Genomic DNA, 54,326 nt, shown 5'->3' with positions numbered 1-54,326 from the left:
CGTTGCGCACCGCGAAGTCGCTCATCTCCGCGCTGCCCGAAAGCGGCGCGCCCGGGCCGTTATGGGCGTAGCGCGCCTGCACGCCGAGCCGCCCGCCCTCCAGGTGCCGCAGCACGTCGAAGCTGCCGAGAAGCGCGCCCGCATCTTCCGCCGTCAGCCGCATCGCGCGGCCCGCACCGTCGGGGGTGATGCTCGCCTCGAACGCCCCCCGCGCGCCGGCGCGCCCGGCCACCCGCCCGTCGCGCACCACGCCGCGGCCGTCGATCAGCACACGCGCCTCCACCGCCGCGATCTCCCGCAGGGGGCCGAGCAGCACGCGGTCGAACCGGCCATCGATGGCATAGGCGGCGCCGGGCGGCGCATCCGCCGCACCAGCCGGGGCGGGTGCCGTCCCCTCCTCCCCCAGTGCCCGGCGGAGGTCGAGCACCGGGCCGCGCAGCACGACGTTCCAGGGCGCGCCGGGCTGCGGCGGCGGCCGCGCCTCCCCCGCTAGGCGGCTGCCATCCACCGCCGCCTCGCTGATCGTCGCTCGTTCCAGACGGGCGCCGCGGGCGAAGGCGGCGTTGCCGCGCATGGACAGCCCCGGCGCCTCCACCCGGAAGGCCTCCACCGCCTCCAGGTTGTCGCCGGCGAGGCGCAGCACGATGTCGGCGCCGGCATTCTGGCCGGCGGGCTTCGCCCAGGCGAGCGGGGCGATGCCCATCGTCGCCTCGCGCAGGTCGGCGCGGATGTTCACGCGGCCGGCGCCGCCGCGCCGCCTTTCGGTCCGCACGTCGAGCGTGACCGGCCCCGCCGCAACGTCCTCGGCATCGAGGCCGAGTGTGGCCAGGGTGCGGATGTCGGTGCGGGCCTGCACGGTCTCCCGCATCACCACCTGGGTCGCCGGGCCGTTGCGGAAATCCATCTCGACGCCGAGCCGCGCCGGGATCTCCGCCAGCACCGCGGTGCCCGCCACGCGCAGGCTCTCGTTGTCCACCGTCAGGTCGAACTGCCCGCGTTCCAGCGGGCGGCCGAACAGCACATCGGCCAGCCGCACCGCGCCCAGCCGCGCCTGCGCGCGGATGCGCAGCTGCTCCACCTGCAGCGCCTCGATCAGCGGGAAGCCGAGGCTGAGGCGGCCGTCCAGCGTGCCCGCCGGTTCCTTCAGCGGCAGGGGGCGGCGTTCGAACAGGCGCAGCCGCGGGTGTTGCAGCACCGCCAGCACGTCGGGCACCGGGCCCGCCAGCCCGACCTGCATCTCCGCCTGCGGCGGCTGGCCGTCGGGGAACAGGAAGCGCAGCACCGTGTCCCTGGCCTGAACCGCCGTGCCGGCCTGCCGGCCGGAGGCGACGCGCGCCGTTACCTCGGCCAGCGAGAAGGCGACCTGCCCGTTCACGCGTTCCACCGGCGGCACCGGGCGCAGCCAGTGGACGGTCGCGTCCGCCACGTCGAGCGTGCCCGAAAGCCCGGTCAGCCGCGCGGAGGAGAGGTCGGCCGCCGCCTCCCCCTCGAAGCGCCAGCGGCCGTTGCGGGCCTCGCCGGCGGTGATGTTGGTGGTGATCCACCACCTCTCGCCACTGCCCAGGCCTTCCGGCCAGTGGCGCGGCAGCTCGGCCAGCGGCACGGCGTCGAGCTCGAGCGTGGCGGCGCCCCGCCAGCCCGCCTGCGCGCGGACCGCCTCGCCCGTTGCGGTCAGGGTGGTGGCCATGGCGCTGCCGGGAAGGCGCAGCACGGCGCGGTCCAGCCGCAGCCTGTCGGGCGCGTGGTCCACCACCGCCTCCCCGCCCAGGATGGCGATGCGCCGCCCGCCGCCGAGGTCGAGCCGGCCCGCGCCCGCCGACAGGACCGCCCGCAATTCCCGCGGGACGCCGTCGGTGCCCATCCGCCCCGCCAGCTCGATCCGTGCCGGCGCATCGAGACCGGCGAGCGGCGCCAGCGCCGGGGCCGCCTGGGCCAGCCGCGCCGGCGCGACCTCGGGCAGCGTGACGTGGAAGCGCAGTTCCACCGGGTCGCCCGCCGCCTCCAGCGTGCCGGCGATGGGCACCGTGGCCGGCCCTGCCCGCAGGTTGGCGGAAAGACGGCCGGAGATGCCGCCGCGCGGCATCCGCCGGAGTTCCAGCGCCGTCTCCTCCAGCGTCCAGGTCAGGCCGAGCGCCGCATCCTCCACCACCACATGCCCGCCCGTGATCCGCAGTGCGGCGAGCGCGCCGCGCGCCGTCTCCTCCGAAGGCGGGCGCATCAGCTCCGCCGCCAGTTCCTCGAGCGTCGCGGTCCCGGGCGGCGCCTCCAGCGCCGGCGCGCCGGCCGGCGGGCCCTGGGCCAGCATCAGCGCGACCTGGCCATCGGCGGTGCGGCGCAGGCGCAGTTCCGGCGCCCGCAGTTCCAGCACGCGCGGCGCCAGTTCCCCCCGCAGCAGCCAGGGCAGCGACAGCGTCAGCGCCGCGTCCGGCAAGGCCACCTGCGCGGCGCCCGCGGGGTCGAGCAGCCGCACGCCGGACAGCCGGATGTCGACCGGGGTGAGGCGTCCGTCACGCCAGCCCTGCCAGCCGATGGCGGCGCTGCCGACCTCGAGCCGCGCGCGACCCTCGGCCTCCCCGTTCGCCGCCGCCTCGATCTGGCGCGCCAGCCAGGGCAGCTCGACCGGCCCCTGCGCCAGGCGCCAGCCCGCCACGCCCAGCGCCAGCAGCGCCAGGGTGACGGCGCCGAGCAGCAGGTGCAGCAGGCTGCCCGCACGGCGGGCCACTTGACCGGCGGCCTGCCTCACCGCTTCCCTCGACTGCCATGCCGCGAACCCGCGCCTCCGCCCCTGCCGGCCCGACCCCGGCCGCACCGCTCGACACCGGCGGCCTGCCCCGTCCCTTCGACGCGCAGGCGGCGGAGCACCTGGCCGGGCGCTTCGCCGAACGCGGCGCGGCCGAACGCGCCTTCGCGGCGACGCCCGCGGGGGCGTCGCTGCTTGCGGCCCTCGGCGGCCACAGCCCCTACCTCGCCGATGCCGCGACCCGGGAATCGGCCACGCTGCTGCGGCTGGCGGAACGCGGGCCGGAAGCCAGCCTCGCCCTCGCGCTCGACCCGCTCGGCCGGTCGGACCCCGATGCCAGCCGCGCGCAGGTGGCAGCCCTGCTGCGGCAGGCCAAGCGGCAGGCGGCGCTGATCGCGGCGGTGGCCGACATCTCCGGCGCCTGGCCGCTCGACCGCGTGACGGGCGCGCTGTCGGACCTCGCGGATGCCTGCACCGACTATGCCTGCGCGCATCTCCTGCGGGAGGCGCAGGCGCGCGGCGAGCTTCGCCTGGCCGGCGGCTCGGCGCGGTTCGACCCGCGCGCCACCTGCCGCGGATCGGGGCTGGTGGTGCTCGGCATGGGCAAGCTCGGCGGGCGCGAGCTGAACTACTCCTCCGATATCGACCTCATGGTGCTGTACGACCCGGAGGCCGCAACCTACGACGTGGACCGCGCCGGCGCCATCTACGTGCGGCTGGCGCGCGACCTTGTGCGGCTGCTGGAGGAACGGACGGAGGATGGCTACGTCTTCCGCACCGACCTGCGCCTGCGCCCCGACCCCGCCGCGACGCCGCTGGCCGTCAGCCTGCCCGCCGCCATCGCCTACTACGAGAGCATGGGCCAGAACTGGGAACGCGCGGCCATGATCAAGGCGCGGCCGGTCGCGGGGGACCGCGCGCTCGGCGACGGCTTCCTGCGCGAGATCCGGCCCTTCGTCTGGCGCCGTCACCTGGACTTCGCGGCCGTCGCCGACATCCATTCCATCAAGCGCCAGATCCATGCCCACAAGGGCCACAAGGGCGCCCATGCCGAGGTGCAGGTGGCCGGGCACGACGTGAAGCTCGGCCGCGGCGGCATCCGCGAGATCGAGTTCACCACCCAGGTCCTCCAGCTCATCTGGGGCGGGCGGGACCCGGCGCTGCGCGACCCGACCACCCTCGGCGCGCTCGCCGCCCTCGCGGCCGCGGGGCGGATCGACCGCCGCGCGGCGGCCGACCTGGCCGATGCCTATGTGTTCCTGCGCAACCTCGAGCATCGGCTCCAGATGGTGGCCGACCGCCAGACGCACAGGCTGCCGGAGGAGCCGGAGGGGATCGCGCGCATCGCCTCCTTCCTCGGCTTCGAGGGCGTGGAGGAATTCCGCGCCGCCCTGCTCGGCCATCTCTCCCGCGTCGAGCGCCGCTATGCCGGCCTGTTCGAGGAGGAGCCGACGCTGGCCGCGGGCGGGGAAGCGGGCAGCCTGGTCTTCACCGGCGTCGAGGACGATCCGGCGACGCTCGACACCCTGCGCCGGATGGGCTTCCAGAATCCGGGCGCGGTCGCGTCGATGGTGCGCGGCTGGCATCATGGCCGCACGCGGGCGACGCGCAGCGAACGCGCGCGCGAATTGCTGACGGCGCTGATGCCCGCGCTGCTCGCGGCCTTCGGGCGGCAGCCGCAGCCCGACGCGGCGCTGATGCGCTTCGACGCCGCGCTGAACCGGCTGGGCGCGGGGGTGCAGGCGCTGAGCCTGCTGGCCCGAAACCCCGCGCTGCTGGACCGCCTGGCCTTCGTGCTGGGCGCCGCGCCGCAGCTGGCGGACCACTTCGCGCGCAACGCCGCGGCGCTGGACGGGCTGCTGGCCGGCCAGGGCAACGCCAGTGGCGGCGCCGACCTCGCCGCCGGGCTCGGCGCGCTGGTGAAGGACGCCCGCTTCCTGGAGGAGGCGCTGGAGGCGGCGCGCCGGCTGGTGACCGAACGCCAGTTCGAGATCGACGCCGCGGCGCTGGAAGGCCGCACCGACCCGGACGCGGCGGGCGCCGCGCGCAGCGCGCTGGCGGACGCCGCGATCGGCGCGCTGCTGCCGCGGATCGCCGGCGAATTCGCGAAGCGCCACGGAAAGGTGCCGGGCGGCGCGCTCGGCGTCGTGGCGCTCGGCAAGCTCGGCGGGCGGGACATGCTGCCGGCCTCCGACCTCGACCTGATCCTCGTCTACGACCACGAGGAGGACGCGCAGGAGAGCACCGGCGGGCAGAAGGCGCTGCCGCCCTCGGTCTATTTCTCGCGCCTGGCGAACCAGGTGGTGGGCGCGCTGACCGCGCCGGGGGCGGAGGGGAAGCTCTACGAGGTGGACATGCGGCTGCGTCCCTCGGGGTCGAAGGGGCCGGTCGCCGTCTCGCTCTCCGCCTTCCGCCGCTACCACGAGGAGAGCGCCTGGACCTGGGAGCGGATGGCGCTGACCCGCGCGCGCTTCGTCGCCGGCGCGCCGGCGCTGAAGCGGCGGGTGGAAGGCGCGATCCGCGCGGCGCAGACCCGCGCGGCGGACCCGGCGGCGGTGCTGGCCGATGCGGCGGCGATGCGCGGGCGGATGCTGCGCGACCTGGCGGCGGACGGCCCCTGGGACGTGAAGCTGATGCCCGGCGGGCTGGTGGAGGTGGAGTTCATCGCCCAGGCGCTGCAGGTCGCCCATGCCCATGGGCGGCCCGCCATCCTCTCCCCCACCACGCGCCTCGCCCTCGCGGCGCTGGCGAAGGCCGGGCTGCTCGACGCGGAGGAGGCGGAAGGGCTGATCGCGGCGGAACGGCTCTGGCGCGGCATCCTCGCCCATCTCCGCCTGACCGTCGGCCGCTGGCGGGAGGAGGCATTGCCCGAGCCGGTGGCGGCCGCGCTGCTGACCGCCGTCGCGCCGCTGCTGCCGGGCGGCGTGGTTGACCAGGCGGGACTTCGCGCACAGATGCGCGAGGCCGCGGCGCGGGTCAGGGCCAGCTTCCTGCGCCGGATCGGCAGGCTCGACGAAAGCTGAGACCGGGGGACCACCATCCGATGCCGACTGCGAAGACGCCCGCGGCCGGGGCCGCGCCGCAACCCGCCCTGCCGCCCGCGGGCCCAGGGGTGGGCGATCCCGCGCCCGCCTTCTCGATGCCCGCCTCGGGCGGCCGCACGGTCAGCTCCGCCGATCTCGCGGGGGTGCCCTACCTTCTCTACTTCTACCCGAAGGCCGACACGCCCGGCTGCACGAAGCAGGCCTGCGGCATCCAGGAGGCCCTGCCCCAGCTCGGGGCGCTGAAGCTCACGGTGATCGGCGTCTCGCCCGACCCGCTGAAGCCGATCGAGAAGTTCGCCGCCAAATACGGCCTTGCCTTCCCGCTCGCCTCCGACGAGGACCACAAGGTGGCCGAGGCCTATGGCACCTGGGTCGAGAAAAGCATGTACGGCAGGACCTACATGGGCATGGAGCGGTCGAGCTTCCTCGTCGGCGCCGATGGCCGGGTGAAGGCGGTCTGGCGCAAGGTGAAGCCGGAAGCGCATGCGGCGCAGGTGATCGAGGCCGCGAAGGGGCTCTGATGTCGGCACCGGGCGTGGCGGGGGAGGACGGCCTCCTGCCGGAGGAGACGGCGCTCTGGGCCGTGCGGATGCTGCTGGGGCGGGAGCCGGCCGGGCCGGCCGAGCTGCTGCGCCTGCGCGCCCTGCCCACGCTCGACGCGCTGCGCCAGGCGCTGGCGGAGACGGCGGAATTCGATGCGCTGGCCGACCGCCGCGCCGGCCGCGGCCCGCGCTACGCCGTGCCGCCGGTGATGCTCCGGCCGCCGGTGAACGAGGGCCTGCCCTGGCGCTTCGCCCCGCCTACGCTGGAACACCCGGTCAGCCAGCTCTGCACCTCCGCCCAGTTCGCCGAACCGGCCTTCCACGAGATCGCGGAGGCGATGGCGCTGGACCGCGTGGCGCATCGCGGCATCTGGGAGCCGGTCTACATCGTCAGCGTGTTGGCGACCGAGGGGATGGTCGCGCCGGGGAAGCGCGCCATCGGCTTCGGCTGCGGCCGCGAACGCATCCCCGCCGTCCTCGCCTCCCGCGGGGTGACGGTGCTGGCGAGCGACCTGGCGGGGCCGGAGCCGGCCGAACGGCTGGACGGGCTGTTCGACCCCCGCGTGATCCACCGGGAGGATTTCGACCGGCTGGTCAGCTTCTACCCCATCGACGCGAACGACCTGCCCGCCGGGATCGAGGGGCAGTTCGACTGTCTCTGGTCCGCCTCCCTCCTCCAGCAGGCGGGCTCCATCCGCCGTGCGCAGGACTTCGTGGAGCGCGCGATGGCGGCGCTGCGGCCCGGCGGGATCGCGGTGCACACGATGGAGTTCAACCTGACCTCGAACGAGGACACGCCCGATGGCGGCGGCGTCTCGGTGCTGCGCCGGCGCGATGTGGAGGCGCTGGCCAGCCGGCTGCAGGCGCAAGGCCACGAGGTCCTGCCCCTGAACCTGCATCCCGGCCACGACCCCGAGGACGAGGCGATCGACCTTCCGCCCTACGGGCTGCCGCACCTGAAGCTGTTCGTCGGGCGGCATGTCGCGACGTCCTTCGGCCTGGCCGTACGCGCGAAGGGCTGAACGCCGCGCGGGCCGGGCGCCACAACCCTGCCCCGCGCCGGGAATGGTTGAGCGGCGGCGGCCCGGGATGGGATGCTGCGGCGCAGGATCGCTGGAGAACGTCATGACGGACCGCCACCTTCGCGTCGCCGCGGGCACGCTGCTCGTCACCGCCGTCCTCTGCGCCGCGCTGGCCATGGGACTGCGGCAGTCCTTCGGGCTGTTCCTCGCGCCGATGACGACGGCGCATGCCTGGTCGGCCTCGGGCTTCGCCTTCGCCATCGCGCTGCAGGTGCTGCTGAACGGCGTCTTCTCCCCGGTCGCGGGCCAGCTGGCGGACCGCTTCGGCGGGCGGGCGGTGGTGGCGGGGGGCGCGCTGCTCTATGCCGCGGGCATCCTCGGCATGGCGCTGTCCGAGGGGCTGGCGCTGTTCACCTTCTTCGCCGGGCTGGTGATGGGGGCGGCGGTGTCGGCGGCGGGGATGCCGGTCATCATCGCGTCCCTCACCCGGCTGCTGCCGGCCGAACAGCGTGGGCGCGCGGTCGGGCTCGGCACCGCCGGGTCGTCCTTCGGGCAGTTCCTGGTGGTGCCGGCGGCCGGATTCGGCATCGCCGGGCTGGGGTGGGAGACGACGCTGGTGCTGATGGCCGGCGTCGCGCTGCTGATGATCCCGCTGGCCTGGCCGCTGGCCGACCGGCCCGCGCCGAAGGTTGCCGCCCAGTCCGAGGAGACGGCCGGGCAGGCGCTGTCGCGCGCCTTCCGGACGCCGACCTTCTGGTTCCTGTTCTTCGGATTCTTCGTCTGCGGGCTGCATGTCTCCTTCCTGACCGTCCACCTGCCGGGCTTCGTGCATTCCTGCGGCCTGCCGGTGGCCGTGGGCGCGGGCGCGATCGGGCTGATCGGACTGTTCAACGTGATCGGCTCGCTCGGCGCGGGGGAGATCAGCCAGCGTTGGCGGCGGCGGGAACTGCTCGTCCTCATCTACGCCGCGCGCGGCGTGCTGATGGCCGGCTTCATGGCCGTGCCGAAGACGACGGAGACGGTGCTGGTCTTCTCCGCCCTGATGGGGCTGCTGTGGCTGTCCACCGTGCCGCCGACGGTGGCGCTGGTGGCGCGCAACTTCGGCACGCGCTGGCTGGCGACCCTGTTCGGGCTGGTCTTCCTCGGCCACCAGATCGGCGGTTTCACCGGCGCCTGGCTCGGCGGGCTGATCCTGGACGCGACCGGCAGCTACGACCTGATGTGGAGCATCGGCATCGCCGCCGCCGCCTTCGCGGCCCTGGTGCACCTTCCCGTGAAGGACCCGGCGCCGCGGCCGGCGGCCGTGCCGGCCTGAGGCGCCGGGCCTCTCCCCCGCTTGCGGGAAGGGGTGCGGTGGGGGCATCGTCCGCCCGTGACCCGGCGGCGGACGGAGCAGGACCGCGCCACGAAGGAGTGACGGGATGCGGCGATGGATGCTGGTGGCGGCGACGGCCCTTGCGCTCGGCGGCAGCGCCGGCGCGCAGCCCGGTGGCGAGCCTCCGCATGCCTGGGTGTTCGGGTCCTGGACGGGGGGCATGTACCCGCCGACCGACACCTCCGGCCCGCGCTGCACGGGGCAGCCCACGGTGATCTTCACGCGCGACGTGGTGCTGCGCGCGCCGACGCTCGACGTCGCCTATCGCCAGCGGCTGATCGAGACGGTCGCCGCCTCGGGCGACTCGCTGGAATTCCGCCTGCTGCCGGTGCCGCCGCAGAACACCCCGCTCGGCCCCCGCATCGCGCCGGACGCTGCCTTCGGCTGCCCCGGCGGCCCCAACACGCTGCGGGTCGAGCGGCGCGGGCCGAACGAGATCGTCTTCCCCGACTGCGCCGACTTCCCCTCTCCCCTGCAACGCTGCGTGGGCAACTGAGCCGGTGCGCGTCGCGCTGATCCACGCGCTGCGGCACTCCCCGCCGCCGATCGAGGCTGCCTTCCGCGCCGAATGGCCGGGCGCTTCGCTGATGAACCTGCTCGACGACAGCCTCTCGGCCGACCTCGCGCGCGAAGGGCGGCTGACGGAGGCGATGACGGCGCGCTTCCTGACGCTGGCGCGCTATGCGGCCGGGACCGGCGCGCGGGGCATCCTGTTCTCCTGTTCCGCCTTCGGCCCCTGCATCGAGGCCTGCGCGGCGGACCTCGCCCCCCTGCCCGTGCTGAAGCCGAACGAGGCGGCGATCGAGGAGGCGGTGGCGGCCGGCCGGCGCATCGGCCTGCTGGCGACCTTCCCCGGCACCCTCGCTTCCATGCCGGCCGAATTCCCGCCGGGGGTGGAGGTGGTGCCCTGCCTGGCGGAAGGCGCGCTCGCCGCGCTCGATGCCGGGGATGCCGCCGCGCATGACCGGCTGGCGGCGGAGGCCGCGGCCGCGTTGCGCGGCCGCTGCGACGTGGTGCTGCTGGGCCAGTTCAGCCTGGCCCGCGCCGCCCCCAGGGTGAGCGCCGCCACGGGCTTGCCGGTGGTGACGACGCCGGGCTCGGCGGTGCGGAAGCTGAAGTCGCTGCTGGCGGGATAGGCGGGTTTCCCGAAGCGGTGGCGCCGGGCGCGGCATCCATCGGCGGGGGCGGAGGTGCGGCTGCGTCGGGGTCGCGTCCGGCGCGCCGCGCCGCCTCGCGCAGCGCCTGGTTCCGCATGAAGGCCGGGTCGTCGGTGCGGGCGAAGGCGGCCATGGCGTCGAGCCTTTCCTCGATCGCTCCCCTCGGGCCGGGCTCCGCCGCGGGCGGCTCGGGCGCCGCCGGCGCGTCCCCGGCGATCTCCGGCAGGGGGCCGGGGTCCCGGCCCCCGGCGTAGCGCACCAGTGCCTCGACCCTCGCCTCGATCGGGGGATGGGTGGCGAACCAGCCCACCCCGCCGGACAGCTTCGCGTCATGCAGGAACAGCGCTCGCACCTGGTCCGGCACATCCGACAGGCCCGGCCGCTGCGCGACCTTCCGCAGCGCGGAGATCATCGCATCCGGGTCGGCGGTCAGCTCCACCGCCCCGGCATCGGCCAGGTATTCGCGGTTGCGCGACAGCGCCATCCGCAGCACCAGCGCCAGCACATGCGCCAGGACCGCGATGACGATGGCGATGGCCACCAGCGCGACGACCACCCCCGCCCCGCCCCCGCCTTCCCGCCGCCCGGATGACGAGGAGGAGGAACGCGACGAGGACCGCGTGGACCGCCCGCCCCCCGCGGCGCGGGAGGCGTGGAAGAAAACCCGCAGCACCCGCCAGACATTGTCCGTCACCAAGGTGATGACGCCCACGAACACCGCCGCGACGACGCCGAGCCGCGCATCCCCGTTGCGGACATGCGCCAGCTCGTGCCCGATCACCGCCCGCAGCTCGCGGTCGTCGAGCGCGTCGAGCAGCCCGCGCGTCACCGTCACCCCCGCCTTCGCGCGCGTGAGGCCGGAGGCGAAGGCGTTGCGCGCCTCGTCCTCGATCACCGCGAGACGCGGCATCGCCATGCCGCGGCTGATGCAGAGTTCCTCCGTCAGGTGCCACAGCCGCGGCTCATCGCGCGGGTCCGCCACGCGCCGCGCCCCCGTCACCAGGTCGAGGATGGGGTTGTGCGCGAACCAGGCGATGGCGAACCAGACGGCCGCCAGCAGCAGCGCCAGCGGGATGATGGCGGGCAGCAGCCGCGCGGCCCGCGCCAGCCCCTCCGCCACCGTCGGTGCGTCGGACGCCACCAGCAGCAGCGCGACGGCGTAGCCCATCATCGCCAGCAGCACCGGGAAGCCCGCCAGCAGCAGCGCCGACCGCAGCGCGGTGTTCCAGGCATGGGTGCGGAGCCCGGTGGCGGGCAGCATGGCTCAGCGCCGCGTCATACGATCGGTCGAATGCTTCGACCGATCGTATGCCTTTGCCGGACCCTCAGGCGCCGGGCGCCGGCATTCGACGGCCTGGCTCGCCGCACTTGCGGCGGCGGCCGTTCGGCCGCTCGGCCCACACCGTGGGCCGCATGGGTCGGTCAATTCCACTGGGCGTATCAGAACTTCACCTGCGGCGCGGACTGCACCGCGGCGCGGTCCGCCGCGTCCAGCTCGAAGAAGCCGCGCTGGGCGAAGCCGAGCGGGCCGGCGATGAAGACCGCCGGCACGGACTGGATCGCGGCGTTGAACTCCGCCACCGCGTTGTTGAAGAAGCGCCGCGCCGCGGCGATCTTCGTCTCCAGCGCCGACAGCTCCCCCTGGAGCGAGAGGAAGTTCGCGTTGGCCTTCAGGTCCGGATAGGCCTCGCTCAGCGCGAACAGGCGCGACAGCGCGCCGGAGAGCTGGCCTTCGGCCGCCGCCGCCGCTTCCGGCCCCTGCGCGCCCACCGCCGCGTTGCGCGCCTTCACGACGGCGTCGAGCGTCCCGCGCTCATGCCCCGCATAGCCCTTCACCGTCTCGACCAGGTTGGGCACCAGGTCGTGGCGCTGCTTCAGCTGCACCTCGATGTCGGACCAGGCCTGCCCCACCGTCTGCCGCAGCGCCACCATGCGGTTGTAGATCACCACCAGCCACAGCAGCACCAGCACGACGATGCCGAGGACGACCCATTCCATGCGCGCGGCTCCCCATTCGCGACGCTACGCTACGCCGGTTCGCTCCCGTTCGGAAAGGATCGCATCCGCCCGCCGGAAGGCGTCCGCCATGCGCGGGCCGGGCATGGCGCCGCTGAACAGCAGGTGGCGGTCCATCAGGAAGGAGGGCACGCCGGTGATGCCGCCGCGCCGCGCGGCCATGTCCTCGGCCAGCACCGCGTCGCGTCCCTCGTCGCCGGCCAGCATCGCGGCCATCCCCGGCAGGCCCGCGCCGGCCGCCACCTCGTCCAGCGTCGCGGCGTCGCCGATGTCGCGCCCCTGCTGGAAATAGGCGCGGAACAGCGCCTCCGCCACGGCGTGCTGCACGCCCGCCGCCTCCGCCGCGCGGATCACGCGATGCGCCGCCACCGTGTTCGGCGTGCGCCGCATCAGGTCGTGGCGGAAGGAAAGCCCGGCGGCGCGCCCGGCCTCCGCCACCTGCGCATCCAGCTCGCGCGAGCGGTCGAGGGAGCCGAACTTGGCGGCGCGGTAGGCGTCGCGCTCCACCCCTTCCTCCGGCATGTCGGGGTTCAGCTGGAAGGGCCGCCAGCGGACCGCGAAGTCCAGCCCCTCCGCGCGCAGCTCCGCCAGCGCGGCGTCGAGATGCGCCTTGCCGATCCAGCACCACGGGCAGATCGCGTCCGAGATCACGTCGATCCTTCGCATCCTCACCCCTCCCGCCCCACGCCGGCCAGCCGTGCCGGCACCTGCGCCAGCACATCCTCCCCCGCATTGGCGAAGGCAAGCCGCAGGTGGCGGTCCTGGCCCGGGCCGAAGAAGGGGCCGGGCAGCGTCATCAGTCCCTGCCCCGCAGCCAGCGCCTCGGCCGCCGCCACCGCATCCGGCGCGCCATCCGGCAGGCGGAGATAGGCGAAGTAGGTGCCGATGGCATCGAGCCTCCATCCCGCCAGCCGACCGACCGCCCCGCGGAAGAAGGCGGCGCGGGCGGCCATCAGCGCGCGGTTGCCGGCCCGCCAGTCCGCAAGCGCCGGGATGGCCCAGGCCAGCGCCGCCTGGGCGGGCCGCGGCGGGCAGATCTGCAGCGTGTCGAAGGCCTTCTCCAGCGCCGCCATCGCCACCGGCCCGGCGGCGATGGCGCCGATGCGGTGGCCGGGCACGCAATAGGCCTTGGAGAAGGAATAGAGATGGACCAGCACGTCGCCCCAGCCGGGGTCGCCGAACAAGCCGTGCGGGGGGATCGACGCCGGGTCGAGGAAGTCGCGATAGGTCTCGTCCAGCACCAGCCAGGCGCCGTGGCGGCGGCACAGCTCCGCGACCTCGTGGATCAGGGCGGGCGGGTAGACCGCGCCGGTCGGGTTGTTCGGGCTCACCAGCACCACGGCGCGGGGCCGGTGTTCGGCCATCAGGGCGGCGATGCGGGCGGGGTCCGGGACGAAGCCGTCCTCCGGGCGCGTCGGCAGCGGGACGGCGCGCACCCCCTGCATGGCCATCGCCATCTCGTGGTTGAAATACCAGGGTGTCGGCAGCAGCACCGCCTCGCCCTCCGCCGCCAGCACTGACACCACCATGGCGAAGGCCAGGTTGCAGCCCGCGGTGATGGCGACCCCCGCGGCGCCGACCGGCGCGCCGTAGAAGGCGGAGATGTCGGCCGCCAGCGCCTCCCTCAGCGGCGCGTCGCCGGCGATGGGGCCATAGCCCGAACAGGCGGCGCTGCCCGCGGCCGCGGCAAGGCGCGCCAGCAGTTCGGGCGGCGGGGGATAGCCGGGGACCGCCTGCGTCAGGTCCAGCGCCGGGCCCGCCTGCCCGGCATAGCGCGCCGCCCAGGCCCGCGCCGCCGGGATGGGGGGTGCTGCGGTGCGGCGGATGCGGGACGACAGGGCGGGGGCGGTCATGCGGGCGCGTTCTCCTCGGGCTCCATCGTCGCGCGCTTCGTGTGGTGCAGCCAGTGGTGCCAGAGCAGCCGCGCCGCCACGGCGCGGAAGGGCTGCCAGGCCTCGGCCGCCGCCGCCAGCGCCTTCGCATCCGGCCGCGCCGGCAGGCCGGCCAGGTGCCCGAGCGCCGCCTGCAGCGCCAGATCGCCTGCGGGGAAGACATCAGGCCGCCCGTGGCCGAACAGCAGGTGGACCTCCGCTGTCCAGCGGCCGATGCCCTTCACCGTGCAGAGATGCGCGATCGCCTCCTCGTCTCCCATGGCGTCGAGCGCGTCGAGCCGCAGCCGGCCTTCCAGGATCGCCGCCGCCAGCGCCCGCGCATGCGCCACCTTGGGCCGCGACAGCCCCCCCTCGATGCCGAGCCGCGCGGGGTCGAGCGCGAGCAGCCCTTCCGGCGTCGTCGCACCCGGCAGGGCCGCAAGCCGCCGCCAGACCGCGCCCGCCGCCTCGTTCGAGATCATCTGCCCGCAGATCGCCCGCAGCAGCCCCGGGAAGCCCCGCGCGCGGGGTTGCCAGGGCAGCGGGCCGGCACGGGTCTCGATCCCGGCCAGCCGCGGGTCGCGTAACACGAGCACGGCGACCGCCGCGCGGGCCCAGCCGGGCGCATGGGGAAAGGGGGGCGGCGGGGATGAAGTCGGGGGGCACATCCCCGCCGCCAGTACACGACGCCGGCCCCGGGCAGGAGAGGGGGGAGGGACCGCGGCGGGGGAAGTCTGCCGCGGCGGGGCCGGCGTCCTGACACGGTGAAGGATGGGGCGCGCAGGTAACGCGCCGAAGCCCCCATGCGTGAGCAAGTGCAACAGGCTGTTGCAGCCTCGCCCGGCGTCACACGCCGCAACATGCGCCGCGCCAAAGCGGCCGGCGCCGCGCTATGTTTCCGCCATGGAGAACGCCGCGCCCCACATCCTCGTCGTCGACGACGACCGGGAGATCCGCGAACTGCTCGGGAAGTTCCTGGAGAAGCAGTCCTTCCGCGTGACCGCGGCGCGCGACGCGCGTGAGGCGCGGAAGCTCTGGCCGCTCGGCCGCTACCACCTGGTGGTGCTGGACCTGATGATGCCGGGCGAATCGGGCCTCGACCTCGCCCGCTGGCTGCGCGGCCAGTCGGAGGTGCCGATCGTCATGCTGACCGCGATGGGCGAGGAGACGGACCGCATCGTCGGGCTGGAACTCGGCGCCGACGACTACGTGGCCAAGCCCTTCAACCCGCGCGAATTGCTGGCCCGCATCCGCGCCGTGCTGCGCCGCGCCAGCGCCGACAGCTCCACCGGCGCCGGCAAGGAACCGCCGGCCAAGGCGATCCGCTTCGCCGGCTGGGTGCTGGAACCGGCGCGCCGCCGCCTGCTGAACCCGCAGGGGGTGGAAGTGCCGCTGACCGGCGGCGAATACGAATTGCTGATGGTGCTGGTGGAACGCGCGAACCGCGTGCTGACGCGCGACATGCTGATGGACCTGCTGCGCGGCCGTCAGGCCGGGCCCTTCGACCGCGCCATCGACGTCGCCGTCAGCCGGCTTCGGCGCAAGCTGGAGGATGACGGGCGCAACCCGCAGGTCATCAAGACCGTGCGCGGCGGCGGCTACGTGCTGGCGGCGACGGTGGAACGCGGGTGAACGCCGCCGGCCGCCCGGCGCCGGCGGCACCCCCGCCGCGGCAGCGCCGCTGGTCCCGCCTGTTCCCCCGCTCGCTCGCCGGGCGGACGGCGCTGGTGCTGCTGCTGGGCCTGGTGCTGGTGCAGGTGGCGGGGCTGACCATCCACGCCCTGGACCGCATGGACCTGCAGCGTTTCCAGCAGGCACGCGACATCTCGCAGCGGTCCTTCGCGGTGTGGCGCACGCTGCTGGTCACCCCGCCGGACCGGCGCGCCGCCGTCGCCGCCGATTTCGACCTGCCGCCGGGCCTGCGCGCCGCGGTGGAGGAGGAGCCGGCCGCCCGGGTCGGCTACCCGCCCCCGCCGCAGCCCCTGGTGCGGCTGTTCCGCCTGGAAGGGCTGATGAACGGCCCGCCCCGGCTCCGCCCGAGGGAGGTCATCGTCTCCGGCGCGCACCGCCCGGGCGTCATGCTGATGAGCGTGCGCTTCCACGAAGGGCACTGGCTGAATCTCCGCATCGAATTGCCGCCGCCGCGGCCGTGGCATTCCGAGACCTTCCTGATCGCCTTCGTGCTGATGACGCTGGCGGCCGCCGCGCTCACGCTCTGGGCCGTGCGCCGCCTCACGCGGCCGGTCACGGACCTGGCGGCGGCGGCGGACCGGCTCGGCCGCGACGTGAACGCCCCTCCCCTGCCCGAGAAGGGCCCGGCCGAGGTCGCCACCGCCGCCCGCGCCTTCAACACCATGGCCGAGCGCATCCGCCGCTTCGTCGGCGACCGCACGCAGATGCTCGCCGCCATCGGCCACGACCTGAAGACGCCGATCACCCGGCTGCGGCTCCGCGCCGAGTTCCTGGAGGATGACGAGCAGCGGCGGAAGATGCTCTCCGACCTCGACGAGATGGAGGCGATGATCGCGGCGACGCTCGCCTTCGCGCGCGACGACGCGGCGGCCGAGCCTTCGGTGCCGCTCGACCTCGCCTCGCTCTGCCGCACCGTGCTGGACGAGGCGGCGGATGCGCGCCCGGACGAGGCGGACAGGATCACCTATGCCGGGCCGGAGCACCTGACCGTCGCCGCGCGGCCGGTCGCGCTGAAGCGCGCGCTGGCCAACCTGGTGGGGAACGCGATGGCCTATGGCGGCGCGGCGCGGCTGGCGCTGGCCCCGCCCGCGGGCGGGGCCGCGCGGATCGTCATCGAGGATGACGGCCCGGGCATGCCGGAATCGGAGCTGGAAGCGGTGTTCCAGCCCTTCCGCCGGCTTGAGGCCAGCCGCAACCGCGAGACGGGCGGCACCGGGCTCGGCCTGACCATCGCGCGCAACATCTTCCGCGCCCATGGCGGCGACGTGGTGCTGCGCAACCGGCCGCAGGGCGGGCTGGCCGCGGTGGCGACGCTGCCGGTCTGATCCCGCCGGGGCGCGGTTTCCCGAACCCTCCGTGGCGGGGCCGGTACGGGTCCCGAACGGCACATCGAATGATCGTGTACGCCGCGGAAATTGACAGTTGCCGCACCGGCCGGCCTTCAATCCCCAACCATGCCCCAGTACCGCCTTCGTCCACTTCAACCCGAGCCGCGGGGCATGTCCGGCCTGCCCCACAGGACCCGCCCCCCCGCCCGGACCGCGAAGCCGGACCCCGGCGCATGACCACCGGATTCCCGGTCGCGGCCGGCGCGATGGCCGACGGCATCCGCGGCTTCGACTGGGGCTCCACCACGCTCGGCCCGGTCGGGCGATGGCCGCAGAGCCTGCGGACGGTGCTGGAACTGATGCTGGCGGCACGGCAGCCGGTCTATGTCGCCTGGGGGCCGGACCTGGTGTCGCTCTACAACGACGCCTATGTGCCGATCCTCGGCAGCAAGCATCCCGGCGCCATCGGGCAGCCCTTCGCCCGCCTCTTCGCCGAGATCTGGGACGAGTACCGCCCGCTGGTCGAGGCGGTGATGGCCGGCGAATCCCTGCACTATGTCGACCGCCCGGTCGCGCTGGGCGGCCGTCCGGGGCGGCCGGTCGGCTGGTTCACCTTCTCCCTCACGCCGCTGCGCGACGAGGAGGGGCGGATCGCCGGGTTCTTCTGCGCGGCGACCGAGACGACCGCGAAGGTCCGCGCCGAGCGCGCCCTGCGGGAGAGGCACGACGTCGCGCTGCGGGAGAGCGAGGCGAAATACCGCGCGCTGTTCGAGTCGATCGATTCCGGCTTCTGCATCATCGAGATGATCTTCGACGCCGCGGACCGGCCGCGGGACTATCGCTTCCTCGAGGTGAACCCCGCCTTCGAACGCCAGACCGGCCTGCGCGACGCCATCGGCCGCACGGTGTGCGACCTCGTGCCGGGGCACGAGGCGCATTGGTTCGACACCTATGGCCGCGTCGCCCTGACCGGCGAGCCGGTCCGCTTCGAGAACCGGGCGGCGGGCCTCGACGGGCGGTGGTACGACGTCTTCGCCTTCCGCATCGGCCGGCCGGAGCAGCGGCAGGTGGCGGTGCTGTTCAACGACATCACCGCCCGCCGCCGCGGCGAGGAACGCCTGCGCGAGCGGGAGGAGCGCCTGCGCCTGATCGTCGAGGCCGCGCGGGACTACGCCATCCTCACCACCGACCCCGACGGCCGGATCGACGGCTGGCTGCCGGGCGCCGCGCATGTCTTCGGCTGGACCGAGGAGGAGGCGGTCGGCATGCCGGTGGACGCGACCTTCACGCCCGAGGACCGCGACGCCGGCGTGCCCGCGCGGGAACGCGAGACGGCCGTGCGGGAAGGGTCCGCCCCCAACGTGCGCTGGCACCTGCGGAAGGACGGATCGCGCGTCTTCATCGAAGGCCGCTCCGTCGCGCTGCGCGACCCCGATGGCGGGCTGCGCGGCTTCCTGAAGATCGGCCAGGACGTCACCGCCCGCCGCGCGGCGGAGGAGAGGCAGGCGCTGCTGGCGCGGGAAGTGGACCACCGTGCGAAGAACGCGCTTGCCGTGGTGGGCGCCGCGCTGCGGCTGACCAAGGCGCCGGACCTGCCGAGCTACGTGCGCGCGATCGAGGGGCGGATCGGCGCGCTGGCGCGGGCGCAGACGCTGCTGGCGAACGACCGCTGGGCGGGGGCGGACCTGCGTGGCCTGCTGCGCGGCGAACTCGCGGCTTTCCTCGATCCGGACCAGGCCGGCGGCCCGCAGGTGGCGCTGCTGGGGCCGCCGGTCGCGCTGCCGGCCGGCGCCGCGCAGCCGCTCGGCATCGCGGTGCATGAGCTGGCGACGAACGCGGTGAAATACGGCGCCCTCTCCTCCCCCGCCGGCCGCGTCGCGGTGACCTGGTCGCGCGAAGGGCAGCCGGGGACGCTGCGCCTGCGCTGGGCGGAAGCGGGCGGCCCGCAGGTGTCCGGCCCGCCGCAGCGGCGCGGCTTCGGGTCCCGCGTGCTGGACGGCACGGTGCGGGGCCAGCTCGGCGGCTCCGTGACGCTCGCCTGGGGGGTCGAGGGGCTGGTCTGCGACCTTGTCGTGCCGCTCGACAGGGCCGCGGAAGCCGCGGACGGCGCGGGACAGCTGGGCTGAGCGCGCCGGCGCACTCCTATTCCGCGCGCCCCTGCGTGCCTACTCCGCGCGCCCCTGCGTGCCTACTCCGCGCGCCCCTGCGTGCCTATTCCGCGCGCCCCTGCGTGCCTATTCCGCGCGCCCCTGCGTGCCTATTCCGCGCGCCCCTGCGTGCCTATTCCGCGCGCCCCTGCGTGCCTATTCCGCGCGCCCCTGCGCGACGAACCTCTCAAGCCAATGGATGGTGTAGTCCCCCGCCTGGAACTCGGGGTCGGCGACGATGCGCTGGTGCAGCGGCAGCGTTGTGCGGATGCCGCTGACCACCATCTCCGCCAGCGCCCGCTTCAGCCGCGCGATCGCCTCGGCCCGGGTGCGGCCGTGCACCACCAGCTTCGCCACCAGGCTGTCATAGTGCGGCGGCACGACGTAGCCGGAGTAGAGCGCGCTGTCGACGCGCACGCCGAGCCCGCCGGGCGCGTGGTACATGTCCACCCGCCCCGGGCTCGGCGCGAAGCTCTCCGGGTCCTCGGCGGTGATGCGGCATTCGATCGCGTGGCCGGAGAAGCGGATCTCCTCCTGCGTGTAGCCCAGCCTTTCGCCCGCCGCGACGCGCAGCTGTTCCTTCACCAAGTCCACGTTGCAGACCATCTCGGTCACCGGATGCTCGACCTGCAGGCGGGTGTTCATCTCGATGAAGGCGAACTGCCCGTCCTGCCACAGGAACTCCAGCGTGCCGGCATTGCGGTAGCCGAGGCCGCGCAGCGCCTGCGTGACCTGCGCGCCGAGCGCGTCGCGCTCGGCGCCGGTCAGCACCGGGCTGCCCGCCTCCTCCACCAGCTTCTGGTGGCGCCGCTGGAGCGAGCAGTCGCGTTCGCCGAAATGCACGACGTTGCCATGCGTGTCCGCCAGCACCTGCAGCTCGATGTGGCGCGGGCGGTCGAGGTACTTCTCCATGTAGACGCTGTCGTCGCCGAAGGCCGCCTTGGATTCGGTGCGCGCGACGCGATACGCCTCCTCCAGCTCATCGGCGCTGCGGGCGACCTTCATGCCGCGCCCGCCGCCGCCGGCGGCGGCCTTGATCAGCACCGGGTACATGATCTCCTCGGCGACCGCGCGCGCCTCCTCCAGCCCCGACAGCGCGCCGTCGGAGCCGGGGACGAGCGGCACGCCGAGGCGGCGCATCGCGTCCTTCGCCGCGATCTTGTCGCCCATCATGCGGATATGCGCCGGGCTCGGCCCGATGAAGGCGAGGCCGTGCGCCTCCACCATCTCGGCGAAGTTCGCGTTCTCCGACAGGAAGCCGTAGCCGGGGTGGATCGCGTCCGCGCCGGTGATCGCGGCGGCCGACAGGATCGCCGCCATGTTGAGGTAGCTGTCGCGGGCCGAGGGCGGGCCGATGCACACGCTCTCATCCGCCAGCCGCACATGCATCGCCGTGTTGTCGGCGGTGGAATGCACGGCCACGGTGCGGATGCCCATCTCCTGGCAGGCGCGGTGGACGCGCAGCGCGATCTCGCCGCGGTTGGCGATGAGCACCTTGCCGAACATGCTGCGCTTCGTCCTACTCGACGACCAGGAGGGGCTCGCCGTACTCGACCGGCGACCCGCTCTCGATCAGGATGCGCGTGACGGTGCCCGACTTCGGCGCGCGGATCTGGTTGAAGGTCTTCATCGCCTCGATCAGCAGCAGCGTCTGGCCCTGCGCGACGCGGCTGCCCACGGTGACGAAGGGCGCAGCCCCCGGCTCGGGCGCGAGATACGCGACCCCCACCATGGGCGAGGTGATGGTGCCGGGGTGGGCGGCATCGGGCGCGGCATCCGCCGCGGCGGGCGCGGCCACCGGCGCCGCGGCCGCGGCGGGGGCCGCCGCCGGCACCGTCGCCACCGCCTGCACCGTCACCTGCCGCGCGACGCGGATGCGGCTGTCCTTCTCGACCAGCTCGATCTCGGTCAGGTCTGTCTCCCGCAGGATCTTCGCGAGTTCGCGGATCGAGGCGGGGTCGAACTGCACGCCCGACATTCAGGTATTCCCTTCCTGTGCCAGCAGCTCGGCCATGGCGCGCAGCGCCAGCGCGTAGCCCTGGATGCCGAGTCCCGCGATCACGCCGGTCGCGACCTTGGAGACGTAGCTGAGATGCCGGAATTCCTCCCGGCGGTGGATGTTGCTGATGTGGACCTCGACCACCGGCAGGTCCACCGCCTTCAGCGCGTCCATCACCGCGATCGAGGTGTGGCTGTAGGCGGCGGGGTTGATGACGATGCCCGCCGCGCGGCCCCGGCATTCCTGGATCCAGGTCACCAGCTCGCCCTCGCCATTCGTCTGGCGGAAGTCGATGGCGAGGCCGAGCGCCTCCGCCGCCTCGGCGCAGAGCGCCTCGACGTCGTCGAGCGTGGCGGCCCCGTACAGCTCCGGCTGGCGGGTGCCGAGCATGTTGAGGTTCGGGCCGTTCAGCACGGCGATCAGCGGCGGGGTCACGAGGGGGGGGATCCCGGATCGGAGGGTGGGGGCGCCTAGCACGGGGGGGTTTCGCGCCGCAAGCACCCGTCCCCGCCGCAACCCCGCCCCGCCGGGCGGGCGGCTTGCCGCGGCCCCCCCCTCTCGCCATGTTCCGGCCATGACGGCCAGCATCCCCATCGAGGTCAACGGCGAACGGCGCGAGGTGCCCGAGGGCATCTCGGTGGCGGAGCTCCTTGCCCGCATCGGCCTGGCGGCGCCGAAGGTCGCGGTGGAGCGCAACCTGGAGATCGTGCCGCGCTCCGCCTGGGCGGCGACGCGGCTCGACGCGGGCGACCGGCTGGAGATCGTGCATTTCATCGGAGGGGGCTGACCCATGGACGGACTCGCGCTGGGGGACGATGCCTGGACCGTCGCCGGCCGCCGCTTCTCCTCCCGCCTCGTGGTGGGCACGGGGCGCTACAAGGACCTGGAGGAGACCGCCCGCGCCATCGAGGCGAGCGGGGCCGAGATGGTGACCGTCGCGGTGCGGCGGGTGAACCTGTCCGACGCATCGGCGCCGATGCTGCAGGACTACGTCCCCCCCACCCGCTACACCTACCTGCCGAACACCGCGGGCTGCCACACCGCGCAGGACGCCGTCCGCACGCTGCGCCTGGCGCGGGAGGCGGGGGGGTGGAACCTGGTGAAGCTCGAGGTGCTGGGCCCGCCGCCCTTCCTCTACCCCGACATGGCCGCGACGCTGGAAGCGGCGGAGGTGCTGATCAAGGACGGGTTCGAGGTGATGGTCTACTGCGCCGACGACCCGGTGGCGGCGAAGCGGCTGGAGGAGATGGGCTGCGTCGCCATCATGCCGCTCGGCGCGCCGATCGGCAGCGGGCTCGGGGTGGCGAATCCCTTCATGATCCGGGCCATCATCGCGCAGGCCAAGGTGCCGGTGCTGGTGGATGCGGGCATCGGCACGGCGTCCGATGCGGCGCTGGCGATGGAACTCGGCTGCGACGCGGTGCTGCTGAACTCCGCCATCGCCCATGCGAAGGACCCCGTGCGGATGGCGCGCGCGATGAAGCACGCGGTGCAGGCCGGGCGGGACGCCTTCCTGGCGGGGCGGATGCCCCGCAGCGCGGCGGCGGATGCCTCCTCCCCGATGGCGGGGCTGATCCGCTAGGGAGGGCGGGGCCGGTCAACCCTGGGGCGAACCGGTCGATTCGCCTGGAACAGGGCCCCTTCCCCGTATCCATCCCGGAACCCCGCGGCGGCTTCGGGGCGGTTTCCAGCCACTTAGCCGGGGCCAAAGAAAAAATCCGGCCCGAGGCCCATTTTCCGCTTTCGCACGCGACCACGCGGCCCTATATCGCCGCGCAGACGCAGTACGCACGTGCCTCTGGCCCCAGGCCCACGGAATCCCGCGCGCTTCCACGCGCCGAACTCAGGGATCACCGCGGCGCAAGGTTTACGCAACGACGTCAAGCGTTCCGGCAACCCGGCGGCTGACCCCGCCGGAGTCCACTTCGCTGGTTCGTTGGACCGTTTCGTCAACACTGGGGCCGCCGCCTGGATCGGGCGGTCTCCTGCTATGAAGGGGATGTGGCGCGATGAACCCGAAGATCGCCGCCTTCCTGCGCGACCACGCGCCGGCAACGCCGTGCCTCGTGCTCGATGTCGACACGGTGGAGGCGAATTACCGCCGCCTGCTGGCCGCGATGCCGCTTGCGCGCGTGTATTACGCCGTGAAGGCGAACCCGGCCGCCCCCATCCTCGACCGGCTGGTCGCGCTCGGCTCCTCCTTCGACGCTGCGTCGTGGGAGGAGGTGCAGGCCTGCCTCGCCGCCGGGGCCGCGCCCGCCACCATTTCCTTCGGCAACACGGTGAAGAAGGAAAGCGCCATCAAGGCCGCCTTCGACGCGGGCGTGACCATGTTCGCCTTCGACAGCGAGCCGGAGTTGCGCAAGCTCGCCCGCTCCGCCCCGGGGGCGCGCGTCTACTGCCGCATCCTGGTCGAGAACAAGGGCGCCGAATGGCCGCTCAGCCGCAAGTTCGGCTGCGAGGCCAAGATGGCGAAGGAGCTGATGCTGAAGGCGGCGGAATGGGGCCTCGACCCCTACGGCATCTCCTTCCATGTCGGCTCGCAGCAGACCAACACCGAGGCGTACCAGGCGGCGATCGCGCGCGCCGCGATGATCTTCACGGATCTCCGCGACGCCGGGCTGAACCTGCGGATGGTCAACCTCGGCGGCGGCTATCCGGTGCGCTACCGGCAGGAGGTCCCGGGCATCGACGATTTCGGCGCGGCCATCATGGGCGCGATGGCGGAGCATTTCGGCAACGCCCTGCCCGAGATCGTGGTCGAGCCCGGCCGCTTCCTCGTCGCCGATGCCGGCGTGGTGGAGGCCGAGGTCGTGCTCGTCTCCCGCAAGGGAGAGGACGACCCGGTGCGCTGGGTCTATCTCGACATCGGCCGCTTCGGCGGCCTTGCCGAGACGGAGGGCGAGTCGATCCGCTACGCCTTCCGCACGCCGCATGACGGCGGGGCGGAAGGCCCGGTGACCATCGCCGGCCCGACCTGCGACAGCGCCGACACGCTGTACGAGAAGTCGAACTACCGCCTGCCGGAGGCGCTCGACAGCGGCGACCGCGTGCAGCTGCTCAGCACCGGCGCCTATGTGACCACCTATGCCGCGCAGTCCTTCAACGGCTTCCGGCCGCTGGCGGAACACTACATCTGAGCGCGGCCGCCGGTCCTTCCCCGCCCGCGGGGACGGGACCGGCGGCCGGCCTGCGATAAGCCTTCCGGCGGGCCAGCCTGCCCGCCGTTTCTTTTCCGATGCATCCGGGCTATCCTGTCCCGATGGATGAGATCGACCGCAACCTCGTCATCGCGCTGCAGGAAAACGGCGCGGCGGGCCTTGCCGAACTTTCGAAGGCCGCCGGCCTCTCCGTCTCCGCGACGGCCGAGCGCGTGAAGCGGCTGGAGGAGCGGAACGTCATCCGCGGCTGGCGGATCGACCTGGACCCGGTGGCGGCGGGATGCCCGTTGCTGGCCTTCGTCTTCGTCGCGATGCGCCCCGGCCGCGACGACGCCGCCTTCCTCAAGGCCATGAAGCGGCAGGAGGCGGTGCTGGAATGCCACACCGTCACCGGCCCCTGGTGCTACCTCCTCAAGCTGCGCCTGCCCGACATCGCGGCGCTGGAGGGCTTCGTCTCGGACGAGATCCGCGCCCAGCCGGGTGTGGAACGCACCGAGACCATCCTCGCCCTGGCCAGCCCGAAGGAAACCGCGATCCTGCCGGTGGCCGAGGCGCAGGAGGAATAGCGGCGCGATCGTCCTGGGCGTGCGCGCCGCGGGCGGGCAGGCGAAGGCCGTGAATTGCCGGGCCGGCGCGCTCAGCCGCCCTCCACCTCGCCGCCGGCTTCCACCCAGTCCTTGAAGCCGCCGAGGTTCCGCACGTCGCGATATCCCATCTCCTGCAGCGTGCGGCCCGCCAGCGCGGAACGGCCGCCCGAGGCGCAGTAGACGATGATGGTCTTCGCCCGGTCGAAGGCCGCGTCATGCGTCGGGCTTTCCGGATCGGCGCGGAACTCCAGCAACCCGCGCGAGACGGCGAGCGCGCCCTTCGCCCTGCCCGAGGCCTGCACCTCCGCCGCGTCGCGCACATCGACCAGCAGCACCCGCGGGTCGCGCGCCATGGCCATCGCCTCCGCCGCGCCGATCCGCGGCACGGCGGCATTGGCCGCCGCCAGCATGTCCTTCACCGTGACCGTCATCCTGCCCTCTCCCATCCTGGCGGGGCGAGGCTAGCGCCGGGGCGCGGCGCGGAACAACGAAATGCTACGGCGCCTGCCGCACGCCCATCGCCAGCGTCCGCTCATCCGTCCGCGGCTCATGCGCCAGGCCGCGGCGCAGCGCCCAGACATTGTTGAGGTGCAGCAGGGGGATGACGGGGACGTTCTCGGCCGACCAGCGGACCAGCCCCGCGATCGCGCGCTCGCGCTCCGCATCGTCCATGATGACGGAGGCGCGCGCGATCATCGCGTCGAGTTCGGCGGAGGCGAAGCGGCGCTGGTTGGCCGAGCCGGTGCGGCGTTCGCGGTCGAAGCTCGCCAGCACGTTCTTCGGGAAGGACAGGCCCTCGCCCGTGGTGCTGCCCCAGCTTCCCATGCTCATCGCGAAGTCCTGCCGGGCGGCGCGGGCGGAGTAGGTGGTCCAGGGCAGCGCCTCCACCGCGGTCTGGACGCCGATGCGCGTCCACATCGCCGCGACCGCCTGCGCCAGCCGCGCATCGTTCGGGAAGCGGTCGTTCATGCTGTGCAGCGTCATGCGGAAGCCGTTGGGGAAGCCGGCCTCGGCCAGCAGCCGCCGCGCGCCGTCCGGGTCGAAGGCCGGCGGCGGGGTCGCGGCATCGTGGGACCACGCGCCGCGCGGCAGCCACTGCCCGGCGGGGGTGGCCAGCCCGTCCATCGCGCGTTCCGCCAGCACATCGCGGTTGATGGCGATGGTCAGGGCGCGGCGCACGCGGAGATCGAGGAAGGGGTTGGCGGGCAGCGGCCGGCCCTCGTTGTCGGTCACGAAGGGCAGGCTGCCGCTGCGGGAGAAGTCGGGGCCGACATGCACCAGCCGCAGCGACTGCACCTCGCTCACCACCACGCGCGGGTCCCGCCGCAGGCGGGGCAGGTCGTTCGGCGCCACTTGGTCGATCATGTCGACGTCGCCCGCCAGCAGCGCCGCGCTGCGCGCCGGGTCCGCCGCGACGAAGCGGTAGGAGACGCGGGCCCAGGGCTCCCGCCCGCCGGCATGGGCCTCGTTGCGGGCCAGCTCCGTCCGGTCGCCCGGCCGGTGGGAGACGACGCGGTACGGCCCGGTGCCGATGGCGGCGCGGCCGGCATTGTAGTCCTCCGTCGCCGCCCCTTCGCCCACATGGCGGGACACGACGAAGATGCTGGCGAGTTCGGCCAGCAGCACCGGGTTCGGCTCATGCGTCGCGACCCGCAGCGTGAAGGGATCGGGCGCATGGGCCGCCCGGACGCTGCGCAGCACCGCGCCGAAGCCGCCCGGGCTGTTCGGCACCGCCGGCGCGCGGCGCAGCGTGAACAGCACGTCCTCCGCCGTGAAGGGCCGGCCGTCATGCCACGTCACGTCGCGGCGCAGCGTGAATTCCCATTCCGTGTCGGAGACCAGCCGCCAGGACTCCGCCAGGTCCGGCACGATGCGGGACCGCGCGTCGCGCCCGACCAGGCGGCCGAAGACGTGCTCGGCGATGGCGTTGTTGGGAGAGGCGTTGAAGAAATGCGGGTCGAGCGAGGTGATCGACCCGCCGGTCGCGATGGTCAGCGTCTGGCCCGCTGCGGGGGCGGCGAGGAGGGCGGCCGCGGCGACGGCAAGGCGGAACGGGCGGCGCATCGCGCAGGGTCCCCCGGCTGGTGGCCGGGGGATGCTGGTCGGCGCCGGGCCGCGCGGTCAAGCGGCGCGTCCCGGCGCCGTGGCGGGCAGGCTCAGTTGGCGGCGGGCCTCGCGCTCATCGCCGTGGTGCGCTCGTCCATCCGCGGCTCATAGGTGACGCCGCGGCGCGTCGCCCAGAAGTTCACCAGCTGGAACAGCGGGATCATCGTCGTCTCGCGGTCCACCATGGCGACGGCCTCCATAAGCAGCCTCTCCCGCGCCGCGTCGTCGAGGGTCGCGGTCGCGCGCGCCGTCAGCGCATCGAGCTCCGCGCTGGAATGGCGCGAGTTGTTGGAGGCGCCGATCCGCCTGTCCCGGTCATAGGTGCCGAAGATGTTGACGAGCATGTAGCTCGCCTCGCCGGTCACGCTGGCCCAGCCGACCAGGCGCATGTTGAAGTCCTGCCGGGCGGCGCGGCTGGAATAGGCGGCCCAGGGCAGCGCATCGACGGCCGTGCGGACGCCGATGCGCGACCACATCTGCGCCACCGCCTGCGCGGTGCGCGAATCGTTCGGGTAACGGTCGTTCGGCGTCGTCAGCGTCATCCGGAAGCCGTTCGGGTAGCCGGCCTCGGCGAGCAGGCGGCGCGCGCCGTCCGGGTCCGGGCGTGGGGTGACGACCGCGGGGTTGTAGGAATAGGACCCCGGCGGCAGCCACTGGCCGGTCGGCCGCGCGGTGCCTTCCATCACGCGCTCGGACAGCGCCTCGCGGTCGATGGCGATGGACAGGGCGCGGCGCACGCGCGGGTCCTGGAAGGGGTTGCGCGGCAGGGGCCGCCCGTCATTGTCGCTGACGAAGACCGGGTTCTCGGTGCGGGAGTAGTCGGGCACCAGGTAGATCAGCCGAAGGCCCTGGATCTCGGACAGCTGGACGCGCGGGTTCTGCCGCAGCCGCGCAAGGTCGTTGGAAGGCACCTGGTCGATCACGTCGACATCGCCGGCCAGCAGCGCCGCGGTGCGGGACGCGTCATTGGCCATGAAGCGGTAGGAGACGCGCGCCCAGGGCTCGTCGCCGCGCCAGTGGCCGGGGTTGCGGGTGAACTCGGTCCGGTCGCCGGCCCGGTAGGAGCCGAGGCGATAGGGCCCGGTGCCGATAGCGGCGCGGCCGGAATTGTAGTCCTCGGTCGCCGCCCCTTCCCCGACATGGCGGGAGATGACCTGGACCGAGGCGAGTTCGACCGGCAGCAGCGGATGCGGGGCGGCGGTGTGGAAGCGGATGGTCAGCGGGTCGACGATCTCCACCCGCTCGATCGCGCGGACGAAGCCGCCGAAGCCGCCCGGGCTGTTCGGCACGTTCGGCGCGCGGGAAATGGTGAAGGCGACGTCGGCGGCGGTGAAGTCCCGCCCGTCATGCCACTTCACGCCCGGGCGCAGCTTGAATTCCCACATCGTCTCCGTCATCGCCCGCCAGCTTTCGGCCAGGGCGGGCTGGATGCGCGCCTGCGCGTCCTGCTCCACCAGCCGGTCGAACAGGTGCATGGTCAGGCTGATATTCGGCGACGCGTTGTAGAAATGCGGGTCGAGCGAGGTGGGCGACCCGCCGATCCCGATGGTGAGGTTCTGCGCCCCGGCCGGGGCGGCGCCGAGGACGAGCGCCGCGAGCAGCGCGTGCCGGAGGGGGACGTGGCGGGCGGTCATGCCGGGTTTCCTTGCCTGTCTGTGCCGTGGCGCGCCGGATTGCCCGAAGCGCCTGCACGCCGCAAGGCACCCGGGCGGATCACGTTCCCGGGACGCTGGCAAGCACGTTCGGGTGCTGCTAGACAGGTCCGTTCAGGTTTGTCTGGGACCGGAGGGGAAGGCGATGCGCAAAGGCATCCGTGCGGCCAGGGGCGTGACCCTCGGGGCGGCGATCTCGGCATTGGCGCTGGCGGGGGGCGGGGCTGCGGCGCAGCAGACCACGCTGACCATCGGCGTCGGCTCCCCGGTCACCTCGCTCGACCCGCATTTCCACCAGCTGTCGCCGAACAACGCCGTCGCCGACATGATCTTCGGCAAGCTGGTCGAGACGGATGCGCAGGCGCGCAACGTCCCCGGCCTGGCCACCGAATGGCGCGCGGTCGGGCCGACCACCTGGGAATTCAAGCTGCGCCCCGGCGTGCGCTTCCACAACGGCAGCGATTTCACGGCCGAGGACGTGGCCTTCACCATCGCGCGCCTGCCGAACGTGCCGAACGCGCCGTCCGGCTTCGGCATCTATTCGCGGCCGATCGTGCGGATGGAGGTGGTGGACCCGCTGACCATCCGGTTCCACACCGCCGCCCCCTATCCGCTGCTGCCGCTCGACATGACGAATGTGCGCATCCTCGATGCGCAGACCCATGCGAACGCGACGACGGAAGCCTTCAACTCCGGCCAGCTCGCCATCGGCACCGGGCCGTTCCGCGTGATCAGCCACCGCAGCGGCGACCGGATCGAGTTCGAGCGGTTCGCGGGCTACCACGGCGACGTCTCGCCCTTCCAGCGCGTCAACTACCGGATGATCACCAACGACGCGACGCGCACGGCGGGGCTGCTGGCGGGCGACGTGGACTTCATCGACCAGGTGCCCACCACCGATCTCGGCCGCCTGCGCGGCGACCAGCGGCTGACCCTGTCGGAGACGGTGGGGCTGCGGCTGATCTTCCTCGGCCTCGACCACCTCCGGGCGGAAGGCGAGAACAGCCCCCACATCACCGACAACGAAGGCCGCCCGCTGGGGCGCAACCCGCTGCGGGACGTGCGGGTGCGCCGCGCGCTGTCGATGGCGATCGACCGGCAGGCGATCGTGGACCGCATCATGGACGGCGCCGCGACGCCGGCGTCCCAGTTCCTGCCGCCCGGCACCTTCAGCCACGTCCCCGACCTTCAGCCCACCCGCTTCGACCCCGAAGGCGCGCGGCGGCTGCTGGCCGAGGCCGGCTACCCGAACGGCTTCCGCATCCAGCTGAACAGCCCGAACGACCGCTACATCAACGACGCCCGCATCGCGCAGGCGGTGGGGCAGATGTGGACGCGGATCGGCGTGCGCACGGCGGTGGAGGCGCAGACCTGGGCCACCTTCGTCGGGCGCGCGGCGCGGGCCGAATACTCGGCCCACCTGATCGGCTGGGGGTCGAACCCGGATGGCAGCCACCCGATGCGCAACATCATCGGCACCGTCAGCAGCGAACGCGGCTGGGGCGCCTCCAACCGCGGGCGCTATTCCAACGCGCGGCTCGACCAGATGCTGGCCGAGAGCCTGACCGAGCTGGACGAGCCGAAGCGCGAGCGGATGCTGATCGACATCCAGCGCATGGCGGCCGACGACGTCGCGGTAATCCCGCTGCACATCCAGACCAACATCTGGGCGATGCGCCGCAACCTGGTCCACACGCCGCGCGTCGACGAACTGACCCGGGCGCAGGACATCCGCCCGGCGACCATGCGCTGAGATGAGCGTCTACCTCCTTCGCCGCCTGATCCAGGCGGTCGGCGTCGTGCTGGCGATGTCGGTGATCGTCTTCGTCGGGGTCTTCGCCATCGGCGACCCGGTCGAGATCCTGATCAGCCCCGACGCCGACCAGCTTGAGCGCGAGCGCGCGATCCGCGCGCTCGGCCTCGACCTGCCGCTGTGGCAGCAATACGCCATCTTCCTCGGCAAGGCGCTGCAGGGCGACCTCGGCCGCAGCTTCGTCTTCAACGAGCCCGCGCTGCAGCTCATCCTGCAGCGCATGCCCGCGACGCTCGAACTCGCCATCGCGGCGACGCTCGGCGCCATCGTCATCGGACTGCCGCTCGGGCTCTATGCCGGGCTGAAGCCGAACAGCCCGGTCTCCAAGGGGATCATGGCGGGGTCGATCCTCGGCTTCTCGCTGCCGACCTTCTGGGTCGGGCTGATGCTCATCATGGTCTTCGCGGTGCAGCTCGGCTGGCTGCCTTCCACCGGGCGCGGGGAGACGGTGACGATCCTCGGCATGCGATGGTCGTTCCTGACCGCGGACGGGCTCGCGCATCTCGTCATGCCGGCGCTGAACCTGGCGCTGTTCAAGATCAGCCTCGTCATCCGCCTGACGCGCGCGGGCGTGCGTGAGACGATGCTGATGGACTACGTGAAGTTCGCCCGCGCCAAGGGGCTCAGCCCCTTCCGCGTCACCTTCGTCCATGTCTTCAAGAACATCCTGATCCCCGTCGTCACCGTCACCGGCCTCGAATTCGGCTCCACCATCGCCTTCAGCGTGGTGACCGAATCGATCTTCGCCTGGCCGGGCATGGGCAAGCTCATCATCGACAGCATCAACGTGCTCGATCGGCCGGTGATCGTCGCCTACCTGATGATCATCGTGCTGATGTTCATCGCCATCAACCTGATCGTCGATCTCACCTACTCCGTGCTGGACCCGCGGGTCCGGCTGGAAGGCAAGTAAGCATGAGCGTCGCGCTCGGCACGCCCCCCGTCGCCACCCCCGCGAAGGACAGGGTCGAGACGCCCTTCCGGCGCTTCGTCTCCGAATTCGCGGAATCGAAGCTCGCGCTGCTCGGCCTCGCGGTCTTCACGGTGATCGCGGTGGTCGCGATCCTCGCGCCCTGGATCGCGCCGCAGAACCCCTATGACCTCGCGGTGCTCGACATCATGGATGGCCGGCTGGAGCCGGGCTCGAAGTCCGGCGACGGCGCGACCACCTTCTGGCTCGGCACCGACGACCAGGGGCGGGACATGCTGTCCGGCATCATGTACGGGCTGCGCATCTCGCTCACCGTGGGCGCGGGCTCGGCGCTCATCGCCTGCCTCGTCGGCGCCTCGCTCGGGCTGGCGGCGGCCTATGCGGGCGGGCGCACCGACAGCCTCATCATGCGCATCGTCGACCTGCAGCTCTCCTTCCCCTCCATCCTCGTCGCGCTGATGATCCTGGCCTTCCTGGGCAAGTCGATCACCAACGTCGTCATCGCGATCGTGGTGGTCGAATGGGCCTACTACGCGCGGACCGTGCGCGGCACCGCGCTGGTGGAGCGACGGCGCGAATACATCGAGGCGGCGGAATGCCTCGCGCTGCCCCGCCACCGCATCCTGTTCCGCCACCTGCTGCCGAACTGCCTGCCGCCGCTGATCGTCATCGGCACCATGCAGGTGGCCCGCGCCATCGCGCTGGAGGCGACGCTGTCCTTCCTCGGCCTCGGCGTGCCGATCACCGAACCCTCGCTCGGCCTGCTCATCGCCAATGGCTACGAATACATGCTGTCCGGGAAATACTGGATCAGCTTCTACCCCGGCATCGCCCTGCTGGTGACGATCGTCGCCATCAACCTCGTCGGCGACCACCTGCGCGACGTGCTGAATCCCAGGCTCAAGAAGTAGGCATCGTGACCAGCGCCCCCACACTCGAGGTCCGCAACCTCCGCACCCACTTCTTCACCCGCGCCGGCGTGGTGAAGGCGGTGGACGACGTCTCCTTCACCGTCCGGCGCGGCAAGGTGCTCGGGCTGGTGGGCGAATCCGGCTCGGGCAAGTCCGTCACCGGCTTCTCCATCATGGGGCTGGTGGACCCGCCCGGCCGCATCGTCGGCGGCAGCATCCTGTTCCAGGGCAAGGACCTCGCGACCCTCAGCGAGGAGGAGATGCGGAGCCTGCGCGGCAACCGCATCGCCATGATCTTCCAGGACCCGATGATGACGCTGAACCCGGTCCTGCGGATCGACACGCAGATGATCGAGACGGTGCTGGCGCATGAGAAGGTGCCGGAGGCGGAAGCCCGCCGCCGCGCGCGCGACGCGCTCGGCATGGTCGGCATCCCCTCGCCGGAGGAACGGCTGAATTCCTACCCGCACCAGTTCTCGGGCGGGATGCGCCAGCGCGTCGCCATCGCCATCGCCCTGCTCCACCGCCCCGACCTGATCGTCGCCGACGAGCCGACCACCGCGCTCGACGTCACGATCCAGGGGCAGATCCTGGCGGAGGTGCAGAAGCTCGCCGCCACCACCGGCACGTCGCTCATCTGGATCACGCACGACCTGTCCGTGGTCGCCGGCCTCGCCGACGACATCGCGGTGATGTATGCCGGCCGCATCGTCGAATACGGCGACGTGGGCGAAGTGCTGGACCGGCCGCTGCATCCCTACACCCACGGGCTGATCGGCAGCGTGCCGTCGCGCAACCGGCGGGGCGAGCCGCTGCGCCAGATCCCTGGCATGACCCCTTCCCTTCTCTCGCTGCCGCCCGGCTGCGCCTTCCGCAGCCGCTGCCCCCGCGCCGCGGCCGACTGCGCGGAGATGCCGGAGCTTCACCCCTGGCTGCCCGGCCGCGAGGCGCGCTGCCACCACCCGCACCTGGAAGCGGAGCAGGCCGCATGAGCGCCGCCCTCGACCACGCCCCGCGCACCTTCACCGAGACCGAGACCCCGATGGTGGAGCTGCGCGGCGTCTCCCGCCGCTTCGCCCGCAAGCTCGACATCGCCGCGAAGCTCGCCCGCCGCCTCGGCGCCGACGTGAAGGAGGAGGTCGTCCACGCGGTGGACAAGGTGGATCTCCGCGTCCGCAAGGGAGAGGTGGTGGGCCTCGTCGGGGAATCCGGCTGCGGCAAGTCCACCCTCGGCCGCATCGTGGCGGGCATCCTGCCGCAATCCGAGGGCGAGGTGTTCTGGAAGGGCCAGGACGTCGCCGGCATGCAGGGCGGGGCCGACCGCACCGCGAAGCTGCGCCGCCAGATGATCTTCCAGGACCCCTACGCCTCGCTCAACCCGCGCATGAAAGTGGCCGACATCGTGGGCGAGGCGCCGCTGGTCCATGGCCTGGTGAAGCGCGGCGACTTCGACGCCTATGTCGATGACCAGATGCGCCGCGCCGGGCTCGACCCCGCCTTCAAGCGCCGCTACCCGCACCAGTTCTCCGGCGGCCAGCGCCAGCGCATCGGCATCGCCCGCGCGCTCGCGGTGCAGCCCGAATTCATCGTCTGCGACGAGGCGGTGGCCGCGCTCGACGTGTCGATCCAGGCGCAGATCCTGAACCTGTTCATGCGCCTGCGCCGCGAACTCGACCTCACCTACCTGTTCATCTCCCACGACCTCGGCGTGGTGGAACATCTGAGCGACCGGGTGGTCATCATGTATCTCGGCCGCGTGGTGGAGGAGGCGCCGACCGAACGCGTCTTCACCGCCGCCAACCACCCCTACACGCGCAGCCTGCTCGACAGCGTGCCGCGCATCGGCAACCGCAAGCGCGCCTTCGCCACTGTGAAGGGGGAGATCCCCTCGCCGCTGAACCCGCCCTCCGGCTGCCACTTCCACCCGCGCTGCCCCTTCGCCTTCGACCGCTGCAAGGTGGAGGTGCCGAAGCTGGCCGAGCTGGGCACCACCCATCGCAGCGCCTGCCACCTGAACGACCGCGGGTGAGGGTGGCGGGACCGCCGCGCGACGCCCTTCCGTGACCATGCCTCCCCCGTACCGCGCCCAGTGGGAATCCGCGGAACTGGTCGCCGGCTTCCTCGGCGGCCGCGATGCCGCGACGGACCCGCTCTGGCACCGCTCCGGTGCCGCGACGGCGGGGGACTACGCGACCTGGTCGCACCATCTCTGCGGCTGCGCCTGCCTCCAGATGGCGCTCGGCGCGCGCGGCCGCGACATCCCGCCGATCCATGAGGTCCGCCGCGGCGTGCAGCGCCACGGCGGCTATGTCGAGGAGCCGGGCGGCGCGATCCGCGGCCTGGTCTATGCCGGCGCCGTCGCCTGGCTGGCGGAACAGGGGATCGCGTCGGAAATCCTGCTGGACCGCGACGCGGAGGAGGTAGCGGGGCTGGTCGAAGGGGGGGCGCTGGTCATCGCCTCCGTCCACGCCCATGTCCGTTGGCCGGACCGCGCGCCGCCCGGGCGCGGGGGACATCTCGTGCTCGTCTTCGGCGTCGCGCCGGACGGCGCGCTGCGCTTCCACAACCCCTCGGGCGACACGGCGGCGTCCCGCGCCGATGCGCGCCTGCCGCCCGCCGCCTTCGCCCGCTTCTTCGCCGGGCGCGGCATCCTCCTGCCATGACCCCCGCACCGGAGGACCCCGTCGAGGCCGCGCTGCTGCCCGGCTTCTGCACGGGGATCGAGAACCTGCGGCTGCTGAAGGCCTTCGCCGGGCTCTGCGGACCGCGCGTGCTCGACATCGGCTGCTATCGCGGCGGCGGCAGCATGGTGCTGGCGCTGCTCGGCAAGCGGGTGGAGGCGATCACCATCGGCGCCGCCTGGCCGAAGCGGCTGCGCCCCGTCCTGGCGCCCTTCGGCGCGGAGGTCCGCGACCTGGCCTTCGAGGCCTGGCCGCCCGATGCCGCGCTGGACGGCATCTGGGCCAGCCATGTGCTGGAGCATTCGCGCAACCCCGGCGCCTTCCTGGACCGCTGCCGCGACTCGCTGAAGCCGGATGGCTGGCTCGGCGTCGTCGTGCCGCCCTTCAAGCACCAGGTGGTGCTGGGGCATGTCACGCCGGGCTGGAACCTCGGCATCCTCATGTATGCGCTGGCGGGCGCGGGGTTCGATCCCTCCCGCGGGCATTTCCTGCGCCACGGCTACAACCTGGCCGGCTTCGTGCCGCGCGCCGCGCGCGTGCCGTCGCGGCACGAGGAGGCGTTCGAGGACGCCTCCCTCTGGCCCCTGCCCTTCGACCGGCGGCAGGGCTTCGACGGCAACATCGCGGCCTGTCGCTGGACGCCGGAGCTGGAGGCGCGGATGGGGGCAGGCCTGTCGCTGCTGTCCCCCTTCGGCGCGGACGCTGCGCTGGACGCGGCGCGGCGGCTTTCGGCCACCTGGCCACGCTGAAGCGCGTGGGCCGGGGCGGGCCCGGGCACCACCAGCCGGCGGCGCCCTGGCCCTGAGGGGCGGCCGGCGGAACCGGGGCCGCCCCTCAGGTTGACTTCACGTCGCCCTGCGCACCCCTGCCGCGGCCGGGCGGGTCGGACGGGTCGCTGTCGCTCGGCCCCTGCGGGCGGCTGCCTCCGCGCCCCCGGCCGGGCGGGTCCGACGGGTCGCTGTCGCTCGGCCCACCGCCCCGGCTGCCGCCGCGCCCGCCGCCGGGTGGGTCGGACGGGTCGCTGTCAGTCGGCCCCTGCGGGCGATTGCCTCCGCGTCCCCCGCCGGGTGGGTCGGATGGGTCGCTGTCGCTCGGCCCCTGCGGGCGGTTGCCGCCACGACCGCCATTCGGCGGGTCCGAGGGATCGCTGTCGGTCACGCCGGTGCGCGGACGTTCTCCTCCGCGGCCGCCATTCGGCGGGTCGGAAGGGTCGCTGTCGGTCACGCCGGTGCGCGGACGCTCTCCCCCGCGGCCGCCATTCGGCGGGTCGGAAGGGTCGCTGTCGGTGACACCCGGCCGGGGCGGCGGCGTGCCGCCGCCCTGTCCGCCCGGCACGCCTCCGCCGCCGGACTTCGCGCCCTGGGCCAGCGCGCCGCCCGGCACGGCGGCCGCGCCGCCGAGCGTGGCGAGACGGACCACGAGCAGGCGGCGGGCGAGGGGTGAGGATCCATTCTCTGCGGACATGCGGGGCTCCCGAAGTGGCGGCGATGTTCCTGCGCGATCGTGGCGGCGGCAAGGGGAAAGCCGGCGCGGATGGGGCAGGGTCCGCGGTCCTGCCGCGCTTCCGGCCGCATCGCGGGGCTTGCCTTCATGTTCTCTTTATGTTCTTCTCGGCGCATGAGAACCGCCGCGATCGACCTGGACATCCACATCCCGGCCCCGCCCCGCCCGCGCCGGATCGCGCTGCGCATCGACGAGCCCTGGTGGAGGGAGGCGATGCGCTGGTCGATCGTCGGCCTGACCGCAAGCCTCGTCGCGGGCGAACTGACGCTCGTTCTGCTCGGCCTCTAGCCGGCCGGGGCAGCGCCTCAGCCGATGCAGGCGGTCTGCACGATGCGGCAGCCGCCCGGCACGCGCGCCCGGCAGGCGCCCAGCGCCGCGCTCTCGGCGGCCTGGCGCGTCGCACCGGTCTCGGCGGTGGTGTAGGCGACACGGTTGTCGCGTTCGGCGCGCGCCGCCGCCGCGCAGCCCGAGGTGAACTCGACCAGCGGGCGGCAGGGCAGGCCGCGCGATCCGGCCGCGCAGGCGCTCTCCGCGCTGCCATGCGCCGCCAGGCGGTCCCGCACCCCGGCCACCACGCCAAGCCCGGGCAGTGGCGCCGGTGCCGCATAGATGGCACCCCAGGCCTGGGACGGGCGCGACTGGGCGGGGATCGCCACCGGCGCCACCGGCTGCGGCGCGACCACCGGCAGGGTGGTGCGGCGCCCATAGCCGCTGGTCGCCACCAGCCGCCCCTGCGGGGCCTGCTGCACCGCCACCCCGCAGCGTTGCAGGCAGGCGAGCAGCCGGGCCCGGTCGTCCCGCGGCATCGCCGCGCAGGTGGCCCGACACTGTTCCCCCGCCACCTGGGCGGATGCGGCCCGCGGCGCCGCGATGCCTGCCAGCACGAGGAGGGTGACCAGAACCGCTCCGACCTTGCCTTGCATACTGCAACCCTCTCCCGTCCTGGCCGGGGTTCTGCAAGCCGCGTGCCGCGCATTCCGCAAGCCGCGCGCCGCGCAGCCTTCGACGCGCGGCGCGCAAGGCGGCGGGAGGGCACCCACGCAAGCCTCGCGCCGGGGGGACAAGCCGCGCATAATGGCCCGGTGAGCCGAAGGCAGTTCGAGATCTCGCCCGACCTGGTGCTTCGCGCCTATCGCGCGGGCCTGTTCCCGATGGCGGAGAGCCGGCGCAGCGACCGGCTCTACTGGCTCGACCCCGAATTGCGGGGCGTGCTGCCGCTCGGTGCCTTCCACCTGCCGAAGCGCCTGGCGCGAACGGTGCTGTCCGGCACCTTCGCCGTCAGCACCAACCTCGACTTTCCCGGCGTCATCGCCGGTTGCGCCGCGCCGGCGGCAGGGCGCGACGACACCTGGATCAACCCGGAGATCGAGCGGCTCTTCCTCGCGCTTCACAGGATGGGACACGCCCATTCGGTCGAGGTCTGGCAGGGTCGCCCCGGGGAGGGCGCGCTGGTCGGCGGGCTCTACGGCGTCGCCCTTGGCGGAGCCTTCTTCGGCGAGAGCATGTTCAGCCGCACGCGCGACGCGTCCAAGGTGGCGCTGGTCCACCTGGTGGCGCGGCTGCGGCTGGCCCGCTTCACCCTGCTCGACGCGCAGTTCCAGACCGCCCACCTCGCGCAGTTCGGATGCCGGGAGGTGCCGCGCCTGCACTACAAGCGGCTGCTCGCGGATGCGGTGGAGGAGGTGGTGCGCTGGGACGATGCGCCCGACCCCCGGGCGGTGGAGGCCGAGATCCGCGCGCTCCGCGCCGAGACGCGCGACCGCGAGGCGGATGGCGATTGAGGCCGGAACCGGCGGGGCGCGACGACCCCGCCGGATGCCGCGCCGCTATCGCGGCGTGGCCTGCCAGGGCCGTGCCGGCCCGCCGGGCAGCACGGTGCCGCGCGGATCCGCCCCGAAACGGTTCGGCCCGTCCTCGCCGCGTCCGACATAGAAGATCACCAGCACGATCCAGCCGATCAGCGGCACCAGCGCGATCAGCAGCCACCAGCCGCTGCGGCCCGTGTCGTGCAGGCGCCGCACCGCGACCGCGATGCTCGGCAGCAGCAGGCCGAGCGAAACCAGCATCCCGACCGCGCCCGACCCGCCGAGGATCGCGGCGTCCAGCACGCCAGCCGCGAACTGCATCAGCATCTGGAACAGGAAGAAGTACCAGAACTCCGACCGGCGCGCGCGGCCGGACAGGGTGACGTAGTTGTTCAGGCATGTCCGGACGGCATCGCCGAAATTCATCGCCGCTCTCCCCAGGGCTGCATGCCGCAGCATGCGATGCCCGCGCGCGTCACGCCACTCCGTCCGGTGCCGTCATGTCGCAGCAGGCTCCGCTTGCGCAACATCCCTGCTCCGCGCCGGCGGAAGACCTGCTTCCGTTCCCGCAACATCGCCTATTGCGCGCGGCACTCCATGACGCGGATGTCGTAGACCGGGTGCTGCAGCATGTTCACGCCGGGTGCGTTGGCGAACATCCAGCCGCGGAACACCGCCGCGCCACTGGCCGGGGCGCGGCTGTCGGTGATCTCGAGCCAGGCGGCCGCATCGGCCACCTCGTCGGGCGGGCGCGAATGGCAGGCGCGGACGGTCAGCGTCAGGCTGCCGAAGCGTTCCGGCACGTTCACCGCGGCGCGCAGCGTCACGACACGCGCCGTCACCTTGTCCAGCGCCTGCAATTCGGCCACCCGCTGCGGCACCCAGCGGTCCTGCGCCGCGGCGGGAAGCGCCGCGAGTGCGAGCGCGAGAAGGCCGGCCAGCCGCCGCATCAGCCGGGCCGCCGCGGGCTTGGCAGCCGCGCCACCAGCTCCGTCAGGATGCGGCGCATCGCGGCCTCGTCCACGCCCATCAGCACCGCGTCCTCGAATGCGTCGCGCAGCACCTGCGCGGCCTCCCGGTGGTTCTCGGCCAGCACCTTCAGCTTCTCCCGGCAGGACAGCGGCGCGCCATCCGCCCCGGGCCAGGCCGGCGGGGGGTCCAGCGGGTCCGGCATCAGCGCGGCGCGGCCGGCGCCGCGCCCTCGGCCGCGTTGCGGCTCCCGCCCCCCTGCCCTTCCGTCATCGAGAAGATGAAGCGGCCGAGCAGGCTTTCGAGGCTGACCGCGCTCTGCGTGATCGTGATCTGCCCGCCATTGGCGAGGATGCGGTCCGACCCGCCCGGCACGATGGACACGAAGCGGCCGCCGAGCAGCCCCTCGCTCGCGATCTCGGCCGAACTGTCCGACGGGATGCGGAGGCTGCCGTCGATCCGCAGCGTCAGCACGGCGAGGAAGGTCTGCGCATCGATGCGCTGGTCCACCACGCTGCCGACCTTCACGCCGGCGATCCGCACATCCGCGCCCGGGGCGAGGCCGTCGATGCGGTCGAAGCGGGCGGTCAGCGTCTGCCCGGCGCCCGAGACGGCGCTGCGGCCGGAATTGGTGACGGCGAAGGCGAGGAAGCCGACCGCCACCGCCAGCACCACCGCGCCGGCCAGCACCTCGGCGAAGGATCGACCCTTCATCGGCTAGGAACCGGGGGTCCAGGCCTCGTAGTCGCCCGTGGTCGGGGCACGGCGGCCGGCGACGTAGTCATGGCCGACGGGGCGGTAGGCATTGGCGGTGCCGGTCGGGTTCGGGCGGTGCTCCACCATCCAGGGATGGCGCTTCGCCTCGGGCAGCGGCGCATCGGTGGTGTGGTGCAGCCAGGCATGCCATTCGGGCGGGACCTTCGTGGCCTCGGCCCCGCCGACGTAAAGGACCCAGCGGCGCGTGCGGCCATAGGCCATGTAGGTGCCGCGGGACTCGTAGTAGGTGTTGCCGAACCGGTCCTGGCCGACCTTGCGGCCGGAGATGCCGGCGAAGAAGCGCTTCAGCATGGGGTCCTCGGGGCCTCGATGGAGGCCAGACGCATCTGCGTGAGGCGCCAGTCTCGCACAACCCCCCGGCGGGTGCAAAAGCACGCGGCCCGGACGGCATGGTCCCTGGGACGTTCGGCGGGGTAATCCACAGGATGTTGCGACCGCGGCGCCGCAATCCCCCAAGATGCGGCTTGCACGCAGTCGCGCCGGGCCCCAATCTCCCCCCATGTCGAGCCTGGCCGGTACCCTCTTCGATGGCATGCCGCTCTGGCGCCTGCGCGCCTCGCCCGACCCGGATTCGCCGCCCCGCGCCGTCGCCCTCCCCGTCGCCTGGGAGGAGGAGGAGGCATCGGCCCTCGCCGCCCTCGCGCCCGGCAGTGCCCCGGTCGTCTTCCCCCGCCTTGCCGAGGGCTGGATCGCGCCGCTCGCCATGCGCGGCCGCAAGCTCGGCCTGCTGGCGGATGCCGCCGAACAGGACGCCTTCGCCGAGGCGCTGCGCGCCCTGCTGCTGGACCGCCGCGGCGCGCCGAGCCCGGCAATCTGGCGGGGCGAGGCGAAGGGCGCGGCGCGCTTCGTGCTCAACCTGCCCGCCTTCCTGGAGGCAGGCGGCGGCTTCGATGCGGCCGCCTATGCGCGCGCGGTCGCGGTCGGGGTCCGCGCGCTCGACATCTGGACGGGCGCGCGGCATGCGCGGCTCTCCCTCGGCTTCGCCGACTTGGCCGGGCTGCTGGCCGGGCTTGGCCTGCGCTACGACAGCGCCGAGGCGCGGGCGGTCGGCGCCGCCGTCGCCGCCCTGACCCGCGGTGCCGCCGAGGCCGAGAGCGGCCGGCTCGCCGACCTGCTGGGCGCGCGGGAACCGGTCTGCCTGCTCGCCCCCGCCCCGCCGGGCGAGACGCCGGTGCCGGGCCTCGCGGCCGCGGCGCGCGCCGCGCTCGATGCCGCCGCGGGCTGCGCGGGGTTGCGCCACCAGGCGCTGGTCGCGCTCGTCGCGCCGGATGCGGCGGAACGCCTGCTGGGCGCCGAGAGCGGCGGCTTCGCGCCCGCCGGCGGGCCGACCCGCTTCTCCCTCGACCGCGACGGCTGGGTGACCGAGGTGCCGACCCGGGCCGCGCTGCGCGTCGGCCGCGCCGCGGCGGATGCGCTGCTTGCCCCACCGCCGCATGCCGCCTGGGTCGCCATGGCGCAGGCGGTCTCGCCCTATCTCCATGCCGCGCCGCCCATGCCGGTGGCCGAGGCCGCGCCCGCCCGCCCGCCCGTGCCGCTGCCGGACCGCGCCCCCGCCATGCCGTCCCGCCCGACCGGCGGGGTGTGGCGGGTCTCGGTCGGCGGCCACAAGGTGGTGCTCCGCACCACCGAGGATGCGGCGGGCCGGCTGACGGAGATGACCATCGCGCTGTCGAAGGAGGGCGCTGCCTACCGCAGCCTGATGGAGGCGATGACGCAGGCCGTCTCCATCGGCCTCGCCGGCGGCGTCGCGCTCGACCACTATGTCGATGCCTATGCCTATACCCGCTTCGGCCCCGCCGGCGCGGTGGAGGGCGACCCGGCGATCCGCCGCGCGACGAGCGTGCTGGACTGGGCCTTCCGGCGGCTCGCCCTCGACTATCTCGGCCGCCGCGACCTGGCCGACCCGGTGGAGGCGGAGGAGGCGGCGAACGACACCGCCGCCCATGCCGCGGCGCAGCTTTCCCTGCTGCCGATGGACCTGCCGGAGGCGCCGGGCCCGCGGGCGCGCCGGAAGCAGCTCAAGCTGGTGGGCTGAGCGGCCGCCCTGCCACCCCCGCTTGCGGGCGGGGCGGCGCGGAGGCACGACTGGCCGGCGGGTCCGCAACGGACCCCCGCCCGCCCGCCATCCGCGGGCCGGGCGCGGATGCAGCCTGGAGACAGCCCCATGCCCGGACGGATCGAGACGAAGCTCGCGGAACTCGGCATCACCCTGCCGACGCCGGCGGCGCCGGTCGCGAACTACATCGGCTTCCAGGTCACCGGCCGGCTGGTCGTCGTCTCCGGCCAGATCCCGCTGGTGGAGGGCAAGGTCGTCACCACCGGCAAGCTCGGCGCCGGCATTTCCGTCGAGCAGGGGCAGGCGACCGCGCGGCTCTGCTTCGTCAACCTGCTGGCGCAGCTGAAGGCCGCGGCGGGTGGCGACCTCGACCGCGTCGCGCGCGTCATCCGCCTCGGCGGCTTCATCGCCTGCACGCCGGACTTCACGCAGCACGCGGCGGTGATGAACGGCGCGAGCGACCTTGCGGTGGCGGTGTTCGGCGACCGGGGCCGCCACACCCGCACCACCATCGGCGTCCCCTCCCTGCCGCTCGACGCCGCGGTGGAGGTGGAGGGCATGTTCGAGCTTGAGTGAGGGGCGGGCGACCCAACCTTCCCGGCGATGCCGAACGACGCGCCCGAATTCTCGCTGACGCTCCATCGGTCCGTCGCCGACATCCCGGCGGCGGAGTGGGATGCCTGCGCGGGGACGGGCAACCCCTTCGTCAGCCACGCCTTCCTCCTCGCGCTCGAGGAGAGCGGCAGCACGGGGGGGCGGAGCGGCTGGCTCGCGCAGCACGCGGCGCTGCGCGACCCGGACGGGACGCTGCTGGCCTGCGCGCCGATGTACGCGAAGGCGCATTCGCAGGGCGAATACGTCTTCGACCATGCCTGGGCCGATGCCTATGAACGCGCGGGCGGCAGCTATTATCCGAAGCTGCAGGTCGCCGCCCCCTTCAGCCCCGTGCCGGGCCCGCGGCTGCTGGTGCGCCCCGGCTGCGGGCTGGGGCCGGAGGCGCTGGCCCAGGGGCTGGCGCAGGCCTGCGCGCAGCTCGACCTCTCCTCGGTCCATGTCACCTTCTGCACCGAGGGCGAGTGGAAGGCGCTGGGCGAGGCCGGGTGGCTGCAACGCATCGGCGTGCAGTTCCACTGGCACAACCGGGGCTATGCCGCCTTCGACGACTTCCTGGCCACGCTGGCCAGCCGCAAGCGCAAGCAGGTGAAGCGGGAGAGGCGGGACGCCGCGGCGTCCGGCTTCGTGCTGAAGACGCTGCGGGGGCACGAGATCACGGATCGGCACTGGAAGGCCTTCCACCGCTTCTACCGCGCCACCACCGACCGCAAATGGGGCCGCAGCGCCTATCTGACGCCCCGCTTCTGGCCCATCCTCGGCGAGAGGCTGGGCGACCGGGTGGTGCTGATGGTGGCCGAACAGGACGGCGAACCCGTCGCCGGCGCGCTGAACCTGGTGGGGGAGGACGCGCTCTACGGCCGCAACTGGGGCTCGGTGGTGGATGCGCCCTTCCTGCATTTCGAACTCTGCTACTACCGCGCCATCGACTTCGCGATCGAGCACGGCCTGCCGCGCGTGGAAGCCGGCGCGCAAGGCGAGCACAAGATCCAGCGCGGCTACCTGCCCTGCCCCACCTGGTCGGCGCACTGGATCGCCCATCCCGGCCTGAAGCGCGCCGTGGCGGGGTTCCTGGACCGGGAACGCCCGGCCATGCTGGAGGAGATCGCGGCGCTGATGGAGGCCTCCCCCTATCGCCGCGACGGCGAGGCGTGAGGCGGCGCGCCTTCGCCGCGGCGGCACTTCGGCCTGGCCTCCGCGCGTGATCCTCCCCTATTCGCAGCTTGCGCTGTCGATGGCGCTGGTCGGCGCGAATGTCGCCGTGGCCAAGCTGCTGGCCGAGACCCTGCCGATCCCGATGATCGCGGGCCTGCGCTGCGCGCTGGCCGTGGCGGTGCTGTGGCCGCTGGCGCGCGCGATGGAAGGCGCGGCGCGGCCGGGCGGGCGCGTGCTGTGGAACCTGGCGTTGCAGGCCGCCTTCGGCACGGTGATCTACAACTCCGCCCTGCTGGCGGGGCTGCGGCTGACCACGGCGCTGGAAGCCGGGCTGATCCTGGCGACGCTGCCGGCGGTGGTCGCGGTGGGCGGTGCGCTCTGGCTGCGGGAGAGGCTGCCGCGGCGGCAATGGGCGGCGGTGGCGCTCGCGGCATTCGGGATGGCGGCGCTCGTCCTGGCGCGGGCGGCGGGTGACGGCCATGGCAGCGCGGCCGGCAACCTGCTCGTCTTCGCGGGAGTGGTGGGGGAGGCGATGTACGTGCTGCTGGCCAAGCGCGTCGCCGGGCGCGTGCCGGTGGTGACGGCGACGCTCTGGATGCAGGCCTTCTCGCTGCTGATGCTGGTCCCCTTCTGCCTGCCCGTGCTGGGCGCCGCGGCGGCGCTGGCGGACCCGGCCGTGGGCGGGCTGCTGGTCTTCCACAGCCTGACCACCAGCGTGCTGTGCCTGCTGCTGTGGTATGCCGGGCTGAAGCGCGCGGCGGCCGGCATCGCCGGCGTCTTCACCGCCTTCCTGCCGGCCAGCGCCGCGGCGGTGGCAATCCTGGTGCTGGGCGAGCCCTTCACCGCGGTCCATGCCGCAGGCTTCGTGCTGCTGATGTTGAGCCTGCTGCTGGCGACCTGGCCCGCGCGCCGGCCCGGCTGACCTGCGCGCCCCGGGCGGCGGGACGAGGCTCGCCGCGCACGGTGCGGGGTGTTACGATTCGCGCATGGAACGCTTCCGCCCGATCCGGCGCGTCACCGTCGGCGGCTGCTTCGGCGGTCATGTCGCCCGCGCCAGCCCGCAGGCCACCGCCGCCTGCAAGGGCGTCTGACTTGCGCGCCTGGTTCGCCTGCACCGGGGCGGAGCTCCTCGCGCGGGACGCCGCCGACACCGTCGGCCGCCTCGCCTCTGCCCAGCAGGGACGCGGCCACACGGGCAGCGCGGACCAGCAATTCGCGTGGGAGAGGCAGGTGGCCGCGCTGCGCGACGCCATCGCCGCGGCGGACGGCGCGGGCTGGACCGTCGCGCTGGAATTCGACCTGCTGCGGCTGGAGAAGCGCATCGACGCGGTGGTGCTGACTGACCGCGCCATCCTCGCGATGGAATTCAAGACCGGCCGCCCGGACGGCGCCATGCGCGCGGAGGCCGAGGACTACGCGCTCGACCTGCGCGACTTCCATGCGGGCAGCCGCGCGCATCCCGTGGTGCCGGTCCTCGTCGCGGGCGATGCGCCCTTCCTGCCCCCCGCGCAGCCGCCGCTGATCTGGGACGGCGTGGTGCAGCCGCTCACCGCCGGGCACGCATCGCTGGCGGATGCGCTGCGCTGGGTGCAGTCCGCCGCGCCCGCATCCGCGCCGCTCGACGGCGCGGCCTGGCTGGCCGCGCCCTACCGTCCCGTCCCGACCATCATCGAGGCGGCGACGATGCTCTACGCCCGCAACGGCGTGGCCGAGATCGCCGCCGCCCGCGCCGACGCGGCGAACCTGACGCGGACCTCGCAGGCCATCGCGCGGGCCGTGCAGGCGGCGCAGCGGGCCGGCGACAAGCGCCTGGTGGTCGTCACCGGCATCCCCGGCGCGGGCAAGACGCTCTGCGGCCTCAACGCCATCTTCGCGCCGGATGCGGGCGCGACGGGCGCCTTCCTCACCGGCAACGTCCCGCTCGTCGAGGTGCTGCGCGCGGCCCTCGCGGGGGATGCGGTGGCGCGGCGGGAATGCAGCCGCACCGAGGCGCTGCGCCGCGCCAAGCAGCGCCTGCAGAACATGCACCGCTTCCTGGAGGACGGGGTGACGTCCCCGGACCGCCGCGCCCCGCCCGAGCGCCTGGTCGTCTTCGACGAGGCGCAGCGCGCCTGGGATGCGGCGAAGGCGCGGCTCGGCACCCGCAACAAGCCCTCGAAGCTCACCATGAGCGAACCCGCCCATGCGCTGGAGATCATGGGCCGGCACGCGGGCTGGGCGGTGGTGGTGGCGCTGATCGGCAATGGGCAGGAGATCAACACCGGCGAGGCCGGCCTGCGCGAGTGGGGAGAGGTGGTCGCGGCCACCGGCGGGGGGTGGCGGGCGGTGGCCGCCCTGCGCGCGGTGGAGGCGGAGGACCCGGTGCAGCGCATCGCCGATGGCTGGCCGGGCTGGCTTGCGCGCGACGACGACCTCGACCTCGCCGTGCCGGTCCGCAGCGTGCGCGAGGGCGCGGGCGCGGCCTGGGTGGACGCCGTGCTGCGCGGCGCGGCGGCGGAGGCGCGGCGCATCGCCGATGCCACGCCCGCCCTGCCCTTCCTCCTGACACGCGAGCTCGACGCGCTGCGCGGCGCCCTGCGGGGCCTGGCGCGCGGGCGGCGCCGCGCGGGGCTCGTCGCCGCGGCGGGCGCGAAGCGGCTGCGCGCCGAAGGGCTCGGCGTGCAGGCGGAGGAGGTGGCGGACTGGTTCCTGCGCCGCTGGCCGGACATCCGCGCCTCCGATGCGCTGGAGACCTTCGCGACGGAATATGACTGCCAGGGGCTGGAGCTGGACGTGGTCGGCCTCGGCTGGGGCGGCGACCTGCTCGCCTCCGCCGGCGGCTGGGTGCCGCGGCGCTTTGTCGGCACCGCCTGGCAGCAGGTGCGCAACGCGGAGGAGCGGCGCCACATCCTCAACACCTACCGCGTGCTGCTGACGCGGGCGCGCTACGAGACGGTGATCTGGGTGCCGCGCGGCAGCGCCGCCGGCACGCCCTTCCACGACGCCACGCGCGACGCCGCGGAATTCGACGCCATCGCGGACCACCTGCTGGCCTGCGGCGCGCGCCCCCTCCTGCCCGGCGCGGCGCAACCGGCGCGCGACGCAGCGGCGCCGGCCCTGCTATAGCCCGGCCATGCGCGCCCTGCTCCTCGCCCTCATGCTCCTGCTGCCCGCCCTGCCCGCGGCGGCGCAGCAGGAGATCAAGCTCGCGACCTGGAACATCGCCTGGCTGACGCTGAAGCCGCCCGGCCATCCCGACCTTCCGCGCGACCTGGTGCCGCGGCAGGCGGGCGACTGGGGGCTGCTGCGCGGCTATGCTGACCGGCTGGCGGCCGATGTCGTGGCGCTGCAGGAGATCGACGGCGCGGAGGCCGCCACCCGCCTGTTCGACCCCGCCGCCTACGCGGTCCACCTGACGCAGGAGAACGACGTCCAGCGCCCCGGCTTCGCAGTGCGCCGCACGCTGCGCATGACCGCGAACCCCGACCTGGCGGAGCTCGACCTGCGGGCGGGCGCGCGGCGCAGCCTGCGGCGCGGGGCCGACATCACGGTGGAGGCACCATCCGGCGCGCGGCTGCGGCTGCTGTCCGTCCATCTGAACGCCGGCTGCCGCGAGGACCCGTTGCAGCGCAGCCCCGCCCCGGAATGCGACGGGCTTGCCCGCCAGGCGGAGATCATCGCCCGCTGGGTCGCGGCAAGACGGCGGGAGGGGGTGGCCTTCGCCGTGCTCGGCGACTTCAACCGGCGGATGGGGCCGGAGGACGACTTCCTGCGGGCCGTCGAAGGCCCGGCGCCGCTGGCCCGGCCGACCGCGGGCCTGTCCTCACCCTGCTGGGCGGATGCGCGCGGCGGGCGGCCCTTCATCAGCCACCTGCTGCTGGGCGGCGCGGCGGCGGAATGGATGGTCCCGCGCAGCCTCGCCGTGCTGGTCTATTCCGAGCGCGACCGCAGCTACCGCGACCGCCTGTCGGACCACTGCCCGGTCAGCGTGCGGCTGCGGCTGCCCTGAGCAGAGGGGCCGCGGCACCGGCCTCAGGGCGTGGACAACGCGCCGATGACGACGGGAGAGGCGGAGTTGCCGCCCTCGAACATCACCCAGACCGTGGTGCCGATCCGGGCGGCCGGCCCTGGTGCCGCCGTGCCGAGGGGCGACGCCACCGGCGCCCAGCCCTCGCCGCAGCCGGGCACCGCCACCTGCACCCGCCCCCTTCCCGCCGGATCGTTGGCATTCATCAGCGTGCCGCGGTACAGGCCGAGATACTTGTCCATGGCTGCCCCCGCCGGTTCGACCGGCGCAGCATCGCGCATCGCCCCCGCCCATGCCAAGCTGCCGCCATGCCAACGCCGTCCTTCGCGCGCCTGACGCTTCCGCTCGCGGGGCTCAACTTCGTCAACCAGGCCTCCCGCACGCTGATCGCGACCGTGGGGCCGCTGCTGGCGGTGGAATTCGCGCTGTCGGCGAGCGAGCTGGGCCTGCTGGCGGCGATGTTCTTCGCGGCCTATGCGGCGGCGCAGCTGCCGGTGGGGCTGGCGATCGACCTGTGGGGCGCGCGGCGCGTGCAGGCCTTCCTCGCGCTCGTCGCGGCGGCGGGCTTCGGGCTCTGCGCACTGGCGGGCGGGCCGCTGCTGCTGGCGGTCGGGCGGGTGGTGACGGGCATCGGCATCAGCGCGGGGCTGATCGCCATGCTGAAGGTCAACACGCAGTGGTATCCGAAGGACCGGGTCGCGGGGATGACGGGGCTCGGCGTCTTCGTCGGCGCGCTCGGCAGCCTTTCGGCAACCGTGCCGGCGGCGCTGCTGGTGCCGATGCTGGGCTGGCGCGGGGTGTTCCTGCTGCTGGGCGCGGGCGCCTGCGCGGTCTCCGCCTGGATCTGGCTGTCCGTGCCGGATCGCGGACCCGGCCCACCGCCGGCGAAGCGCGGGCTGGGGCGGGAGGTCGCGGAATTCGGGCGCATCTTCGCCCACCCCGCCTTCCTGCGCTTCGCACCGGCGGTGGCGCTGCTCTCCTCGTTGAACTTCACCTACCAGGGGCTCTGGGCCGGCCCCTGGCTGCGGGACGTGGGTGGGCTGGCGGATGCGCCGCGGGCGATGCTGCTGCTGGTCTATTCGCTCGGCCTCATGGCGGGCAGCGTGGCGACCAGCCAGGCGGCGGGCCTGCTGCAACGCCGCGGCCGCCACCCGCTGCTGGTGCCCTGGATCGCGATGGGCGTGCTGGCGGCGGTGCAGGCCGCGCTGATCTGGAACCCGCTGCCCCATCCGGCCGTGCTGGGCGTGCTGTGGTTCGCCTTCGCCTTCGCCAGCTCGGCCGGGCCGGCGGGCTATGCCGCCATCGGGCAGCGCTTCGGGGCGGAGCTGGCCGGGCGCGTCGCCACCGCGATCAACGCCGCGATGCTGGCGATGGTGTTCGTGCTGCAGAACGCGATCGGCTGGATCCTCGACCTCTGGCCGAGAGTTGAGGGGGGCGGCTGGCATCCGGCGGGCTATGGCTGGGCGCTGGGGCTGGGCCTGGCATTGCAGGCGCTGGCCGTGCTGCGGATGCTGTGGCCGGGCCGCCGGCGCTGAGGGAGGACCGATGGACAAGCCGACCGAGAAGCTGCTGCGCCGCTTCCGCGTCGAGGCGGGCAAGGGTTTCCGCCTGCGCGACCACGCGCCCGACGACACCGGCGGCCTCGACCTCGACAAGGATGGCGCGGCCGAACAGCTGCAGCGGGGCGTGCAGTACCTGTCCACCCAGCAGGACATGCTCTACGCGCAGGACCGCTGGTCGGTGCTCTGCATCTTCCAGGCGATGGATGCGGCGGGGAAGGACGGGGCGATCAAGCACGTCTTCTCCGGCGTCAACCCGCAGGGCTGCCACGTCGCGGCCTTCAAGGCGCCGAGCGCGACGGAGCTGGACCACGACTTCCTGTGGCGCCATGTCGCGGCCCTGCCGCAGCGCGGGCAGATCGGCATCCACAACCGGTCCTGGTACGAGGAGGTGCTGGTCGCCCGCGTCCATCCCTCCGTGCTGGCGAACCAGAAACTGCCGCCGCGGCTGGTGGGCAAGCGCATCTGGGACGAACGGCTGGAGGACATCGCCGCCTTCGAACGCTACCTTACGCGCCAGGGCGTGGTGGTGCTGAAGTTCTTCCTCAATGTCAGCCGGGAGGAGCAGCGCAAGCGCTTCCTGTCGCGCATCGAGGAGCCGGAGAAGAACTGGAAGTTCAGCGCCGCCGATGTCGGCGAACGCGCCCATTGGGACGCCTACCAGGATGCGTATGAGCAGGCGATCCGCGCCACCGCCACCGAACAGGCGCCGTGGTACGTGGTGCCCGCCGACCGCAAGTGGTTCACCCGCCTGGTCGTCGTCGCGGCGATCGGCCGCGCCATGGAAGGGCTCGGCCTGCACTACCCCGAGGTGACGCCGGCGCAGCGCGCGGCGCTGATGCAGGCGAAGGAGGCGCTGGCCGGGTGATGGCGCGTCGCCTGGCGCTGCTGCTGCCGGGGCTGCTGGCGGCCTGTTCGCCCGCGCGCGTCGCGGGGCTGCTGACACCGAGCGGCGGGTCGGAAACGCGGGAGGGGCTGGCCTATGGCCCGCATCCTCGCCTGCGCCTCGACCTCACCCTGCCGGCGGGGGTGACGGCCGCGACGCCGCTGGTGGTGTTCATCTATGGCGGGTCCTGGCGGATGGGGGAACGGGCGGACTACGCCTTCGTCGCCCGCGCGCTGGCCGCGCGCGGCATCGCGGTGGCGGTGCCGGATTACCGCCTGTGGCCGGAGGCACGCTGGCCCGACTTCATCGAGGATGCGGCCACCGCGACCGCCTGGTTGCGGAGCGGGGCCGGCCGCGCGGCCGGCGCACCCTCGGGGCCCGTCTTCGTGATGGGCCATTCGGCCGGTGGCTTCATCGCCGCGGCGCTCGCGCTCGACCCCCGCTGGCTCGGCGCGGCGGGGCTGCCCGGCGGGCGGGACGCCCTGGCCGGCGGCGCGCTGCTGGCCGCGCCGATCGCCTGGCAACCAACGGACGAGCCGGTGCGGAGCATCTTCGCCCCCGCGCCCGGCGGCCGGATCGAGGCGGTGCCCGACCCCGCGATGCTGGCCGGCGCGCCGCCGCTGCTGCTGCTCCATGGCGCCGACGACGTGACGGTGGGGCCCTTCCATTCCGTGCGGCTCGCCGCCGCGATGGAAGCGGCGGGCCGCCCGGCGCGCCTGCGCGTCTATGACGGCGTCGCCCATGTCGGCATCCTGGCCGCGATGGCGGGGCCGGTGCGGGCGCTCGGGCTCGCGCGGGCCGATGCGCTGGAGGAGGTGGCGGGATTCGTCCGGGCGCGCGCCTGAAACCCCGGAGGCGCCGCTACGGCGTCGCCCCCTCCACCGCATCCAGCACATGCAGCGAATAGGTCAGCGCCGCCCCGGCATTCAGCGCGATGGCGACGCCGAGCGCCTCCGCGATCTCCTCCTTCGTCGCGCCGGCATGCTTCGCCTTGCGGGCATGGGCGTCGATGCAGCCCTCGCAGCGGGTGGTGACGGCGACGGCGAGCGCGATCAGCTCCCGCGTCTTCGCATCGAGATGGGTGGTGGTGGAGGCGCCGCGGCTGAGCGCACCGAAGCCCTTCATCAGCTCGGGGTGGAGCGCAGACAGCTCCTTCCCGCGGGCGCGCAGGCCGGCGCTGTAGCTGTCCCAGTCCTCGATTCGGGTATCGGTCGTCACCGTCGTCCCCCTTGCAAAGGAAAGGCGCCGCCCGGGTGGGGCGGCGCCTCGGCAGTCACCAGGGCGGGCGGTAGCCCTTACTCGGCCACCTCCGGCTCCTTCTCCGGCTCGCCGTCGCCCTCCTCGGGCTTCGGCAGGGCGGGGGGCGCGGCCTCGACATAGTCGAAGACCAGCGCGCCGTCCTTCAGGTTCACCTTCACCGCCCCGCCCTTGACGAGCCGGCCGAACAGCAGCTCCTCGGCGAGCGGCTTCTTGATGAATTCCTGGATGATCCGCGCCAGCGGCCGCGCGCCGTAGAGCGGGTCGTAGCCGCGCTCGGCCAGCCATTCGCGGGCCGCGCTGCTCAGCTCGATCGTCACGTTGCGGTCGGCGAGCTGCGCCTCCAGCTGCATGACGAACTTGTCGACCACCAGCGCCACGATTTCCGGCGTCAGGCCCGCGAAGGGGATCACCGCGTCCAGCCGGTTGCGGAATTCCGGCGTGAACATCCGCTTGATCGCCTCCTCGTCCTCGCCCACGCGGACCGAGGCGCCGAAGCCGATGGCGGGCTTGGCCATGTCCGCCGCGCCCGCATTGGTGGTCATGATGAGGATCACGTTGCGGAAATCGACCGTCTTGCCGTTGTGGTCGGTCAGCTTCCCGTGGTCCATCACCTGCAGCAGGATGTTGTAGAGATCCTGGTGCGCCTTCTCGATCTCGTCGAGCAGCAGGACGCAATGCGGGTGCTGGTCGATGCTGTCGGTCAGCAGCCCGCCCTGGTCGAAGCCGACATAGCCGGGCGGCGCGCCGATCAGGCGGCTGACGCTGTGGCGCTCCATGTATTCCGACATGTCGAAGCGCACCAGCTCGATCCCGAGCGTCTTCGAGAGCTGCTTCGCCACCTCGGTCTTGCCGACGCCGGTCGGGCCGCTGAACAGGTAGTTGCCGATCGGCTTCTCCGGGTCGCGCAGCCCGGCGCGGGACAGCTTGATGGCGGCGGACAGCGCATCGATCGCGCGGTCCTGGCCGAACACCATCGCCTTCAGGTCGCGTTCGAGGTTGCGCAGCGTCTCCTTGTCGTCGGCGCTGACGGATTTCGGGGGGATGCGCGCGATCTTCGCGACGATCTCCTCCACGTCCTTCAGGGTGACGGTCTTCCGGCGCTTGTTCTCGGGCAGCAGCATCCGCGACGCGCCGACCTCGTCGATCACGTCGATCGCCTTGTCGGGCAGCTTGCGGTCATGGATGTACTTGGCCGAAAGCTCCACCGCCGCGCGGATGGCTTCGGGCGTGTAGCGGACCTTGTGGTGCTTCTCGTAGTTGGTCTTGAGGCCCTGGAGGATCTTCACCGCGTCTTCCAGCGTCGGCTCGTTCACGTCGATCTTCTGGAAGCGGCGGACCAGGGCGCGGTCCTTCTCGAAGTAGTTGCGGTATTCCTTGTAGGTCGTGCTGCCGATGCAGCGCAGCGTGCCCTGGGCGAGGGCCGGCTTCAGCAGGTTCGACGCGTCCATCGCGCCGCCGCTGGTCGCGCCCGCGCCGATCACCGTGTGGATCTCGTCGATGAACAGGATCGAGCCAGGCTGGTTCTCGAGCTCCGAGACGACGGCCTTCAGCCGCTCCTCGAAGTCGCCGCGGTAGCGGGTGCCGGCCAGCAGGCTGCCCATGTCGAGGGCGAAGATGGTGGACTTCAGCAGCACCTCGGGCACGTCGCCCTCGATGATGCGCTTGGCCAGGCCCTCGGCGATGGCGGTCTTGCCCACGCCCGGGTCGCCCACGTAGAGCGGATTGTTCTTGGTGCGGCGGCAGAGGATCTGGATCGTCCGCTCGATCTCGCTGTCGCGGCCGATCAGCGGGTCGATCTTGCCCTGCTGCGCCTTCTTGTTGAGGTTGACGCAGTAGTTCGACAGCGCGTCCTGGCCGCGCTGGCCGCGGGCGGGCTTCTCCTCCTTCTCGGCCTGCTCCTCGGGCTGCTGCGGCGTGCCCTGGACGGGGCGGGACGCGCTGCGGCCGGGGGCCTTGGCGATGCCGTGGCTGATGAAGTTCACGGCGTCGAGCCGGGTCATGTCCTGCAGCTGCAGGAAGTAGACCGCGTGGCTTTCCCGTTCGGAGAACAGGGCGACGAGGACATTGGCGCCCGTCACCTCGTCCCGGCCGGAGGACTGGACATGGATGGCCGCGCGCTGCACGACGCGCTGGAAGCCGGCGGTCGGCTTGGCGTCCCCCGCGCGTTCGCTGACCAGGCCGGCAAGGTCCTTGTCGAGGAACTCCGCCAGGTCGCGCTTCAGCTTCTCGGCGTCGACGCCGCAGGCGCGCAGCACGGTGGCGGCGTCCACGTCGTCGGCGAGGGCGAGCAGGAGGTGTTCGAGCGTCGCGTATTCGTGCCGGCGGTCGTTGGCGAGGCCGAGGGCGCGGTGGAGCGTCTGCTCGAGGTTGCGGGACAGCATGGATGACGCTCCCTATTGGTCGGCCAAGGCGCTCAACGGAGCACCTCGGGTCGGGTTGCCCCGCGGGTGGCCCGGCCGGGCCGCCCCGAAGGGACTGCGAGATACGTGGTCGCTTCCTCCCCCCCCACGGTGGGTCACGCGGCCGGAATCCTTCCACAGCAACGCCGCGCGGTCATGATCTTTCCGATCATTCCTTCTCTATCGTGCACTGGAGGGGGTGCTGGTTCTGGCGGGCCAGGTCCATGACCTGGGTGACCTTCGTTTCGGCCACTTCGTAGGTATACACCCCGCAGACCCCGACGCCGCGGCGGTGGACGTGCAGCATGATGCGCGTCGCCTCCTCCCGCGTCTTCTGGAAGAAGCGTTCCAGCACATGCACGACGAACTCCATCGGCGTGTAGTCGTCGTTGAGCATCAGCACCTTGTACATGGAGGGCTTGCGGGTGCGCGGCCGCGCCTTGACCACCACGCCGGTGGCCGGCCCGCCGTCCGTCCCGTTGCCCTGTCCCGGGCGCTTGTCGTTGTCGCTCATGCCTGCCTTGGTCTCGGCGCCGCACCCCGGCGGCGCGATGGGTCCGTGGA

At 73.4% G+C, this 54,326-nt stretch carries 54 protein-coding genes (1 of these 54 running past the window's edge); 31 read left to right on the top strand and 23 right to left on the bottom strand.

All coding sequences use genetic code 11. The features are described from left to right. On the bottom strand, positions 1-2,722 hold the 5' portion of the coding sequence (locus tag ACK8OX_RS01585; protein WP_430662156.1) for a DUF3971 domain-containing protein. The gene continues 437 nt to the left of window position 1, outside the view; only the first 2,722 of its 3,159 coding nucleotides appear in the window; it begins with the start codon at positions 2,720-2,722; its stop codon lies beyond the left edge, outside the window. A 38-nt stretch (positions 2,723-2,760) separates the two neighbouring features. Between ACK8OX_RS01585 and ACK8OX_RS01580 the strand changes: the two genes are divergently transcribed. From ACK8OX_RS01580 to ACK8OX_RS01555, 6 genes are all read left to right on the top strand, one after another. After that, positions 2,761-5,763, top strand: coding sequence for a bifunctional [glutamine synthetase] adenylyltransferase/[glutamine synthetase]-adenylyl-L-tyrosine phosphorylase (locus ACK8OX_RS01580; RefSeq protein WP_430662155.1), 3,003 nt, complete (start codon positions 2,761-2,763; stop codon positions 5,761-5,763). A 20-nt stretch (positions 5,764-5,783) separates the two neighbouring features. After that, positions 5,784-6,305, top strand: a complete 522-nt coding sequence (bcp, locus tag ACK8OX_RS01575; protein WP_430662154.1) for a thioredoxin-dependent thiol peroxidase — start codon at positions 5,784-5,786, stop codon at positions 6,303-6,305. Beyond that, a complete protein-coding gene (locus ACK8OX_RS01570) occupies positions 6,305-7,348 on the top strand; it encodes a hypothetical protein (RefSeq protein ID WP_430662153.1) in 1,044 nt (347 codons plus the stop codon). Before bcp ends, ACK8OX_RS01570 begins: the two co-directional genes overlap by 1 nt. Positions 7,349-7,451: 103 nt before the next feature. Further along, entirely contained in the window at positions 7,452-8,663 is a 1,212-nt protein-coding gene (locus tag ACK8OX_RS01565) for an MFS transporter (RefSeq protein WP_430662152.1), read from the top strand. A gap of 106 nt (positions 8,664-8,769) precedes the next feature. Further along, positions 8,770-9,219 (top strand): hypothetical protein, encoded by a 450-nt coding sequence (locus ACK8OX_RS01560; protein WP_430662151.1) that lies wholly within the window; start codon positions 8,770-8,772, stop codon positions 9,217-9,219. A gap of 4 nt (positions 9,220-9,223) precedes the next feature. Then, positions 9,224-9,859 (top strand): aspartate/glutamate racemase family protein, encoded by a 636-nt coding sequence (locus ACK8OX_RS01555; protein WP_430662150.1) that lies wholly within the window; start codon positions 9,224-9,226, stop codon positions 9,857-9,859. Here the strand turns inward: ACK8OX_RS01555 and ACK8OX_RS01550 are convergent. The 5 genes from ACK8OX_RS01550 to ACK8OX_RS01530 form a co-directional block, all read right to left on the bottom strand. Continuing rightward, positions 9,753-11,141 carry a M48 family metalloprotease gene (locus tag ACK8OX_RS01550; RefSeq protein ID WP_430662149.1) on the bottom strand — a complete coding sequence of 463 codons (1,389 nt, stop codon included), beginning with the start codon at positions 11,139-11,141 and terminating at the stop codon, positions 9,753-9,755. The genes ACK8OX_RS01555 and ACK8OX_RS01550 overlap by 107 nt on opposite strands. A 179-nt stretch (positions 11,142-11,320) precedes the next feature. Then, entirely contained in the window at positions 11,321-11,878 is a 558-nt protein-coding gene (locus ACK8OX_RS01545) for a LemA family protein (RefSeq protein ID WP_430662148.1), read from the bottom strand. 24 nt (positions 11,879-11,902) lie between these two features. Then, positions 11,903-12,562, bottom strand: coding sequence for a DsbA family oxidoreductase (locus ACK8OX_RS01540; RefSeq protein ID WP_430662147.1), 660 nt, complete (start codon positions 12,560-12,562; stop codon positions 11,903-11,905). 2 nt (positions 12,563-12,564) lie between these two features. Then, positions 12,565-13,749 carry an aminotransferase gene (locus ACK8OX_RS01535; protein WP_430662146.1) on the bottom strand — a complete coding sequence of 395 codons (1,185 nt, stop codon included), beginning with the start codon at positions 13,747-13,749 and terminating at the stop codon, positions 12,565-12,567. After that, positions 13,746-14,363, bottom strand: coding sequence for a DNA-3-methyladenine glycosylase family protein (locus tag ACK8OX_RS01530; protein WP_430662145.1), 618 nt, complete (start codon positions 14,361-14,363; stop codon positions 13,746-13,748). The genes ACK8OX_RS01535 and ACK8OX_RS01530 overlap by 4 nt, the downstream gene beginning before the upstream one ends. Before the next feature lie 307 nt (positions 14,364-14,670). On the opposite strand from ACK8OX_RS01530, the gene ACK8OX_RS01525 reads away from it, so the two are divergent. The 3 genes from ACK8OX_RS01525 to ACK8OX_RS01515 all read left to right on the top strand — a co-directional run bounded on the left by ACK8OX_RS01525 (position 14,671) and on the right by ACK8OX_RS01515 (position 18,913). Then, a complete protein-coding gene (locus ACK8OX_RS01525; protein WP_430662144.1) occupies positions 14,671-15,399 on the top strand; it encodes a response regulator in 729 nt (242 codons plus the stop codon). After that, positions 15,396-16,784: an ATP-binding protein gene (locus tag ACK8OX_RS01520; protein ID WP_430662143.1), complete on the top strand. Its 1,389-nt coding sequence runs from the start codon at positions 15,396-15,398 to the stop codon at positions 16,782-16,784. The genes ACK8OX_RS01525 and ACK8OX_RS01520 overlap by 4 nt, the downstream gene beginning before the upstream one ends. A gap of 236 nt (positions 16,785-17,020) precedes the next feature. After that, complete coding sequence (locus tag ACK8OX_RS01515) at positions 17,021-18,913, top strand: PAS domain S-box protein (protein WP_430662142.1); 1,893 nt, start codon at positions 17,021-17,023, stop codon at positions 18,911-18,913. A 177-nt stretch (positions 18,914-19,090) separates the two neighbouring features. Here ACK8OX_RS01515 and accC read toward each other — a convergent pair whose 3' ends face one another. Genes accC through aroQ form a run of 3 tightly spaced genes read right to left on the bottom strand, consistent with a single transcriptional unit; the run spans position 19,091 to position 21,368 of the window. Beyond that, entirely contained in the window at positions 19,091-20,440 is a 1,350-nt protein-coding gene (gene accC / locus ACK8OX_RS01510; protein WP_430662141.1) for an acetyl-CoA carboxylase biotin carboxylase subunit, read from the bottom strand. 13 nt (positions 20,441-20,453) lie between these two features. Further along, positions 20,454-20,912, bottom strand: coding sequence for an acetyl-CoA carboxylase biotin carboxyl carrier protein (gene accB / locus ACK8OX_RS01505; RefSeq protein ID WP_430662140.1), 459 nt, complete (start codon positions 20,910-20,912; stop codon positions 20,454-20,456). Then, positions 20,913-21,368, bottom strand: coding sequence for a type II 3-dehydroquinate dehydratase (gene aroQ, locus ACK8OX_RS01500; protein ID WP_430662139.1), 456 nt, complete (start codon positions 21,366-21,368; stop codon positions 20,913-20,915). Between the two features lie 139 nt (positions 21,369-21,507). On the opposite strand from aroQ, the gene thiS reads away from it, so the two are divergent. From thiS to ACK8OX_RS01480, 4 genes are all read left to right on the top strand, one after another. Then, positions 21,508-21,720 (top strand): sulfur carrier protein ThiS, encoded by a 213-nt coding sequence (thiS, locus tag ACK8OX_RS01495; protein ID WP_430662138.1) that lies wholly within the window; start codon positions 21,508-21,510, stop codon positions 21,718-21,720. A gap of 3 nt (positions 21,721-21,723) precedes the next feature. Further along, positions 21,724-22,515 carry a thiazole synthase gene (locus tag ACK8OX_RS01490; RefSeq protein WP_430662137.1) on the top strand — a complete coding sequence of 264 codons (792 nt, stop codon included), beginning with the start codon at positions 21,724-21,726 and terminating at the stop codon, positions 22,513-22,515. Between the two features lie 427 nt (positions 22,516-22,942). Then, a complete protein-coding gene (locus ACK8OX_RS01485) occupies positions 22,943-24,073 on the top strand; it encodes a type III PLP-dependent enzyme (protein WP_430662136.1) in 1,131 nt (376 codons plus the stop codon). A gap of 122 nt (positions 24,074-24,195) precedes the next feature. Further along, positions 24,196-24,660 carry an Lrp/AsnC family transcriptional regulator gene (locus tag ACK8OX_RS01480; protein ID WP_430662135.1) on the top strand — a complete coding sequence of 155 codons (465 nt, stop codon included), beginning with the start codon at positions 24,196-24,198 and terminating at the stop codon, positions 24,658-24,660. A gap of 71 nt (positions 24,661-24,731) precedes the next feature. On the opposite strand, the gene ACK8OX_RS01475 is transcribed toward ACK8OX_RS01480, so the two are convergent. The 3 genes from ACK8OX_RS01475 to ACK8OX_RS01465 all read right to left on the bottom strand — a co-directional run bounded on the left by ACK8OX_RS01475 (position 24,732) and on the right by ACK8OX_RS01465 (position 28,421). Further along, positions 24,732-25,112 carry a rhodanese-like domain-containing protein gene (locus tag ACK8OX_RS01475; protein ID WP_430662134.1) on the bottom strand — a complete coding sequence of 127 codons (381 nt, stop codon included), beginning with the start codon at positions 25,110-25,112 and terminating at the stop codon, positions 24,732-24,734. 64 nt (positions 25,113-25,176) lie between these two features. Next, positions 25,177-26,745 carry an ABC transporter substrate-binding protein gene (locus tag ACK8OX_RS01470; protein ID WP_430662133.1) on the bottom strand — a complete coding sequence of 523 codons (1,569 nt, stop codon included), beginning with the start codon at positions 26,743-26,745 and terminating at the stop codon, positions 25,177-25,179. Positions 26,746-26,837: 92 nt separating this feature from the next. Continuing rightward, entirely contained in the window at positions 26,838-28,421 is a 1,584-nt protein-coding gene (locus tag ACK8OX_RS01465) for an ABC transporter substrate-binding protein (protein WP_430662132.1), read from the bottom strand. Between the two features lie 163 nt (positions 28,422-28,584). Between ACK8OX_RS01465 and ACK8OX_RS01460 the strand changes: the two genes are divergently transcribed. Genes ACK8OX_RS01460 through ACK8OX_RS01430 form a run of 7 tightly spaced genes read left to right on the top strand, consistent with a single transcriptional unit; the run spans position 28,585 to position 35,524 of the window. Then, positions 28,585-30,192, top strand: coding sequence for an ABC transporter substrate-binding protein (locus ACK8OX_RS01460; RefSeq protein WP_430662131.1), 1,608 nt, complete (start codon positions 28,585-28,587; stop codon positions 30,190-30,192). 1 nt (position 30,193) lies between these two features. Then, positions 30,194-31,165, top strand: a complete 972-nt coding sequence (locus ACK8OX_RS01455) for an ABC transporter permease (RefSeq protein WP_430662130.1) — start codon at positions 30,194-30,196, stop codon at positions 31,163-31,165. A 2-nt stretch (positions 31,166-31,167) separates the two neighbouring features. Beyond that, a complete protein-coding gene (locus tag ACK8OX_RS01450; RefSeq protein ID WP_430662129.1) occupies positions 31,168-32,094 on the top strand; it encodes an ABC transporter permease in 927 nt (308 codons plus the stop codon). Between the two features lie 5 nt (positions 32,095-32,099). Further along, on the top strand, positions 32,100-33,086 hold the full coding sequence (locus ACK8OX_RS01445; protein WP_430662128.1) for an ABC transporter ATP-binding protein: 987 nt from the start codon (positions 32,100-32,102) through the stop codon (positions 33,084-33,086). Continuing rightward, on the top strand, positions 33,083-34,123 hold the full coding sequence (locus ACK8OX_RS01440; protein ID WP_430662127.1) for an ABC transporter ATP-binding protein: 1,041 nt from the start codon (positions 33,083-33,085) through the stop codon (positions 34,121-34,123). The genes ACK8OX_RS01445 and ACK8OX_RS01440 overlap by 4 nt, the downstream gene beginning before the upstream one ends. A 37-nt stretch (positions 34,124-34,160) precedes the next feature. Then, positions 34,161-34,757, top strand: coding sequence for a hypothetical protein (locus ACK8OX_RS01435; protein ID WP_430662192.1), 597 nt, complete (start codon positions 34,161-34,163; stop codon positions 34,755-34,757). Further along, positions 34,754-35,524 carry a methyltransferase domain-containing protein gene (locus ACK8OX_RS01430; protein WP_430662126.1) on the top strand — a complete coding sequence of 257 codons (771 nt, stop codon included), beginning with the start codon at positions 34,754-34,756 and terminating at the stop codon, positions 35,522-35,524. Before ACK8OX_RS01435 ends, ACK8OX_RS01430 begins: the two co-directional genes overlap by 4 nt. Before the next feature lie 85 nt (positions 35,525-35,609). Here ACK8OX_RS01430 and ACK8OX_RS01425 read toward each other — a convergent pair whose 3' ends face one another. Further along, positions 35,610-36,239: a hypothetical protein gene (locus ACK8OX_RS01425; protein WP_430662125.1), complete on the bottom strand. Its 630-nt coding sequence runs from the start codon at positions 36,237-36,239 to the stop codon at positions 35,610-35,612. 153 nt (positions 36,240-36,392) lie between these two features. Between ACK8OX_RS01425 and ACK8OX_RS01420 the strand changes: the two genes are divergently transcribed. Next, the gene (locus ACK8OX_RS01420) at positions 36,393-36,566 is read left to right on the top strand and encodes a hypothetical protein (RefSeq protein ID WP_430662124.1); all 174 of its coding nucleotides are present in this window, start codon (positions 36,393-36,395) and stop codon (positions 36,564-36,566) included. Positions 36,567-36,583: 17 nt separating this feature from the next. Here ACK8OX_RS01420 and ACK8OX_RS01415 read toward each other — a convergent pair whose 3' ends face one another. Continuing rightward, entirely contained in the window at positions 36,584-37,201 is a 618-nt protein-coding gene (locus tag ACK8OX_RS01415) for a DUF4189 domain-containing protein (RefSeq protein ID WP_430662123.1), read from the bottom strand. Between the two features lie 159 nt (positions 37,202-37,360). Between ACK8OX_RS01415 and aat the strand changes: the two genes are divergently transcribed. Next, positions 37,361-38,059 carry a leucyl/phenylalanyl-tRNA--protein transferase gene (gene aat, locus ACK8OX_RS01410; RefSeq protein WP_430662122.1) on the top strand — a complete coding sequence of 233 codons (699 nt, stop codon included), beginning with the start codon at positions 37,361-37,363 and terminating at the stop codon, positions 38,057-38,059. A 45-nt stretch (positions 38,060-38,104) separates the two neighbouring features. Here aat and ACK8OX_RS01405 read toward each other — a convergent pair whose 3' ends face one another. The 5 genes from ACK8OX_RS01405 to ACK8OX_RS01385 all read right to left on the bottom strand — a co-directional run bounded on the left by ACK8OX_RS01405 (position 38,105) and on the right by ACK8OX_RS01385 (position 40,120). After that, positions 38,105-38,509, bottom strand: a complete 405-nt coding sequence (locus tag ACK8OX_RS01405; RefSeq protein ID WP_430662121.1) for a DUF805 domain-containing protein — start codon at positions 38,507-38,509, stop codon at positions 38,105-38,107. Between the two features lie 152 nt (positions 38,510-38,661). Then, on the bottom strand, positions 38,662-39,033 hold the full coding sequence (locus ACK8OX_RS01400) for a DUF2155 domain-containing protein (RefSeq protein ID WP_430662120.1): 372 nt from the start codon (positions 39,031-39,033) through the stop codon (positions 38,662-38,664). After that, positions 39,033-39,257 (bottom strand): hypothetical protein, encoded by a 225-nt coding sequence (locus tag ACK8OX_RS01395; protein ID WP_430662119.1) that lies wholly within the window; start codon positions 39,255-39,257, stop codon positions 39,033-39,035. Before ACK8OX_RS01395 ends, ACK8OX_RS01400 begins: the two co-directional genes overlap by 1 nt. Beyond that, positions 39,257-39,766, bottom strand: a complete 510-nt coding sequence (gene mlaD / locus ACK8OX_RS01390; RefSeq protein WP_430662118.1) for an outer membrane lipid asymmetry maintenance protein MlaD — start codon at positions 39,764-39,766, stop codon at positions 39,257-39,259. Before mlaD ends, ACK8OX_RS01395 begins: the two co-directional genes overlap by 1 nt. 3 nt (positions 39,767-39,769) lie before the next feature. Further along, positions 39,770-40,120 carry an NADH:ubiquinone oxidoreductase subunit NDUFA12 gene (locus ACK8OX_RS01385; RefSeq protein WP_430662117.1) on the bottom strand — a complete coding sequence of 117 codons (351 nt, stop codon included), beginning with the start codon at positions 40,118-40,120 and terminating at the stop codon, positions 39,770-39,772. 241 nt (positions 40,121-40,361) lie between these two features. Between ACK8OX_RS01385 and ACK8OX_RS01380 the strand changes: the two genes are divergently transcribed. The 6 genes from ACK8OX_RS01380 to ACK8OX_RS01355 all read left to right on the top strand — a co-directional run bounded on the left by ACK8OX_RS01380 (position 40,362) and on the right by ACK8OX_RS01355 (position 47,640). Next, positions 40,362-41,864, top strand: coding sequence for a hypothetical protein (locus ACK8OX_RS01380; protein WP_430662116.1), 1,503 nt, complete (start codon positions 40,362-40,364; stop codon positions 41,862-41,864). A gap of 129 nt (positions 41,865-41,993) precedes the next feature. Beyond that, entirely contained in the window at positions 41,994-42,461 is a 468-nt protein-coding gene (locus ACK8OX_RS01375; protein WP_430662115.1) for a RidA family protein, read from the top strand. A gap of 27 nt (positions 42,462-42,488) precedes the next feature. Continuing rightward, a complete protein-coding gene (locus ACK8OX_RS01370; RefSeq protein WP_430662114.1) occupies positions 42,489-43,652 on the top strand; it encodes a GNAT family N-acetyltransferase in 1,164 nt (387 codons plus the stop codon). A gap of 46 nt (positions 43,653-43,698) precedes the next feature. Next, on the top strand, positions 43,699-44,574 hold the full coding sequence (locus ACK8OX_RS01365) for a DMT family transporter (RefSeq protein WP_430662113.1): 876 nt from the start codon (positions 43,699-43,701) through the stop codon (positions 44,572-44,574). 170 nt (positions 44,575-44,744) lie between these two features. Beyond that, a complete protein-coding gene (locus ACK8OX_RS01360; RefSeq protein WP_430662112.1) occupies positions 44,745-46,757 on the top strand; it encodes a DNA/RNA helicase domain-containing protein in 2,013 nt (670 codons plus the stop codon). 7 nt (positions 46,758-46,764) lie between these two features. Next, the gene (locus ACK8OX_RS01355) at positions 46,765-47,640 is read left to right on the top strand and encodes an endonuclease/exonuclease/phosphatase family protein (protein ID WP_430662111.1); all 876 of its coding nucleotides are present in this window, start codon (positions 46,765-46,767) and stop codon (positions 47,638-47,640) included. A gap of 23 nt (positions 47,641-47,663) precedes the next feature. On the opposite strand, the gene ACK8OX_RS01350 is transcribed toward ACK8OX_RS01355, so the two are convergent. Next, the gene (locus ACK8OX_RS01350; protein WP_430662110.1) at positions 47,664-47,939 is read right to left on the bottom strand and encodes a phage baseplate assembly protein V; all 276 of its coding nucleotides are present in this window, start codon (positions 47,937-47,939) and stop codon (positions 47,664-47,666) included. A gap of 27 nt (positions 47,940-47,966) precedes the next feature. Between ACK8OX_RS01350 and ACK8OX_RS01345 the strand changes: the two genes are divergently transcribed. From ACK8OX_RS01345 to ACK8OX_RS01335, 3 genes are read left to right on the top strand one after another with little or no spacing between them, the layout of a single operon-like run. Then, entirely contained in the window at positions 47,967-49,193 is a 1,227-nt protein-coding gene (locus ACK8OX_RS01345; protein ID WP_430662109.1) for an MFS transporter, read from the top strand. A gap of 10 nt (positions 49,194-49,203) precedes the next feature. Continuing rightward, positions 49,204-50,085 (top strand): polyphosphate kinase 2 family protein, encoded by an 882-nt coding sequence (locus ACK8OX_RS01340; RefSeq protein WP_430662108.1) that lies wholly within the window; start codon positions 49,204-49,206, stop codon positions 50,083-50,085. Next, positions 50,085-50,948: an alpha/beta hydrolase gene (locus tag ACK8OX_RS01335; protein ID WP_430662107.1), complete on the top strand. Its 864-nt coding sequence runs from the start codon at positions 50,085-50,087 to the stop codon at positions 50,946-50,948. The genes ACK8OX_RS01340 and ACK8OX_RS01335 overlap by 1 nt, the downstream gene beginning before the upstream one ends. Positions 50,949-50,964: 16 nt before the next feature. Here ACK8OX_RS01335 and ACK8OX_RS01330 read toward each other — a convergent pair whose 3' ends face one another. From ACK8OX_RS01330 to clpS, 3 genes are all read right to left on the bottom strand, one after another. Further along, a complete protein-coding gene (locus tag ACK8OX_RS01330; protein ID WP_430662191.1) occupies positions 50,965-51,303 on the bottom strand; it encodes a carboxymuconolactone decarboxylase family protein in 339 nt (112 codons plus the stop codon). A gap of 95 nt (positions 51,304-51,398) precedes the next feature. After that, positions 51,399-53,744: an ATP-dependent Clp protease ATP-binding subunit ClpA gene (gene clpA, locus ACK8OX_RS01325; protein ID WP_430662106.1), complete on the bottom strand. Its 2,346-nt coding sequence runs from the start codon at positions 53,742-53,744 to the stop codon at positions 51,399-51,401. 187 nt (positions 53,745-53,931) lie between these two features. Continuing rightward, positions 53,932-54,276 (bottom strand): ATP-dependent Clp protease adapter ClpS, encoded by a 345-nt coding sequence (gene clpS, locus ACK8OX_RS01320; RefSeq protein WP_430662105.1) that lies wholly within the window; start codon positions 54,274-54,276, stop codon positions 53,932-53,934. Between the last annotated feature and the right edge of the window lie 50 nt (positions 54,277-54,326).

The organism is Falsiroseomonas sp. CW058 (genome assembly GCF_050563535.1).
Lineage (GTDB): Bacteria > Pseudomonadota > Alphaproteobacteria > Acetobacterales > Acetobacteraceae > Falsiroseomonas.
Note: the sequence above shows the minus strand (reverse complement) of the source record. Positions and strands in the feature narration are given on the sequence as shown.

Excerpts from the sequence above, each read along its gene's own strand:
- ACK8OX_RS01580 (WP_430662155.1), top strand. The coding sequence starts at position 2,761 with ATGCCGCGAACCCGCGCCTCCGCCCCTGCCGGCCCGACCCCGGCCGCA.
- bcp (WP_430662154.1), top strand. The coding sequence starts at position 5,784 with ATGCCGACTGCGAAGACGCCCGCGGCCGGGGCCGCGCCGCAACCCGCC.
- ACK8OX_RS01570 (WP_430662153.1), top strand. The coding sequence starts at position 6,305 with ATGTCGGCACCGGGCGTGGCGGGGGAGGACGGCCTCCTGCCGGAGGAG.
- ACK8OX_RS01565 (WP_430662152.1), top strand. The coding sequence starts at position 7,452 with ATGACGGACCGCCACCTTCGCGTCGCCGCGGGCACGCTGCTCGTCACC.
- ACK8OX_RS01560 (WP_430662151.1), top strand. The coding sequence starts at position 8,770 with ATGCGGCGATGGATGCTGGTGGCGGCGACGGCCCTTGCGCTCGGCGGC.
- ACK8OX_RS01550 (WP_430662149.1), bottom strand. The coding sequence starts at position 11,141 with ATGCTGCCCGCCACCGGGCTCCGCACCCATGCCTGGAACACCGCGCTG.
- ACK8OX_RS01545 (WP_430662148.1), bottom strand. The coding sequence starts at position 11,878 with ATGGAATGGGTCGTCCTCGGCATCGTCGTGCTGGTGCTGCTGTGGCTG.
- ACK8OX_RS01540 (WP_430662147.1), bottom strand. The coding sequence starts at position 12,562 with ATGCGAAGGATCGACGTGATCTCGGACGCGATCTGCCCGTGGTGCTGG.
- ACK8OX_RS01535 (WP_430662146.1), bottom strand. The coding sequence starts at position 13,749 with ATGACCGCCCCCGCCCTGTCGTCCCGCATCCGCCGCACCGCAGCACCC.
- ACK8OX_RS01525 (WP_430662144.1), top strand. The coding sequence starts at position 14,671 with ATGGAGAACGCCGCGCCCCACATCCTCGTCGTCGACGACGACCGGGAG.
- ACK8OX_RS01515 (WP_430662142.1), top strand. The coding sequence starts at position 17,021 with ATGACCACCGGATTCCCGGTCGCGGCCGGCGCGATGGCCGACGGCATC.
- accC (WP_430662141.1), bottom strand. The coding sequence starts at position 20,440 with ATGTTCGGCAAGGTGCTCATCGCCAACCGCGGCGAGATCGCGCTGCGC.
- accB (WP_430662140.1), bottom strand. The coding sequence starts at position 20,912 with ATGTCGGGCGTGCAGTTCGACCCCGCCTCGATCCGCGAACTCGCGAAG.
- thiS (WP_430662138.1), top strand. The coding sequence starts at position 21,508 with ATGACGGCCAGCATCCCCATCGAGGTCAACGGCGAACGGCGCGAGGTG.
- ACK8OX_RS01490 (WP_430662137.1), top strand. The coding sequence starts at position 21,724 with ATGGACGGACTCGCGCTGGGGGACGATGCCTGGACCGTCGCCGGCCGC.
- ACK8OX_RS01485 (WP_430662136.1), top strand. The coding sequence starts at position 22,943 with ATGAACCCGAAGATCGCCGCCTTCCTGCGCGACCACGCGCCGGCAACG.
- ACK8OX_RS01480 (WP_430662135.1), top strand. The coding sequence starts at position 24,196 with ATGGATGAGATCGACCGCAACCTCGTCATCGCGCTGCAGGAAAACGGC.
- ACK8OX_RS01475 (WP_430662134.1), bottom strand. The coding sequence starts at position 25,112 with ATGACGGTCACGGTGAAGGACATGCTGGCGGCGGCCAATGCCGCCGTG.
- ACK8OX_RS01470 (WP_430662133.1), bottom strand. The coding sequence starts at position 26,745 with ATGCGCCGCCCGTTCCGCCTTGCCGTCGCCGCGGCCGCCCTCCTCGCC.
- ACK8OX_RS01465 (WP_430662132.1), bottom strand. The coding sequence starts at position 28,421 with ATGACCGCCCGCCACGTCCCCCTCCGGCACGCGCTGCTCGCGGCGCTC.
- ACK8OX_RS01460 (WP_430662131.1), top strand. The coding sequence starts at position 28,585 with ATGCGCAAAGGCATCCGTGCGGCCAGGGGCGTGACCCTCGGGGCGGCG.
- ACK8OX_RS01455 (WP_430662130.1), top strand. The coding sequence starts at position 30,194 with ATGAGCGTCTACCTCCTTCGCCGCCTGATCCAGGCGGTCGGCGTCGTG.
- ACK8OX_RS01450 (WP_430662129.1), top strand. The coding sequence starts at position 31,168 with ATGAGCGTCGCGCTCGGCACGCCCCCCGTCGCCACCCCCGCGAAGGAC.
- ACK8OX_RS01440 (WP_430662127.1), top strand. The coding sequence starts at position 33,083 with ATGAGCGCCGCCCTCGACCACGCCCCGCGCACCTTCACCGAGACCGAG.
- ACK8OX_RS01435 (WP_430662192.1), top strand. The coding sequence starts at position 34,161 with ATGCCTCCCCCGTACCGCGCCCAGTGGGAATCCGCGGAACTGGTCGCC.
- ACK8OX_RS01430 (WP_430662126.1), top strand. The coding sequence starts at position 34,754 with ATGACCCCCGCACCGGAGGACCCCGTCGAGGCCGCGCTGCTGCCCGGC.
- ACK8OX_RS01425 (WP_430662125.1), bottom strand. The coding sequence starts at position 36,239 with ATGTCCGCAGAGAATGGATCCTCACCCCTCGCCCGCCGCCTGCTCGTG.
- ACK8OX_RS01420 (WP_430662124.1), top strand. The coding sequence starts at position 36,393 with ATGAGAACCGCCGCGATCGACCTGGACATCCACATCCCGGCCCCGCCC.
- ACK8OX_RS01415 (WP_430662123.1), bottom strand. The coding sequence starts at position 37,201 with ATGCAAGGCAAGGTCGGAGCGGTTCTGGTCACCCTCCTCGTGCTGGCA.
- ACK8OX_RS01405 (WP_430662121.1), bottom strand. The coding sequence starts at position 38,509 with ATGAATTTCGGCGATGCCGTCCGGACATGCCTGAACAACTACGTCACC.
- ACK8OX_RS01400 (WP_430662120.1), bottom strand. The coding sequence starts at position 39,033 with ATGCGGCGGCTGGCCGGCCTTCTCGCGCTCGCACTCGCGGCGCTTCCC.
- ACK8OX_RS01395 (WP_430662119.1), bottom strand. The coding sequence starts at position 39,257 with ATGCCGGACCCGCTGGACCCCCCGCCGGCCTGGCCCGGGGCGGATGGC.
- mlaD (WP_430662118.1), bottom strand. The coding sequence starts at position 39,766 with ATGAAGGGTCGATCCTTCGCCGAGGTGCTGGCCGGCGCGGTGGTGCTG.
- ACK8OX_RS01385 (WP_430662117.1), bottom strand. The coding sequence starts at position 40,120 with ATGCTGAAGCGCTTCTTCGCCGGCATCTCCGGCCGCAAGGTCGGCCAG.
- ACK8OX_RS01380 (WP_430662116.1), top strand. The coding sequence starts at position 40,362 with ATGCCGCTCTGGCGCCTGCGCGCCTCGCCCGACCCGGATTCGCCGCCC.
- ACK8OX_RS01375 (WP_430662115.1), top strand. The coding sequence starts at position 41,994 with ATGCCCGGACGGATCGAGACGAAGCTCGCGGAACTCGGCATCACCCTG.
- ACK8OX_RS01370 (WP_430662114.1), top strand. The coding sequence starts at position 42,489 with ATGCCGAACGACGCGCCCGAATTCTCGCTGACGCTCCATCGGTCCGTC.
- ACK8OX_RS01355 (WP_430662111.1), top strand. The coding sequence starts at position 46,765 with ATGCGCGCCCTGCTCCTCGCCCTCATGCTCCTGCTGCCCGCCCTGCCC.
- ACK8OX_RS01350 (WP_430662110.1), bottom strand. The coding sequence starts at position 47,939 with ATGCGCGATGCTGCGCCGGTCGAACCGGCGGGGGCAGCCATGGACAAG.
- ACK8OX_RS01345 (WP_430662109.1), top strand. The coding sequence starts at position 47,967 with ATGCCAACGCCGTCCTTCGCGCGCCTGACGCTTCCGCTCGCGGGGCTC.
- ACK8OX_RS01340 (WP_430662108.1), top strand. The coding sequence starts at position 49,204 with ATGGACAAGCCGACCGAGAAGCTGCTGCGCCGCTTCCGCGTCGAGGCG.
- ACK8OX_RS01335 (WP_430662107.1), top strand. The coding sequence starts at position 50,085 with ATGGCGCGTCGCCTGGCGCTGCTGCTGCCGGGGCTGCTGGCGGCCTGT.
- clpA (WP_430662106.1), bottom strand. The coding sequence starts at position 53,744 with ATGCTGTCCCGCAACCTCGAGCAGACGCTCCACCGCGCCCTCGGCCTC.
- clpS (WP_430662105.1), bottom strand. The coding sequence starts at position 54,276 with ATGAGCGACAACGACAAGCGCCCGGGACAGGGCAACGGGACGGACGGC.